Below are 55,176 nucleotides of genomic sequence, written 5' to 3'. Positions count from 1 at the left end.
GCATGCGTTGGATCGGCTGGCGATCCATGAGACCGCACCGGAGCCTTTGACGGCGATGGCGTCACAGATGGGTTCCCTGGTCTGGGCGGTGCAAGCGCAGGCTTCGGCCAACCATCTGGCGCGGGCCGCGGCCGGTGACGACGAATGACGACACAGCGAGCAGACGACATGAAGGAGCACGGCATGGACGGTACGAAAACGAAGGCGGCGACCGAGGAAGCGTCGGGCGGGTTCGACTTCGACGGATGGATTGCCGGGGCGTCGTTGCCGGCACGATCGGTCCAGATCTGCCGGAACGCTGGACTCCGCGCCGAGTACGACCGCCTGGAGCGGCGATTCTTGGAGCTGCAGGCAACGGTCAACCGTGACGAGGCACAGCAGCTGCAGGACGGCACCGACGGCGCGTCGGCGGCGTTCGATGACCTCTATGACGTCGCAGTGCAGATGCAGGAACTGCTTCCGCAGATCGCGGCCGACGCCCTGTGTGTGACTGTCCGCGCCTGCACCAGTGACGAGATGGAAGAGATCCGCGAGAAGTTCCCCGAAGTCGAGCAAGAGGAGCAGCGGCTCGTCGAGTGCGTCAAGGTCGGCGGCACCATCGAGGGCGAGACGTTGTCGGGGAAGCAGTGGCGGGCGTTGCGCAACGCGGTCGGCGAGCTCCAGTTCAGCGAGATCGTCCGCGCGGCGATCAGCGTCAACGGTTTCGACGGCGTCGCTGATGTGGCGCCGGAGCTCCCGCCGGCTGTCGCCGCCCTGCTGGCCGCCGGGAAGGCCTGAGGGCCGTGACGGGCGGGGGTGGTCGTCGTGCCTGACCGGTCAATCAGGGTTCGCCTGATCGCAGAGATTGGGCAGTACGTCGCCGGCATGCGGCAGGCGGGTACGTCGACGCAGCAGTTGGCGAACACCGCCGAGCGCAGCGTCGGGCGGACGCGCGGCCTCACCAGCTCGCTCGGCGGCCTCACCGGGCTACTGACCGGCGGCCTGACGCTCGGTGTGGTGGGCGCGGTGAAGTCGTTCGCTGACTTCGAGTCGGCCATGTCCGCGGTACGTGCCAACGTGCAGGCGACGCCGGCCGAATTCGCCAAGCTGACGGATTACATCAAGGGCGCGGGCACCCAGTTTGGTTTCACCGCAACCGAGTCGGCGAATGCCGCGGAGGACCTGGCGAAGGCCGGCCTGTCCGCCTCGGACATCATCGGCGGGGCGTTGACCGGTGCCCTCACCTTGGCGGCCGCCGGCGGCGTCGCGACTGCGGACGCGGCCGAGACCGCCGCGAACGCCATGACCGTCTTCCACCTCAAGGCTGGCGACGTCGGGCACATCGCCGACGTCCTCGCCAACGGCGCCAACATGTCCACCGCGTCCGTCGACTCCCTCTCGCAGGCGCTGCGGCAGGGCGGCAACGTGGCCGCCGCCATGGGGCTGAGTTTCGAAGACACCGTCGGTGTCCTCGCGATGTTCGACCAGGCCGGGCTGAAAAGCTCCGACGCCGGCACGTCGCTGAAGTCGATGTTCATGGCGTTGCAGAACCCCTCCAGCAAGGCCAAAGCCGAGATCCAAGACCTCGGCCTACAGGTGTACGACTCGCAGGGCAAATTCGTCGGCCTGTCGACCTTCGCCGGCCAGCTCCGCGACCGGATGAAGGACATGACGCCGGCAGCCCGAAACGCGGCCCTGGCAACGATCTTCGGATCGGACGCCGTCCGGGCCGCGACCGTGCTCTACAACAACGGGGCCACCGGGACACAGAAATGGATCGACGGGGTCAACAAGTCCGGCACCGCCGCGACCAACGCCCGCACCCGGATGGACAACCTCAACGGCGACATCAAGAAGCTCGTCGCGACCCTGCAGGGCGACTTCATCACCGCCGGCACCGGCGCGAACGGCGCCCTCCGCGGGATCACCCAGACGGCCACGTTCGCGGCCACCGCGGTCGGGATGATCCTCACCCCAGTGTCGTCCCTGGTCGGCGCTTTCGGCCGGCTGCCCGGGCCTGTACAGCAGGCCGCGGCGGCGTTGGTGACGGTCGGGATCGCGCAACGCGTGTTCGCCGACCGGATCGCGTCCGGGCGAGCCCAGTTGCGAGGGGCCGGGTCAGCGATCGCGGGCTGGGGCACCCATCTGCGGACTGTCGGGCAGCTCGCGCGTGAGGCCGCACCTCAAGTCGGGCGCTTCAATGCCACGGTGGCCGCCGTCGGAACCGGCAACGGCAGTCTCGCTCGGATGGCCCGCACCTTCGAGACGACGGCAGCGTCCGCCTCGCGACTGCCGAGGACGCTGGGAGTGGTGCGGGCGTCGTTTTCCGGGCTGCGGAGCGCCGCTGGCGGACTTGTGGGTGCCCTCGGCGGCCCGTGGGGTCTGGCGATCACCGGCGGCGTGCTCGCGCTCACTGCGTGGGTCTCCCACACCCAGAAGGCGAAGCAGGCCGCGGCGGACTACCAGCAGAAGGTCAACGACCTGACCGGAACCCTGGACTCGAACACTGGCGCCATCACTGACAACACGCGCGCCAAGGTGGCTCAGGAGCTGCAGGACAAGGGGCTGATGAACGCGGCGGATGCGCTCGGCGTGAAGCTGCGCACCATGACCGACGCCGCGCTCGGCCAGACCGGCGCTAACGACGCCCTGAACAAGCAGCTGGGCAAGTACCTCGACATCAGCGACTCCGTCGCAAAGACGAACCCGTTCAAGGCGTCCCAGCGGGACATGGCCCGGCAGATCACCGACGCGGTCGGCGGACAGAACAAGGTCGTCGAGGACGCCAAGCACAAGTGGAAGCAGCTCGGCGAGGCCGGCGTGAAGGCGGGCGAGGAGTCCGAGGACGCCGGAACGAAAGGCCAGACCGCGGGCGAGAAGCAAGCCGCCGCGGCGCAGAAGGCCGCGGACGCCCTGAAGGCGTTGGTGCAGGGCTACCAGGACGTGGGTAGCGCCGCCCAGGCCCAGTCGAACAGTCAGCTCGGCTTCAACCAGGCGATTCTCGACGCGAACAAGGCGATCAAGGAGAACGGGAAGAACACCGATCTCATGTCCAGCAAGGGCATGAAGAACCAGCAAGCGCTCCTCGGCCTCGCCTCTGCGACGACCAAATACGCGGCCGACCTAGTGAACAACTCGCACGACCAGAAGGCCGCGAACGCGATCCTCGCCGAGGGGCGTAGAGAACTGATCGCGCATGCGAAGCAGGTCGGTTACACCGCTGAGGAAGCGACCAAACTGGCGGACAAGTGGCTCCCGCTGGCGAAGGGTCTACACACCGACGTCGAGGTCGACGGGCTCGACGACGCGATGTACAAGCTTGACCGGGTGGGCAACGTCGTCGTCTCACTGCAGGGACGGAAGGTAGTCATCCCGGCTGACACTCCGAACGCCGAGCAGGTCGCCAAGCTCCTGTACTCGGTTGATAACGCCGCTCTTTCGGCATCTGGCAAGAAGGTGACGATCAAGTCGATCGGTGACCGGGAAACCCTCGACGCGCTGCTCAACGTGAAGGGCGCCCGCCTCGACGCCAACGGCAACGTGCAGATCCCGACGAGCACGCTGAACTCGAAGGCGACTATCGACATTCTGACGCGAATCGGCCGGGTCGCGGTCGACGCCGACGGCAAGAGCGTGATCATCCCTGCGTCCACACCGAACGCGCCGAAGGTGATCGGCCTGATCAACCAGATCTACGGCGCGCAGATCGCGACCAACGGCCGGAAGGTCACCATCTCCACGTCCGCTCCGTTGGCGGTGGACACGCGCCGGAAGATCGACAACATCCGGGGCGCCGCTGCCTCAGCGGACGGGCGCCGGGTCACGATCGACACGTCGGCCCCCGGTGCAGTCAACGCCTACCAGCAGATCATGGCCGCGCTTCGGGCCGCACAATCCAAGACGATCTCAATCACCACCGTTTACAAGGAGATTCACCCGGGCGACAACCTGGCCCGGCACGGCCAGCCCCGTTTCAACGCCAAGGGCTCCATCCTTGACGGCAACGGGGTGCAGCGGATGGCGGCCGGTGGTGTACGACGGCCCGCGATGGTATCGAGCAAGCCGATCCTGTGGGGTGAGGCCGGACCGGAGGCGTACATCCCGCTGGCCCGCGACTCACGGCAACCGCGGAACATCGACCTGACGCACGCGGTGGCCGACTTCTACGGGTACGACCTGATCCCGAAGGGCACCCGGTATGCCGCCGACGGCTACCTGTCGGCGTGGCGGCACGCGGTGCCGGCACAGTCCACACAGACCGTGGTCGTCCCCGCCGGCGGGGGCATGACGTCCGCTGAGGCGAAGCGGGTGGTTGCCTCGAACGAGAAGCTCATGGCAACGATTCAGACCGCGTGGAAGATTCTGCCCAAGCACGTCGAGAACGGCCTGGCCGGCCGCCGCTCCAAGGACGCCCAGTCGGCACATCTGTTGCGGAAAATGGGGGGCTGAAGATTCCCGATTCCGGTGACGCCGCCGCTCGCCCGGATGTATGACTTGGGATGGGAGGCCCGGGCTCGTCACAGCCGGACACGGGAGGAAAGGGGCTGAGCATGAAGCTACGTCTGTACGGAGCCGGAGGGCTCGCCATCGCGGTGATGATGACCGGGGCATGTAGTAGCGGCGGCTCCGCGGCCACGAAGACCATCACCAAAACGGCCACGCAGGTCGTGACGGAGACCGAGACCGTCACAGCTGAGGCATCGGACACGACGACCGACACAGGCTACGTGCCCACCAGCTCGGACTTCACGATCGGTCTCAAGATCCTCAGCAAGCGATGTTTCGGGTCCGCCGGCTGCAACGTCAGCTTCCGCGTCAAGCCGACCTACTCGGGTGAGGAGTTCGACTCCTCACAGACCGTCGAGGTGACCTACCAGATCGTCGGCTCCGAAGACCCCTACACGAACACCTTCACGATGACCGGCGACGGCAGTGCGTCGGTACAAGATGAGGAGGAAGTTCAGATCGCGACCGATCGAAAGATCACTGCAAAGGTCACGGACGTCGAGCTCGTGGATTACAGCGGGTAGAAGTTGTTGTTGACCGGGTTGATCACAAACACACTGGACGGCCGGCGGCCGTGGCTGGGCTCGAGTGGCTCCAGGCGGCAGCAAGCGGCTTCGCGTTGTTGGGTGGCGGCGCATTGGCGAAGGAGTACGGCTATCTGATGCACCGGCCGACACGCGCCGGCACGGTGGGTGGCCGCGGGAGATCGCGGAGGAGTTCGACCGGGTGGTGAGGTTGTGCGGGTGGCCGGAGCCGCTGGTGCTCGAGGACGACGAAAACGCCCCAGTGGCACGCCGGCGTGGACCTCGCACGTCATCGACGTCAACCGCCACACGTGCTCAGCGCCAGTCAGTCGAGAACGATGCCATGGACTTCTTTCCCGTAATGCTCCGCGTAGTGAGTCCTGATCGGTAGCTCCGGTTCGTCCTCCGGGCCGTCGGCCGCGATATGCCCCCCGCAGTCCATGCAGGTCCACCCGCCGCATTCGGCGTCTTCGAAGTGCTTCGTCTTCAACCGTGACCAGTCGACATCCGTCTCGCTCCACGTCATTCCGTCATCGTCCCACCGATCGGAGGCCACCGCGCCATGCCTACGCAAATCACCGAGGCCGTCTCGGCACCCATGGCCGGCGCCACATCCGATCATCTACCGATCGGCCGCCGCGCCCCCAGCCCGAGCTTTGTCGATCTCGTCCGCCATCACCCGGAAACACTCTCCGGGCTCCCATCCGAGCGCCCTCTCGGCGTGAATGAGGGTGTGGTCAGACACCTCCCGGCCGGCCTCCAGCCGTGCCCAGGTCGTCTTCGGCACGCCCGACCGGCGATCCACCATGCTCCAGCTCCACCCCTCCGCCGTGCGAGCTTCGCGGATGCGTGCGCCGAGCGCCGCCCTCCACGGGTCGATTCTCGTCATCGGAGGGCCCTCCGGATCGCGTCGTCGTCCACGAGCGCGCGCTCGTGTGGCCAGCTGAGGCGGTAATACTCCATCTCTGGGTCGTCCGCGTCGCGAACCCACTCGTTTTCCGACCAACGGTGTTCGTTGGCCGGCAGGAGATCGCGCCACGCCTTACCGAGGTAGAAGACCTGGTCGGCGATCGGCAAACGGGCGTCGAGGTAGATGAACCACGTCGTCTTGCTACGGCCTCGATCAACGTACATCTGACAGTCGCTCTCCTTGAGTTCCTCGATGATGACTCGCACGCCGAGCTGGTCGAGCATCACGAGGCTGTCCTCGAGCAGCCGAAGCTGCTTGCCGAGCTCGGGGGCGCGCTTCGCGTTCGAACTCTCGCGGAACTCGTCACTTCCGCCAGGGGACGAATCGTGCGCCGTCTCCCTGTGACATACCGGGCAGTGCATCCATCTCCGCCCGTGGTCCAGACCCTGCCAGCGCGACTCCATGCACCGCTCGCACAGGTAGGTGTACCACGTCATCGACGGGTCGCCTTGCCGGCAGACGAGGGTAAGCCGGTCCTGAGCGTAGGTCTTCTGCATCCTCCGCCGAGACTGACACACCAGCCGGTCGCCGTCTTCATCGATCACCTGCCAGAGCATCGCGCCCTTCCCGACTCGCACGACGTCGCCGACCCGGATCTCAGGTTCCTCGGCTGGTCCGGCCATCGGGGCGGCGGTGGCTTTCAGCAACCGGTCGACGTCGCGGCTGAGGTCGTCGCGGAGGTCGGACAGTCCGCGGATCGCCTGCGCGTCGCCCCGCTCGGACGCCTCCCGGATCGCCTTGGACAGCAGCCGCACGCCAGCCATTGCGTGGTCGAGCTGCTCGAACGGGTCAACCGCGCTCGTGCCCGCTCCGTTTGCCGTCTGAGCCTGTATCTTCTTGCTCATGGTCAGCCCTCCTATGACTGGTCATCGGACCCCCGGGCGCTCCAACGTCGCGGGGGTCGCTTCTTGTGTTGTTGGTGTTCTTCCTATCTCGGAGCACCGACACCGCGGTCTCGGGCTCGGTGCTAACGGCTTGCTACCAAACGCCTCAGAATGAGGCAGAATCAGGCCGCATGCCGGAGGTGAACGGCCGCACCATTCCGGGCGTGAAAGTAGAAGGCAGGACCGGTCAGGACGGGTTTGAAGCGACTCATAATCCGTCGGTCCTGGGTTCAAGCCCCAGTCGCCCCACCATTCGCAGTCCTCGGCTGCGGCCGTCGGGCGCCGCATCGCTAGGGTGAGCTGTATGTCGAGTCCGATGAGCGGCGGCTTCAACCGTCAGGGCGCCGGCCTCCGTGCCGGACTGACCCTCGAGTACCCGATGTCGCTGGGCATCTACACCGACTACCGCGACGCGCAGCGTGCCGTCGACTACCTGTCGGACAACGAGTTCCCGGTCGAGAACTGCATGATCGTCGGCACCGAGCTGAAGCAGATCGAGCGAGTCGTCGGCCGGCTCACCTGGGGCCGGGTGCTGGCCGGTGGTGCGTTGTCGGGCGCCTGGTTCGGCGTGTTCATCGGACTGATCCTGTCGATGTTCGAGTCGGTGAACGTCCTCGGCGTCGTCGTGTCGACGGTCATCTTCGGTGCGATCTTCGGCGCCGTCTGGGCGGCGATCGGCTACAACCTGACCAGCGGCCAGCGCGACTTCCAGTCGGTGACCCAGGTGGTAGCGACGAAGTACGAGGTGCTGGTCGAGCACAAGTTCGCGATGCAGGCGCGCGAGTTGCTCGACAAGATGCCCGGCGGGGGACCGACGCTCACCTGACGGGAGGCGCCCGCCATACCGGCGTCAGAGCTTGAGCTCGTTGCCGGGCGGCCCGAACTTGTCCTGCAGGAAGCGGTAACTCGCGAGCAGTCCCTCCGCGCCGTGCGTGCGTGCTTCCGCGACGATGTCGTCCAGTGCTCCGTCCAACAGGGTCAGCTGTTCGTCGAGCAACTGTGCTCCGGTCTTGCCGTCCTGCAACGGCTGAGTGTCCGCGGTGGCCGGGGGCAGCGCGAGGTAGCCGCGCACCGCGGTGGGTGCGAAATCGTCGTGGATCTGCTCCACCTCGAAGACCAACCGGTCGCCGGCCTGGCGGGACCGCAACTCCGTGTGCAGTGCGTCGGCACGGTGCAGCAGGGCATGCAGCTTCTGGCGGTGCGGCGCCGGCAACCGGCGGTCGTTGAAGAGCTGGTTGAGCTGCTCCGCCGACGCACGGGCCGCCGACTGCTGCACCGACGCTTCGGCAAAGGCCTTGCGTTGCAACGCTCGAGCTTCCTTGCGCCGGTTGCGTTGCGGTCCGCCCGAGATGCACCACAGCACGATCACGCAGCCGATCGGGAAGACGACCCAGGGGAACTGATCGGTGGCGAGGGCGGCCGCGGTCACGGCCGCGAGGCAGCCGAACGACGCTTGCACCTCGCGCCGCACCTTGTAGTAGGCGCGGAAGAGGAACTCGGTGCTGGACAGCAGCAGGATGGCCATGCCGACCTGCACGATCCAGCCGGCGTCGGTGAACGCCAGCCCGACCATCACCGCGGCGCTGGCGATGGTCCGCAGGATCGCCTCCCGACCCCGGACGAATGCGCTGCCCAGCATGGTCAGCATCGAGCCGATGGCGAGGATGAGCCAGAGCGCGTCCACGTGCCGTCCCTCCCCGGGAGAACGAATGAGTTCTCTCCAGGCTAACCGCCGACGACCGGATCTGCTGACCGGCTGTGGACGAGATCGGTGATCAGATCGGGAGCGGCGAGGAGCCGCTCGTAGGCCAGCTCGGCGGCCCCGACGAGTGACGCGTCCCGAATCGACCCTTGCAGCAACGTGATCGGTGCGCGGCCGATGGTCACCATGCCGCGCTGCAGCCCGATCCGGACCGATGGCTCGGCGAGGCGCAGCACCTCCGCCAGGTGACCGTCGGCGACGATCGCCTCCGGGTTGAGCACGTGCGCCACGTTGGACAGCCCGCGGCCCAGCCACTGTGCCACCGACGACACCACCTCGCGGGCGACCTCGTCACCGGCGGCCGCACGTTCGAAGAGCTCGTCGAGTTCGGGGGAGTCGATCCCGGCGGCCTGCGCCGCGCGCAGGATGGCGGCCTCGCCGGCATACTCCTCCAGGCAGCCGCGGTTGCCACAGTGGCAGACCGGGCCGTCCGCCTGCACGGTGACGTGGCCGATCTCCCCGGCATACCCGCGGCTTCCGCGCAACAGGTCGCCGCCGATGATCACGCCACCGCCGACGCCGGCGCGGCCCAGGACGAGCACCACGTTGGAGAAACCGGCCGCGACGCCGCGCCGGTGCTCGGCGAGGAGGGCAAGATCGGCGTCGTTGCCCACCAGTACGTGATCGGCCAGCCGCGCCCGCAGCAGGGCACCGAACGGCGCGTTGCTCCACTGCAGGTTCGGTGCATAGACCACGATGCCCTGCGGGTTGTCGATCATCGCCGGCACACTGACGCCGACCCCGACCCGGATGCTGTCGCCGGCGGCGGCGCTGAGCTCCCGCGCCGCCTCGGCGACCCGGTCGGCGACCCTCACCGCCGACCGGGCCGACCCGGCCTTGTGCTGCCACACGACGCGGTCGAGCACCGTGCCCGACAACCCGATGGTCGCCACCTGCACCTGCGAGACGTCGACGTCGACCGCGATGACGTGCACCGCGCCCGGCCGGAGCGCCACGAGGTATGGCGGCCGGCCCGCCTTGTCACGACTGCGCGTGGGCGTGCGCTGGGTGACGATGCCGAGCTCGACGAGGTCGCCCACGATCGCACCGATCGTGCTCCGGTTGAGCCCGGTCAGCCGCGCCAGCTCCGGCCGCGACAGTGGTCCGTGGAGGTGGAGGTGGCGCAGCACGACCGACAGGTTGTGCCGACGGATCTGCTCGGGGCGCGCTGCGGATCGTGCGCCCGGTGGCATCAGCCAAGCCCAGTGGCGCCGGCGCGGCGCCTGGAGACGGCGTCGACCGTTGCGGCGAGCAGCAGCACCAAGCCGGTGACGATCCACTGCCAGGCGGAGTTGTTCGAGCCGCGGAGCAGGTCCGCCATACCGTTGATGATCACCGCGACCACGCAACCACCGACGACGGCGTCGGTGATCTTGCCCTTGCCGCCGAAGAGGCTGGTGCCACCCACCACGGCCGCACCGACCGCGAGCAGCAGCGTGTTGCCACCGCCCTGCGAGGCGTTGACCGCCGTCTGCGAGGCGAGCACGACACCGGAGATGCTCGCGAGCACCGAGCAGATGACGAAGACCGAGATGCGCACCGAGTTGACCTTGATGCCGGCTCGGCGGGCGGCTTCGTCGCTGCCGCCGACGGCGTAGATGTGCCGTCCGTAGCGGGTGCGGCTCAGCACGAAGCCGAGCACGACGACGAGCACCAGGATCACCGGCACCACCCACGGCACGCCGCCGAGGTATGGCGCGCCGACCTTCTCGGTGACGAGTTTGCCGCCCTTCTGCACGATCCGCGTGCCACCGGTGATGGTGGACCGGTTGAGGTTCAGCACGACGGTGAAGACGATCGCGAGCGCCGCGATGCTGCCCACTTTGACGGCGGTGATCACGAGCGGCTCGGTGGGCAGGTTCCGGCGCCGCCGGGCGTTCACGGCGAGCAGCTTCTGCACGGCATACCCGACGATGACCAGGACGGCCATCACCCAGCCGGCCCACTGCGGCATGTTGCTGTTCTCCAGCGCCACGAGGGAGTTGCTCCGCAACGACAGGTTGCCCTGCGTGCCGGCACTGTTCACGATGATCTGCACGACGCCTTGCAGACCCAGGAAGAGCGCCAGCGTCGACACGAACGAGGGCACCCGCAGGAAGGTGCGCATCCAGCCGATGAGCAGGCCGATCCCGGCGCCGACGATGAGCGCGACGAGGACGGCGAGCGGCCACGGCCAGTTCTTCATCAGCAGCACCGCGACGACGGCGCCGCTCACGCCGGAGGTGGTGCCGGCCGACAGGTCGATCTCGGCCAGCAGCAACACGAAGACCAGGCCCATCGCGAGCAGGATGCCCGGTGCCGCCTGGGTGATCAGGCTGGCGAAGTTGGCCTTGGAGAAGAAGCCGGTCTCCACGACGGAGAACACCACATAGAGGACCACGAGCGCGGCCACGGCCGGGAGGGAGCCCATGTCGCCGCCGCGGATGCGCTGCCAGTAGTTGTGCAGGTAGCCGGTGACGCTCTTGCCGGTCGGCAATGTCGTTGCTGCGGCTGCGTTCTCGTCCACCGCGGCGTCGACTTCGGCGGCGGTGGCGGTCTTGCTCAGGTGCGGGGTCATGCTGGTGCTCCGGAGGTGGTGGGCTGGAGGCCGAGGTCTCCGCTGCGGCCGGTGGTGATCAGCTCGACGACCTGGGTCTGGTTGACGTCGGCCCGGTCGACGGTGGCGGCGAGCCGGCCGAGGTAGAGCACCGAGATCCGGTCGGCAACCTGCAGGACGTCCAGCATGTTGTGCGAGATGAGAATGACGGCGGTGCCCTGGTCCGCCAGGCGACGCACCAGCTCCAGCACCTGCTCGGTCTGCGCGACGCCGAGCGCCGCGGTCGGCTCGTCCAGGATGACGACCTTCGACTTCCACAGGGCCGCCTTGGCGATCGCCACTGTCTGCCGTTGTCCGCCGGAGAGGCTGGAGACCCGCTGGCGCACCGACTTCAGGGTGCGCACGGACAACGACGTCAGCGTGTCCGCGGCCGCGATCTCCATCGACTCCTCGTCCAGCACGAGACCGCGCAGGCGCTCACGGCCGAGGAACATGTTCTGGACGACGTCCAGGTTCTCGCAGAGTGCGAGGTCCTGGTAGACGATCTCGACGCCGAGCGCGGAGGCGTCGCGCGGTCCGGAGACGTGCTCGGGTTTGCCCTCGAACTCGTAGGTGCCCGAGTCGATCGTGTAGGTGCCACCGATGCACTTGACGAGGGTGGACTTGCCGGCACCGTTGTCGCCGACGAGCGCGGTGACCTTTCCGGCGTATGCCGCGAAGTCGACGTCGTGCAGCACGTGCACGGCGCCGAAACTCTTGTTGACCCCGCGCAGCTGCAGGATCGGCTGATCAGACATGTATCTCCTAGACGGCGGGGGAGGGGCCGGGCGGACGGTCGGTCCGCCCGGCCCTACCTCGGTCGAGTTGAGCGGTGCTTACTTGACGCCGACCGCGGTGCACTTGGCGGCGTAGGCGCCGGCGCAGGTCGTCGACTTCGGTGTGTAACCGTCGTTGATCGGCTTGGCGACGTTGGCCTTGGTGATGGCGATCGGCGTGGCCAGGATGGCCGGCACCTCACGGCCGGTCTGGGTGTCCTTGATGTGCTGCGTGGTCTTCGGCGCCTGGCCGTTGGCCAGCTGCGCGGCCGCGTCGACGACCGGGTAGGCCTCTTCCTTGGACGGCTTGTAGATCGTGAAGCACTGGGTACCGTCCATGATCCGCTGCAGGCCTTCGACCGTGGCGTCCTGACCGGACACCGCGACCTTGCCGGCCAGCCCCTGCTTCTTCAGGGCGGTGACGACCGAGCCCGCCATACCGTCGTTCGCGACCATGACCGCGTTGACCGACGGGTTCTTCTGCAGCATCGAGGTGAAGATGATGCCCGCCTGCTGGTTGTCCCAGTTGGGCACCGACTGGTCGGCGACCTTGGTCCAGCCCTTCTGGTTCTTCAGCACCGAGTCGTAGCCCTGCTTGAACAGCGTGGCGTTGTTGTCCGTCGGCGCGCCGTTGAGGTCGACATACTTGACCGCCGACTTGCCCTTGACCTCCGAGCACTGGGTGAGCGTCTGGCCCTGCAGCTTGCCGACCTTCACGTTGTCGAAGGACACGTAGAGGCTGGCCGAGCCGCCGAGGGTCAGCCGGTCGTAGTCGATGGTGTAGACGTTCTTGGACTTGGCCGTCTTCTCGATCTGCGCAGCGGAGGCGGAGTCGAGGTTGACCAGCGCCAGGACCTTGACGCCGTTGTTCATCATCGTCGTCGCGATGGTGGTCATCTGCTGTGCGGAGCCATTGGCGTTCTGGATGTCGCAGTTGAGGTTGTCCGCCTTGCACCGGGCCTTCAGCGCCTCGGGGTCGGATGAGATCCACCGGTTGGAGGACTGCCGGTCGGGCAGGATGATGCCGACCTTGGCACCCTTGCCGTCCATCCCGCCGGACGCGGCGGTCGACGAGCCGCTGCTGCCGGCGCTGGTCGTGCTTCCGGTCGCGGCCGACGTCTTGGCGCCGCTGGAGCCGCCGCTGCCGGAGCCGCCGCCGCTGCTTCCGCAGCCGGCGAGAGCGACGATGCCTGCTACCGCACACACCGTGCTGAGCGCACCTTTGCGCATGGTTCCACCTTTCCGATCAACTCGAGGGCCGATCCACGGGCTCGAGCCGCTGTCATTGAATATGTTGCGAACGGCAACATATCCCCTCCGCCGGTGATGCGCACCACATTTCGCGCAGATCGGTCGCTGTTCTGCACATCGTGACCGTCCCGTGACGTGCCGCGTTCGGCATACGTACAGGCGGCGCACGACCAATGCGCGGGTTGGACACCTACCGTCCGGTGTCATGGGTGAGGACGTCGGGCCGCGGACTCGCCAGGTGGCGCGGCGGCGGATCGGCGTCGGCCTGCTGATCGCCCTGCTGGTGATCGTCGGCAGCGGCATCGGCTTCTATCTGCATCTGAACGGAAACCTGCGGACTGCTGCGCTGACGTCCGGCGGTCACCGGACCACGGACCCGGCAGGGCACGCCGCCATCAATGTGCTGGTGATCGGCTCCGACACCCGCGCCAGCAGCGCGGACTGCGCGATCGGCGGCGACTGTTCGGCCGCCTCGGCGACCTCCACCAAGGCGACGTCCGTCGCGGCCAATGCCGATGTGTTGATGATCGTGCACATCTCGGCAGACCGCAGCAACGCGACCGTGATGAGCATTCCGCGCGACACCATGATCACCGTGCCGGCCTGCACGGACAGCGCGACCCCGGGGACCGAGGTTCGCCGGACAGCCCGGATCAACAGCACCTTCCAGTACGGCGTCAACTGCACGGTCGCCGCCGTCCATCAGCTGACCGGCATCGTCATCGACCACTTCCTGGTCATTGACTTCCAAGGTGTCGTGAAGATGTCCGATGCGATCGGGGGAGTGTCCGTCTGTGTCGACGACGACGTCTACGACCCCTATTCGCACCTGAAGCTGAGCAAGGGCACGCACACACTGCAGGGCCGGGCAGCGCTGGAGTTCCTGCGCACCCGGCACGGTTTCGGTGACGGCAGCGACATCGGACGGACCGTCGCGCAGCACATCTTCCTCTCCTCGATGCTGCGCAACATGGAGAGCGCGTCCACCCTCGCCGACCCGCTCAAAGTCCTGAAGCTCGCCAACGCGGCCACCTCCGCCGTCACCGTCGACACCGGGCTCGGCAGTGTCACCAAACTCACCTCGTTGGCCTACCAGCTGAGTGAGGTTCCGGGCTCCCGAACGACATTCGTGACGATGCCCACGACACCCGACCCGGCCGATCTCAACGCGGTCGTCGCGGCGTCCAGCGCACGCAAGCTCTTCACCGAGATCGCCGACGATGTGAGCCTGAGCAGCGCGACGAGCGGGCCTGCCGTTCCCCGGTCCTCCGGTTCGTCGGGCGTCCCGAGCACCATCGCATCGTCGGCGGGCCGCACCTCGCCGGACCGGCCGGCCGAGTCGCCCTCCGGTGACGAGCACGCGACGACCGTCACCTCGGCCACCGGATGTGCGCAGGTCAGCACCGACCGCACGGTCACCGTGAACGGCCTCGCGATGACGCCGACCCAGGCCTACGAGATCAGTCCGGCCATTCCGGATTCGGCGCCCTGAGAGGCGTCTTGCCGGCATGGCTGGTGCTCCTGTGACGGATGAGGCACAATAGGCGACAGAACCGCACAAGGCGCACGGCGCATGCCGGACCACCGCACGCGAGGTCGTTGGGGAAGACGTCCCTCGCAATTCGTCAGGAGGCCCGGATGTCTGCCGCAAACGCGCGCGCCGTGACCCGCGGGGTGGTGTTCGTGCACTCCACCCCTGCTGCGCTGTGTCCGCACATCGGATGGGCGCTGGAGAGCGTCCTCGGCGCTGCCGCACCCATCGAGTGGATCAAGCAGCCGGTCGCACCGGGCACGCTGCGCACCGAGCTGTCCTGGATGGGTGAACCCGGCACCGGCGCCAAGCTCGCCAGCGCGCTGCGTGGCTGGGCAGACGTGCGCTACGAGGTCACCGAGGAGCCCAGCCCTGGCTGTGACGGCTCGCGTTGGTCGCACACGCCGTCGTTGGGCATCCACCACACCTGGACCTCCGCGTCGGGGGATGCGGTCGTGCCCGAGGACCGGTTGCGTGCCGCGCTCGCGGCGAGCAACGGCGACCCGGAACTGTTCCGTGCCGAGATGGCCGAGCTGCTCGGCGTCGCCTGGGACCAGGAGCTCGAGCCGTTCCGGTATGCCGGCGAGGGCGCGCCGGTGCGGTGGTTGCACCGGGTTTCCTGAGCCCACGCGTCCCGCACGCGAATTGACCGGCAGGGTGAACGATCGAGCGGCGTAGCGAATCCAGGTGACTCTCTACGCCGCTCGATGCGGTCGGATGCCGCTCGATCAGACCGACTTCAGCACGATCGCGATGTTGTGGCCGCCGAAGCCGAACGCGTTGCTCATGGCGGCGAGGTCGCCGTCGGGCAGCTTGCGGTTGCCGTCGATGACCAGGTCGGCGTCGATCTCCGGGTCCACCTCGGTGACGTTGATGGTCTGCGGCACGACTCGGTCGTGGACCGTCTGCGCCAGGATGACGGCCTCGATGGCACCGGCGGCGCCGAGCAGATGACCGGTCATCGACTTGGTGCCGGTCAGGCAGACGTCGTCGAAGGCATCGCCGAAAGCCCGCTTGATCGAAATGATCTCGGCCTTGTCGCCGACCGGCGTCGACGTCGCGTGCGCGTTGACGTGCGCGATGTCCGCCGGTGTCAGGCCGGCGGCGTCGATCGCCTCGTTCATCGCGCGGGCCTGCGCCACGCCCTCCGGGTCACCGGCGGTGATGTGGTAGGCGTCGGCCGACATACCGAGACCCGCGAACTCGGCGTAGATCTTGGCGCCGCGCGCGACGGCGTGCTCGTAGGACTCGAGCACCACCACGCCGGCTCCTTCGCCGAGCAGGAAGCCGTCGCGGTCGGTGGCCCAGGGTCGTGAGGCACCCTTCGGGTCGTCGTTGCGGCGGGAGAGTGCCTGAGCCGCAGCGAACCCGGCGATCGGCAACGGGTGGATGGCGGCTTCGGTGCCGCCCGCGATCGCGACGTCGGCGCGGCCCTCGCGGATCATGTTGGCCGCCATCCCCATGGACTCGGCGCCGGAGGCGCAGGCCGACACGGCGGTGTGGGCGCCGGCGCGCGCCTTGAACTCCAGCGAGACGTTGCCGGACGCCGCGTTGGGCATCAGCATCGGGACGGTCAGCGGGTAGACCCGCCGCGGGCCCTTCTCCTTCAGGACATCGTATTGGTCCAGCAAGGTGTGGACGCCGCCGATGCCGGTGCCGATCGCCGCGAGCAGGCGCTCGGGCTCGACGTCCGGCGCGCCGGCGTCCTGCCACGCCTCACGGGCGGCGATCATCGCGTATTGCGCGAACGGGTCCGCCCGGCGGATCTCGACCTTGGGCAGCACCTCGCTCGGATCCTGCTTGAGGCTGGCGGCGAAGGTGACGGGCAATTCGTAACGCTCGAGCCACTCGGCCGGCAGTGGCTTGGCACCGGATTCGCCGGCAAGCAGGGCCTCCCAGGTTTCGGGGGCCGTGCCACCGACCGGCGTGGTGGCGCCGAGGCCGGTGATGACGACGCGCTTGTCTGCGGTCATGAAACGGGGCTCCTAGGAAGGTGGTTCAAAGGTATGACGAAATGCGTTGCCCGCGGTGCTACTCGTGGGAGCAGCACCGCGGGCACAGCTGCAGCAGAGCTGCGGCCGAGGTACGAGGCGTAGCTCAGCACGGCCGAAGGCCCGAGGGCACGACCAGGGCAGAGCTGCAGCCGAGGTACGAGGCGTAGCTCAGCACGGCCGAAGGCCCGAGGGCACAACCAGGGCAGAGCTGCAGCCGAGGTACGAGGCGTAGCTCAGCACGGCCGAAGGCCCGAGGGCACGACCAGGGCAGAGCTGCAGCCGAGGTACGAGGCGTAGCTCAGCACGGCCGAAGGCCCGAGGGCACAACCAGGGCAGAGCTGCAGCCGAGGTACGAGGCGTAGCTCAGCCCTGGGCGTTCTGGATGTACTTGACGGCGTCGCCGACGGTCGTGAGGTTCTTGACGTCGTCGTCGGGGATGCGCACGCCGAACTTCTCCTCGGCGTTGACGACGATCGTCATCATGGACAGCGAGTCGATGTCGAGGTCCTCGGTGAACGACTTGTCCAACTGGACGTCGGCGGCGTCCACGCCGGTCTCTTCGTTCACGATGTCGGCAAGGCCCTGCAGGATCTCCTGCTCGCTCTGCGCCATGTCAATGCTCCTTTTGCGTTGGGTTCTCCCGTGGGGGCTGACCCGGATGACCCGCCGGGCCGCGGGAAGTCGTTCGGGATCGACTCTAGCCGGGGTCCTCGCGAAGTATCGACGGAGGAGCGAAGCGGGGGAGTCGAACTTCGTGGGGTGGGCTAGGGCAACTCGATGACCTGGGCCGCATAGACCAGCCCGGCACCGAAGCCGATCTGCAGCGCGAGGCCGCCGTGCGGGACCTCGCCCTCGCGCAGCATGCGTTCGGTGGCGAGGGGGATCGAGGCGGCGGAGGTGTTGCCGGTCTCGGCGATGTCTCGCGCGACCGGGATGTCCTCCGGCAGTTTCAGCTGTTTGATCATCGCGTCGATGATCCGCATGTTCGCCTGGTGCGGGATGAACGCGTCGAGGTCGTCCGCGGTGATCCCCGCCTTGTCGAGCGCCTGCTGGGCGACGGGCGCCATACCCCAGACCGCCCAGCGGAAGACGGACTGACCGGCCATCGCCATGGTCGACGCCTCGGCGATGTTGGCGACCTCGAATTTGCTGTAGTCCGGCTCCTCGCCGGTCGCCTCGACGTGCTCCCAGATCCGGCGGATCTCGTCCCAGCCGACGCGTTGCTGGATCGCCGACCACTTCTCGCCGTCGGAGCCCCAGACGGTCGGGCCGATGCGCGGCACATCGGACGGTCCGACCACGGCCGCGCCGGCGCCGTCGGCCAGAATGAACGACGTGCCGCGGTCGTGCCGGTAGGTCCACTGCGACAGCTTCTCCACGCCGATGACCAGCACGTAGTCGGCGCTGCCGGCCCGCACCATGTCGCTGGCCGTCGCGATGGCATAGCAGTAGCCCGCACAGGCGGCGGAGATGTCGAACGCCGGCACACCCTGCGCGCCCAGGCGGACGGCGAGCAGCGGTGCGGCCGCGGGGGTTTGGAAGGGGTGGCTGATCGTCGCCATGACGATCGCGCCGATCTGATCCGGCGTGATGCCGGCCATCTCCAGCGCCGGCCGGGCGGCCTCCTCGGCCATGTCGACCACCGACTCGTCCTCGCGGGCGAAGCGCCGGGTCTTGATCCCGGAGCGCTCCTGGATCCACTGGTCGGAGGAGTCGATCCAGGTGCAGACCTCCTCGTTGGTCACCACCCGCTCGGGCCGGTAGCCGCCGACGCCGAGGATGCGTGAGTAGCGGCTCCCGCCGGGGGAGGAGATGATGCCGGTGTGCTTCGGCTGCACGGTCATGGGATCAGTTTCCTTCGGTCGTGTGCTCGCGGATCAGCTCACGGGCGTTGTCGAGGTCGTCGGGGGTCTTGACGGCGACGCTTGCGACGCCGCGCATGCCGCGCTTGGCCAGGCCGACGAGCGTGCCCGCCGGGCAGAGTTCGATGAGGCCGGTGACGCCGAGATCGATCATCGTCTGCATGGCCGCGTCCCACCGGACCGGGCCCGCGACCTGGGCGACGAGCCGGTCGAGCACCTCCTGGCCGCTCGTGACGGCGCCGCCGTCCTTGTTGGACAGCAGGGTGACCTGCGGGTCGTGAGCGGTGAGCGTGGCGGCGTGGCTGCGCAATTCGTCCACCGCCGGGGCCATGTGTTCGGTGTGGAAGGCGCCCGCCACCTGCAGCGGTATGACGCGGGCCTTCGGCGGCGGCGTCTCCTGCAGGGCCGCCAGTTGCTCCAGGGTGCCGGCCGCCACGATCTGCCCCGCGCCGTTGCGGTTGGCGGGGGTGAGGCCGTGCGACTCCAGCACCGCCAGCACCTCGTCCTCGGCACCGCCGAGCACCGCCGCCATGCCGGTGGGGGTGGCAGCGGCGGCGCGCGCCATACCTCGTCCGCGCTGGGTGACGAAGCTCATCGCGTCGCTCTCGCTCAGCACACCCGCGGCCGCAGCCGCGGTGATCTCACCGACCGAGTGACCGGCCAGCACGGCGCCGGACGGAACCGGCGCGCCGTCGAGAAGTGCGCCGAGGGTGCCGAGACCGGACGCCACGATGAGCGGCTGGGCGACGGCCGTGTCCTTGATGGTCTCGGCGTCGGAGGTCGTGCCGTGGGCGACGAGGTCGCTGTCGGAGACCTTCGCGAGCCGCTGGAGGTGTTCGGCGAACCCGGGCAGCTCCAGCCAGGGTGCGAGGAAACCGGGGGTTTGCGAGCCCTGTCCAGGGCAGACGATCGCTAGCACGCTTCTACTGTGCCGGATGCGGGCGGCTCATGGCGTCACCGAATCCGACGAAGCTCACCGGCCTTCTTTGGAGGAAACCTCCAAAAAGGCACTCTCAGCTCACAAGCGGGAGAGCGCGAGCGCGAGCCGCACCGCGAACGCGTCCCGGCTGTCGGTCAGGTCGTAACCGGTGAGTTCGGCGATCCGCCCCAGCCGGTAGCGCACCGTGTTCGGGTGCACGAAGAGCGCCCGTGACGTGGCCTCCAGCCCGCCGTGGTCGAGGTATGCCGGCACGGTGTCTCGCAGCCCGGGGCGGTCGCGCAGTGGGCGGGTGACCTTGTCGACGAGCGTCCGGCGGGCGCGGGTGTCGCCGGCGAGGGCGCGTTCGGGGAGCAGCTCGCCGGCCGCGCAGGGACGAGGGGCCTGCGGCCAGGCCGCCGCGGCCGTGTATCCGGAGAGCGCGGCCCGGGCGCTTCGGCCGGCGGCATACAGATGGGGGACGCGTGGGCCGACGACGACCGGTCCGCCGCCCCAGTGCCCCTGGAGGTCATCCGCGATCGCGAGTCCGTCGTCCACGCCGCCGAGGATGGCGATCAGCAGGTTGCGCTGCACCGAGGCGAGTGCGACCAGCCCCTCATGAGCTGCCTTGCGCCGCAAAGCATCCAGGGCCTCCGTGCCCGGGCCGGGTGGCGCGGCACCGGCGATCACGACGACGCCGCGCACGTCGTTCCAGCCGAGGGCGGCCACCCGCGAGCTGAGGGCGTCGTCGGCCTCGGCGCGCAGCACGGCGTCCACGACCAGGGCCTCGAGGCGGGCGTCCCAGGCGCCGCGGGACTCGGCCGCCTGGGCGTAGACGTGCGCGGCGGCGAAGGCGATCTCGCGCGAATAGGTGAGCACCGCTTCGCGCAGCTGGTGTTCCTCGCCGGCCGCCGCGAGCTGCGGCACGTGCTCCTCGACGACGTCGATGGCGGTACGCACCATCTGCAGCGTCTGCTGCAGCGCGATGCTGCGGGTCAGCTCACGCGGCGCGGTGGCGAAGACGTCGATCGGCATGGCCGGCGTCGCCTCCGGCGCCCGATACCACGCGATGAACGCCGCGATGCCGGCCTGCGCGACCAGCCCCACCCACGAGCGCTCGTCGGCCGGCAGCCGCCGATACCAGCCGTAGCTCTCGTCGAGCCGGGCGATGGCGGCGGTGGACAGCAGGTCGGCGCTGCGTTCGAGTTGCTGCCCGGTGGTTGTGGACATGCGCCAAGCGTAAGGGCCGGACACGGCGAGCGCCTCGCAACGACGGATCGGTGCGAGGCGCTCGGGGGCAGGCAGTGTCAGGCGTCGCCGCCCGCGTTGCCGCTGGTGCCGGCCTGCGGGTTGAGCAGGTCGTACTTGTCGGCCGCCTGGCGGGCCAGGCCGGGGTCGACCTCGCCGCGCGAGGCAAGCTCCTGCAGCGTGCGCACCACCATCGACGGGCCGTCGATGTGGAACACGCGGCGCGCCGCAGCGCGGGTGTCGCTGAAGCCGAAGCCGTCCGCGCCGAGGGTGACGTAGTCGCCGGGCACCCAGGGACGGATCTGCTCCTGCACCGAGCGCATCCAGTCGGACACCGCCACCACCGGCCCAGGGCGGCCCTGCAGCTTCTGGGTGATGAACGGGACCTGCTGCTCGGCGTCCGGGTGCAGGAAGCGCAGCTCGTCGCACGCCTCACCGTCGCGGCGCAACTCGTTCCAGGACGTCACCGACCAGACATCGGCCACGACACCCCAGTCCTCCTTGAGCAGCTGCTGGGCCTCGAGCGCCCACGGCACACCGACGCCGGAGGCGAGCAGCTGGGCACGCGGCGCGTTGTCGGCACCGGAGGTGTCACCCTCGGCCACCAGGTGGATGCCGCGCAGGATGCCTTCGACGTCGGCGTTCTCCGGCTCGGCCGGCTGCTGCATCGGCTCGTTGTAGACGGTCAGGTAGTAGATGACGTTCTCGGCGTTGTCGCCGAACATCCGCCGCAGCCCGTCCTGGACGATGTGCGCGATCTCGTAGCCGTATGCCGGATCGTAGGCAACGACAGCAGGATTGGTCGCGGCGAGGAGCAGCGAGTGCCCGTCGGCGTGCTGCAGGCCCTCACCGGTGAGAGTGGTGCGGCCGGCGGTTGCGCCGATCAGGAAGCCGCGGCTCATCTGGTCGGCGGCCGCCCAGATGAAGTCGGCGGTCCGCTGGAAGCCGAACATCGAGTAGAAGATGTAGATCGGCACCATCGGCAGGCCGTGCGTCGCGTATGAGGTGCCGGCCGCGGTGAACGCGGCGACCGAGCCGGACTCGTTGATGCCCAGGTGCAGGATCTGGCCGTTGGTGGCCTCCTTGTAGGCGAGCATCAGCTCCGCGTCGACCGAGGTGTACTGCTGGCCGTGCGGGTTGTAGATCTTCGACGTCGGGAAGAAGGAGTCCATGCCGAAGGTGCGCGCCTCGTCCGGGATGACCGGCACGACGTGCTTGCCGAACTCCTTGTCGCGCATCATGTCCTTCAGGATGCGCACGAACGCCATCGTGGTGGCGATCTCCTGCTTGCCCGAACCCTTCTTCGCCGCTGAATAAGCTTTCTCGTCAGGCAGTTTCAGCGCACTGGCGGTGTGCCGCCGGTCCGGCACGGCACCGCCGAGCTTGCTGCGCCGCTCGCGCATGTACTGGATCGCCGGGTCGTCCTCACCGGGGTGGTAGTAGGGCGGCAGGTAGGGGTTGTCCTCGAGCACCGCGTCACTGATCGGGATCTTCAGCGAGTCGCGGAAGTCCTTCAGGTCCTGCAGCGTCAGCTTCTTCATCTGGTGGGTCGCGTTGCGCCCGGCGAAGTGCGTGCCCAGGCTGTAGCCCTTGATCGTCTTGACCAGGACCACGGTCGGCTGGCCGTTGTGTTCGACGGCGGCCTGGTAGGCGGCATACACCTTGCGGTAGTCGTGCCCACCCCGCTTGAGCTTCCACCAGATGTCATCGTCGGTCCAGTCCTTGACGAGCTCGCGGGTGCGCGGGTCACGACCGAAGAAGTGCTCCCGCACGTAGGCGCCGTCATTGGCCCGGAACGTCTGGTAGTCACCGTCGCGGGTGGTGTTCATGACGTTGACCAGCGCGCCGTCGCGGTCGGCGGCGAGCAGCGGGTCCCAGCCACGACCCCAGATGCACTTGATGACGTTCCAGCCGGCCCCGCGGAAGAAGCTCTCCAGCTCCTGGATGATCTTGCCGTTGCCGCGCACCGGGCCGTCGAGCCGCTGCAGGTTGCAGTTGATGACGAAGGTGAGGTTGTCCAGCTCCTCGTTGGCCGCCAGCTGCAGCAGACCGCGGGACTCCGGCTCGTCCATCTCACCGTCGCCCAGGAACGCCCAGACGTGCTGCTGGCTGGTGTCCTTGAGACCGCGGCCGTGGAGGTACTTGTTGAACTGCGCCTGGTAGATCGCGTTCATCGGGCCGATACCCATGGACACGGTCGGGAACTCCCAGAAGTCGGGCATGTTCCGCGGGTGCGGGTATGACGGCAGGCCGAGGCGCTGACCCTGGACGATGTGTGAGTGCTCCTGCCGGAAGCCGTCGAGCTGGTCGGTCGAGAGACGTCCTTCGAGGAAGGCGCGGGCGTACATGCCCGGGGAGGCGTGGCCCTGGAAGAAGACCTGGTCGCCGCCGCCCGGGTGGGCCTTGCCGCGGAAGAAGTGGTTGAAGCCGACCTCGTAGAGAGTTGCTGCCGAGGCGTAGGTGGAGATGTGCCCGCCGACTCCGACGCCGGGCCGCTGCGCGCGGTGCACCATGACGGCGGCGTTCCACCGCATCCAGGCACGGTAGCGGCGCTCCACCTCTTCGTCGCCGGGGAACCAGGGTTCGGCCTCCGGGCTGATGGTGTTGATGTAGTCGGTGGCGGTCAGTGAGGGCACACCGATCCGCCGCTCCCGGGATCGCTCGAGCAACTTGAGCATGATGTAGCGAGCCCGGGTCTGCCCGACCTCATCGATCAGCCCATCGAGCGAGGCCAACCACTCCTCGGTCTCCTCGGGGTCGATGTCCGGCAGTTGGCTGGGTATGCCGTTGAGGATCGGTCCTGCGTCCTCGCGCGCCATGAGTGGCTCCTCTCATGCACGTGTCGCATCTTGTGTCGCGACCGCGATGTCGTTTTCTCGGGATTTCCGGTTGATTCCATCTTCCACCTCGTCCGAGGGGAAGCGTTGGGGGTCTCGGTTACTGGTCAGTAGTGAATGGCTGTCGAATCAGGGGAGGTTCAGCGGCGCGTGGCGGTGCACGTCCTTGTAGAGCAGGTAGCGGAACCGCCCCGGTCCACCGGCGTAGCAGGCCTGCGGACAGAAGGCGCGCAGCCACATGAAGTCGCCCTCCTGGACCTCGACCCAGTCCTTGTTGAGCAGGTAGACGGCCTTGCCCTCGAGGACGTAGAGGCCGTGCTCCATGACGTGCGTCTCGGGGAAGGGGATGGCGCCGCCCGGCTCGAAGGTCACGATGTTGACGTGCATGTCGTGTCGTACGTCGTCGGGGTCCGCAAAGCGCTGCGTGCCCCAGGCGTCATTGGTGTCGGGCATCATGCCGATCTCGACGTCGTCCTCGTGGGTCACGAACGACTCGGGCACGTCGATGCCGTCGACGACGGCATACCGCTTGCGGATCCAGTGGAACGTCGCGGTGGCGTCGGTGTCGTTGTGCAGCGTCCAGGTCTCGCCCGGCGCCAGGAAGGCGTAACCACCGGCAGGGAGGCGGTGTTCGGTGCCGGCGAGGTCGAGTCGCAGCTCGCCGTCGACGACGAAGAGGACGCTCTCGGCGTCCGGGTTGGTGTCCGGCCGGTCGCTCCCGCCACCCGGACCGACCTCGACGATGTACTGGGAGAAGGTCTCGCTGAACCCGGTGAGCGGACGCGCGATGACCCACAGGCGCGTGTTGTCCCAGAACGGCAGCCGGCTGGTGGTGATGTCGCTCATCGTGCGGCGGGGGAGCACCGCGTAGGCCTCGGTGAAGATCGACCGGTCGGTGGTCAGCTCCGTCTGTGCGGGCAACCCTCCCCGGGGCGTGTAGTACTGCGTCATTGTCGCTCCTGTCCTTTAACGTGTCAGCTCGGTGAGCTGGGAAACCGTGAGACGGCAACTAGATTCGACCTCGTCGGCGCCGACGGCGCCGCAGTGCACGCCGCGCAGCAGCGCCGCCGCCAGCATGCGGGCGGTGGCCGGCTCGTCCATCACGTCGCCACCGGAGGTCTGCTGGACGTATGCCGCCAGCCGCGCCGTCGCACTCGGCAGCGCCCGGCGGAAGAAGAGGAAGTTCGCGAGGTATCGAGAGACCAGGTGGCCCGGGTGCATGTCCCAGCCCTGATAGATGCCGCGCACCAGGGACCGGGTGACCAGGCCGGTGTGCAGCCGCCACGTCGCGTGCGCGGACTCGCGGTCGCCGAAGGCCACGACGTTGGTCGACCCGTCGCAGATGTGGGTGCCGGTCTGTGCGGCGGCGACCTGCATGACGGCCTTGGCGTGGTCGGCAGCCGGGTGGTCCAGTGCTTGGTAGGCGGCTGCGATGCCGAGCCCTGCGCTGTAGTCGAAGGTGCCGTAGACGAGCGAGCTGACCCGGCCGGGGGCCGCGTGCACCATCCGGGCGACCGCGGCGGTGCCGTCGCCGGCCAGGATCGCCTGCGGCGTCTCCACCTGGATCTCGAAAGCCACACTGCCTGAAAGGAGTCCGAGCTCCTCTTCGAGTGCCGCGCACGCGGTGTCCATCGCGGTTGCCTGGTCGACGCTGGTCACCTTCGGCAGGGTCAGGACGTTGCCCGGCAGGAGGCCGGCGTCCGTCATACCGCGCTGGTAGTCGACCAGGGTGCGCACGCCGCGCGCCCGGGTCGGCGCCTCGAACGACTTGAACCGGATGCCGTGCCACTGCGGCAACTCGTCGGTCTTGGCGAGCTCGGCGAAGCCGGCGAGCACGTCGGCGAGGTGGCGGTCCTCGGCGTCGTCGGACCGCACGCCGTAGCCGTCCTCGAAGTCGGCGCGCAGGTCCTCGATCGGCTCCTGCTCCAGCTTGGCCACGATCCGGTCGTAGACGGCGGCGACGTCATCCTCGGGCTCGCCGGTGGCGCGGGCGAGTTCGGCTGCGGTCGGTGCGTATGACGCGAGCAGTTCGCGTGCCGTCGCAGCGAACGCGCGCACGTCGTCGGCGGTGCAGCGGTCGGCCGGCAGGTAGACGGTGTGCACGGGATGACGGCCGGTCGGCGGCCCGGGATAATGACGCACGAGTGCGGCATCGGCGTCGCCGAGCGCTTCGTCGAGACGCTCGGTGAGTGCGGTGCGGAAGTCGGACACGGTCGCTCCTTTTCAGCCAATATTCCGTATTATGGAGTATAAATTCCATGTTGGCGAATACAGGACCGTAGAGGAGTCGTCATGACACAGCAGAGCCGCCCCGGCGGCGTGCAGTCGGTGGGCCGAGCGCTCGACATTCTCGAGCTGATCGATCGCGCCGGCGGTGAGATGGCGCTCGTCGAGGTCAGTGCCGCCTCCGGCCTTCCCATGCCCACCATCCACCGGCTGGTCCGGACCCTGGTGGACCGCAACTACCTGCGGCAGCTGCCCGATCGCCGATATGCGCTCGGATCGCGGCTGATCCCGCTCGGCAACGCCGCGCTGGACGCGTTCGGTTCGCGGAGCAGCTCAATGCTCGCCGACGTCGTCCGCCGGGTCGGCGAGAGCGCCAACCTGGCCGCCCTCGACGGCGACATGCTGGTGTATGTCGGGCAGGCGCCGTCGCCGCGCGCGATGCGGATGTTCACCGAGCTGGGCCAGCACGTGCACCCGCACTGCCGGGCGGCCGGCAAGGCGCTGCTCGCGCAGCTCGGCGACGACGAGGTGCGCACCATTCTGGGCCGGGTCGGCATGCCACCGATGACGGCCGCAACCATCACCGATCCGGAGGAGTTCATCGACCAGCTCGCGCAGGTGCGCGAGCAGGGCATCGCGCACGAGTTCGGCGAGATGGAGGAGGGCGTCGTCTGTATGGCGCTCCCGGTGCTCGGCGGTGACTCCAACCTGGCGCTGTCCATCTCCGGGCCCGCCTCCCGGATGACGGACGTGTTGCGCGAGCGCGCGATACCGGTGCTGCGCGAGGCGGCCGGGGAGATCGCCACCCAGCTGGCCGGCTGACACCGGCTCGTTCGGCACAGGCCCTTGACATGAGCGACACGACAACGCATTCTTTCTACATGCGGAATACAACTTCCACAAAGCGGAATACTCTCGCCGAGCTCAACGAGGCTTCGGACAACGACGCACTCCGCACCCTCCTGCCGCTGTGCAGCAGTCAGCGCTGGGCCCGCGAGGTCACGGCAGGTCGGCCCTACGAGGACCTCGACGGGCTGCTGACTGCGTCCGATCGGGTCTTCGCCGGCCTCACGGTTGCCGACCTGGACGCGGCGCTGGCCGGCCACCCGCGGATCGGCGACCGCGTGAGCGGCGACGGCGCGGCCGACCAGCTCTCGCGCTCCGAGCAGTCGGCCATGCAGTCGGCCGACGAGCAGGTCGCCGCGCAGATCCTGCAGGGCAACAAGGACTACGAGGACCGCTTCGACCGCGTCTTCCTGATCCGGGCGGCCGGCCGCTCGCCGCGCGAGATCCTGGCGGAGTTGCAGCGCCGGCTCGGCAACGACCCGGCCGACGAACAGGACGAGGTGCGCGAGCAGTTGCGCCAGATCACCCGCCTCCGCCTCGAAGGAACCTTCAAACCCCACGAAGTTTCTCCTCCGCTTCGCTCCCCCGAATACTTCGCGGGGGCCCCGGACGATGGAAGGTAGTTCGATGAACTCCACGCTGTCCACCCATGTTCTGGACGCCGTCAACGGAGCACCGGCTGCCGGTGTCGACGTGACGGTGTTCGCACAGACCGGTGCCGGATCCGATGGGTCGCCCGTCGGATCCGGCACCACCGACGATGACGGCCGCGTCTCCGGCCTGGTGCCCGACGGGCTCCGGCAGGGCACCTACCGCATCGTCTTCGCCACCGGCAGCTTCTTCGAGCGTGCCGGGGTCCGGGCCTTCTATCCCGAGGTGGCGATCACCTTCGTCGTCGACGAAGACCGGCACTACCACGTGCCATTGCTACTGAGTCCGTTCGCGTTCTCCACCTATAGAGGGAGCTGATCCTCATGTCCTATGTGCTCGGGCACAACCAATACGGCAAGGCCGAAGTCCACGTCGTGCGCGTCTTCCGCGACAACCCGGACGCGCCGCACGACCTGGTCGATTACAACGTCTCGGTGTCGCTGACCGGCGATTTCGACGATGCGCACCAGACCGGCAACCAGGCCAAGGTGCTGACCACCGACGCCTGCAAGAACACCGTCAACTCGTTCGCCAAGGAAGCCGGTGACGCGGTCCGGGAGCCGGAGTCGTTCGCGCTCGCCCTTGCCGAGCACTTCATCCAGGTGCCGCAGGTCAGCGGTGTCCGGATCAACGTCGAGGCGTTCCCCTGGGACCGCTCGCACGACAACCCCCACGCGTTCGTCAAGAACGGCGACTACGTGCGCACCGTGACCGTCACCAAGAACGCCGACGACACCAGCGTGGTCAGCGGTCTGAAGGAACTCACCGTGCTGAAGACCACGGACTCGGAGTTCCACGGCTTCTACCAGGACAAGTACACCACCCTGCAGCCGACGAACGACCGCATCATGGCCACCGCCGTGACCGCCCAGTGGGCGCACGAGGGCACCGACGTCGACTGGGGCAAGGCGTTCGACGGGGTGAAGGACGCGATCACCAGCAGCTTCGCCGCGGCATACAGCTACGCCCTGCAGCACACCCTGTGGGAGATGGGCAGCGCCGTGCTCGACGCAGCCCCCAGCGTGGCCGAGGTGCGGTTCAGCTGCCCCAACAAGCACCACTTCGTGATCGACCTGAGCCCGTTCGGTGTCGAGAACAACTGCGAGGTCCACCACGCGGACGACCGTCCCTACGGACTGATCGAGGCGACGATCAAGCGCTCCGAGGACGTCGACAAGAGTTCCGCCTACGACCCCGGCCAGGCCTGGTAGGTCGCGGCCCTGACGGCACCGGCTCACCGCCCCGGCATACCTGCTCGGGGCGGTGAGCCGGCGTTCGTCTGTCCGATGCGCCGGTCGGGTCATCCGTGAAATGCCCGCTCCGGTTGCAAACGGCCGCACTTCCTAGTGAACTACGCCCATGGCAATTGGGGCCCCGAAAACCGCACTGGCCGAGAAACTCGGCTTCGAAAAAGACCAGGTGGTACAAGAACTCGGCTGGGACGAAGACGTCGACGACGCCGTCCGTGACCAGATCGAGGAACTCACCGGATCCGCTCTGGAGGACGAGGACTACGACGGAGTCGTCGATGCCGTCGTGCTGTGGTGGCGCGACGGGGACGGCGACCTCATCGATGACTGCGTCGACGCCCTGACCAACCTGGCCGACAAGGGATTCATCGTGCTGCTCGTCCCTGGGGCCGGCCACCCCGACCACGTCGACGCCAGCGACATCGCCGAGGCCGCGCAGACCGCGGGCCTCAAGGCCGGCACGTCCACCCGCGCCGGCGAGGAGTGGATCGCGACGAAGCTCGTGCAGGGCGGCGTGGCAAAACAGCGATGACAGCGATCAGCGACGCAATCGCCGTCGGCTCCGCCGCACCCGACTTCACGCTGAAGAACCAGCACGGAGAAGACGTGTCGCTCGCCGAACGCAGCGCGGACAAGCCGGTGCTGCTGGTGTTCTACCCGTTCGCCTGGTCGGGGATCTGCACCGGCGAACTGTGCGACATCCGCGACGATCTCGCCGGCTTCACCGGCGACGGCGCCGCGGACGTGCTCGCGATCTCCTGCGACCCGATGTTCACCCTGCGTGCCTGGGCGGACGCCCAGCGCTACGACTTCGAGTTGCTGTCCGACTTCTGGCCGCACGGGGACGTCGCGACCGCTTACGGAGTCTTCAACGCCGATGCCGGTATGGCGATCCGCGGCACCTTCCTCGTCGACCGCGGCGGGGTCGTGCGCTGGTCGCAGATCAACGGTCCGGGCGAGGCGCGGGACTTCGCCGGTTACCGCGACGCACTCGCGGCGTTGTAGCCGTCGCGCTGCCCGAGTTTGCCCGGTCGTCACCGGCTGGCAGAATGTCGGGCGCCGCGGCCGCTGCGCCGTTCGCGGGCCTGTAGCTCAGTTGGTAGAGCACCGCGTTTACACCGCGGCTGTCGTCGGTTCGATCCCGGCCGGGCCCACCCAGCTCCGACCGCACCCTCATCGGCATCGCAAGAGAGGCACTCCGTGACCAGTCCCACCCTCGCGGACACCGTGCGGGTGCTCGACCGGTTCTATCCGCAGCACACGGCCGCCGGATGGGACCGGGTTGGTCTGGTGACCGGTGACCCCGAGCAGACCGTGCGGCTGGTGCACTTCGCGGTGGACCCGACGCTGTCGGTGATCGAGGAGGCCCGGGAGGCGGGCGCCGACCTGCTGGTGACGCATCACCCGCTGCTGTTGCGGGGCGTGCACTCCGTCGCGACGACGACCGCCAAGGGCACCGCGGTGACGACCCTCGTCGTCGCGGACATCGCGCTCTACTGTGCGCACACCAACGCCGACGTGGCGACGCCAGGGGTCAACGATGCCCTCGCAGCGGCCTGCGGCCTGCCGGGCGACGCCGGGCCGCTGGACGAGGAGGACGGCCAGCCGATCGGCAAGGTCGGCGACCTGGCCGAACCCACCACGCTGGGTGCCTACGCGCGACGCCTCGCGGACGCGCTCCCGGCCGCGCCGGCCGGGCTGCGGGTGAGCGGTGACCCGGACGCGACCGTGCGCCGGGTGGCCGTCCAGGGCGGCGCCGGGGACAGCAGGTTCGACGCGGTCCGGCGCAGCGGCGCCGACGTCTACGTGACCGCTGATCTGCGGCACCATCCGGCGTTGGAGGCGCGGGAGGAGGCGCGTGGCGGCGCGCCATACCTCATCGACGCGGGGCACTGGGCGACCGAATGGCTCTGGCTGGCCGGCTGCGCCGACCGCGTGCGCGGGGCACTGCGCGAGCAAAGGTATGACGTGGAGACGACCGTGTCGCAGTTGCGCACGGACCCTTGGGACTTCGTGGTGCCCACCGAGCGCCCGGCAACGACCGACGACAAGGAACAGTGAGCTCACGTGAAGGCTGATCTGACCAAGCAGTGGCGACTGCTGGACCTGCAGAAACTCGACACCCGGCTCGACCAGCTCGCCCACCGGGAGCGCACCCTGCCGGTGCAGGTGCAGCTGGCCGAGGCGACGGCGGCGGCCGCCCGGCTGCAGGAGGATGTCGTCCTCGCGCGCACCGCGGTGCAGGACAACGAGCGTGCGGTCAGCAAGGCAGACGCCGACGTGCAACTGGTCTGCGACCGCGCCGACCGCGACCGCACCCGACTCGAGAGCGGCACCGGCACCGCCAAGGAGTTGCAGAACCTGCAGCACGAGCTGGAGACGCTGGCCCGTCGGCAGGCCGAGCTCGAGGACGTCGAGCTGGAGGTCATGGAGCGTGCCGAGAGCCTGCAGGGGGAGTTGCAGGCCAAGGAGACCGCGCAGCAGGAGGCCGCGGCGGCGGTCGAGCGGCTGACTTCCGACCGGGACGCCGCGCTCGCCGAGATCGAGAGCGAGCGCGAGCGCGTGCAGCGGGAGCGCGCCGACGTGGCAGCGGGCGTGGGCGCCGAATTGCTCCCGCTCTACGAGAAGCTGCGCGACCAGATGGGCGGGGTGGCGGCCGCGGCCCTGCAGCAGAAGCGGTGCAGCGGCTGCGGCCTGGAGCTCGGTCAGGCCGAGTTGTCGCGGATCCGGTCGGCGCCGGAGGACGAGGTGCTGCGCTGTGAGGAGTGCCGCCGGATTCTTATCCGCACCGCCGAGTCGGGGCTCTAGACGCAGATGACGCGTGCGCTGATTGTCGAGGCCGACGGCGGATCCCGCGGCAACCCGGGTGTCGCCGGGTACGGCGCGCTGGTGCGGGACGCACAGGACCGGTCGCTGCTCGCCGAGCGGGCGGCACCGCTCGGCAAGGCCAGCAACAACGTCGCCGAATACCAGGGGCTGATCGCCGGCCTGCGGGCTGCCCAGCAGATCGACGAAGGCGCGCAGGTGACGGTCCGGATGGACTCCCGGCTGGTCATCGAGCAGATGGCCGGGCGCTGGAAGATCAAGCACGAGGACATGCGACGTCTCGCCGGCGAGGCAGAGGAGATCGTGCGAGAGCTGCGAGCCGCCGGCGGCGGCGTCGTCGAGTGGACCTGGATCCCGCGGGCGCAGAACAAGGCTGCCGACAAGTTGTCCAACGACGGCATGGACGGCAAGCACGTCGAGCGGGACCTGTGGCGGCAGGACGCCGAGCAGCCGAGCACCTCGACCGGTGAGTCGAGCACGTCGACCGGCGAGTCACGGCCGTCCCTGCCGGCCCGGCCGGTCGCGTCCCGGCTGATCCTGCTGCGGCACGGCGTCACCGACTTCACCGTCAGTGGCCGGTTGGACGGCCGCGGCGGATCCGACCCCGGCCTCAACGAGCTCGGCACCGAGCAGGCCGAGCGCGCCGCGAAGGCGCTCGCCGAACTGGTCACCGGTCCGGTGTCGATCGTGACGTCCTCGCTGGCCCGGGCCCGGCAGACGGGGGAGGCCGCGGCACGTGCGCTCGGCGTCGAGCCGATCGTCGACGCGGACTGGGACGAGCAGGCGTTCGGTGCGTGGGACGGCCTGAGCTACCCCGAGATCGGTGAGCGCTATCCGGGTGACCCCGCGCGAATGCGCGCCGAGGAGGACTTCCGCATCGAGGGCGGTGAGACCCACCGCGAGCTGACCGAGCGGGTGAAGGCCGCCCGCGAGCGGGCCGTCGCCCGTGGTGGCACCGTGATCGTCGCGACGCACCGGATGCCGATCCTCGTCGTCCTGCGTTCGCTGCTGGGGCTGAGCTTGGGGCACGCCTGGCTGATCGCCGCCGACCCGGCCTCGTTGACCGAGATCGACGTGTATGGCGACGGCTCGGCGAGCGTCGCCTACACCAACGACACCCACCACCTGCGCTGAGATTTTTGCTCCGATTCCTCGCAAGACAAGCGGCGGATGGCAACGAACGAGTTCGTTGCGACCCGCCGCTTGTTTGGGTCGTCGTCTCCGCGGCGTCGGGTTGTCGTGCGGCCGGCACTGTTCGGCGTGTTGCGTGCGGAAGTCGGGATGGTCGCGGGTGTGCCGGTTGTGACGCTCGACCGGCGTGGCGGTGGCGTCGACAGGTTGTGGGAAGCTACCGACGTGAGTCGTATCGGACACGATGACAACTGGTCACCGGACACCATCGCGGTGCGAGGCGGTCTGGCGCGCAGCGGCTTCGAGGAGACGTCCGAGGCGCTCTATCTGACATCGGGTTTCGTCTACCAGTCGGCGCAGGACGCCGAGGCGGCGTTCACCGGCGAGGTCGACCGCTTCGTCTACAGCCGCTACGGCAACCCCACCGTCGCGGTCTTCGAGGAGCGACTGCGGCAGCTGGAGGGCGCGGAGGCGTGCTATGCCACGGGGTCCGGCATGGGGGCGGTCTTCACCGCACTCGCCGCACTGCTCGGCGCTGGTGACCGGGTCGTCGCAGCCCGCGGACTGTTCGGGTCGTGCTTCGTGATCCTCGACGAGATCCTGCCGCGGTGGGGTGTCGAGACCGTGTTCGTCGACGGACCGGACAACGAACAGTGGGCGGCTGCGCTCGCCGAGCCGACGGCTGCCGTGTTCTTCGAGACGCCCAGCAACCCGATGCAGGAGCTGGTCGACATCGAGTTCGTCGCCCGGCACGCGCACGCGGCGGGGGCGAAGGTCGTGGTCGACAACGTCTTCGGCACCCCCGTTTTCTCGGCGCCGCTGCAGCACGGCGCGGACATCGTGGTCTACTCGGCAACCAAGCACATCGACGGTCAGGGCCGGGTGCTCGGCGGCGCCATCCTCGGTCCCGACGACTACATCCACGGCCCGGTCGAGAACCTGCTGCGGCACACCGGTCCGTCGATGTCGCCGTTCAACGCGTGGTTGCTGACCAAGGGGCTGGAGACGCTCCGGCTGCGTGTGGAGGCGCAGGCGCGGGCGGCGCTGCAGCTGGCCGACGCGCTGCAGAAGCACCCCGCCATCCGGCAGGTCCGGTATCCGTTCCTGGAGTCGCACGCCCAGTACGAGCTCGCCCAGCGGCAGATGACCGGTGGCGGCACTGTCGTGACCTTCGAGCTCGACGGCGGTAAGGACGACGCCTTCGCGTTCATGAACTCCCTTGAGATCATCGACATCTCGAACAACCTCGGCGATTCCAAGTCGCTCATCACGCACCCGGCGACGACGACCCATCGCCGGATGGGAGCTGAGGCGCGCGCCGCTGTCGGCATCACCGACGGTGTGCTGCGCCTGTCGGTCGGCCTGGAGGACCGCGACGACCTGGTGCGGGACGTCATCCGCGCGCTGGGCTGACCCTTCGGCACGGCGTGGCGCCGGCAGGGGCTACGGTGGTGCCGACAACCCGCGGGAGCTCGGACGGACCGGGCTGAGAGGGCGACCAATCTGTCGCCGACCGCTACGACCTGAGCCGGACAATGCCGGCGGAGGAAGGGATTCGCGATGTCTGTGGCGTCGTCATACAGCTGGTGGCCGGTGCTGGGAGCACCGATGGAGGACGGTCTGAAGAGGGTGCTCGCGCACGAGTTCCTCCAGGGCCTGGCTGACGGGACTCTCCCACGAGAAGCGTTCGGGTACTTCATCATTCAGGACACGCTCTATCTCGCCGACTACGCCAGGGCGCTGTCGTTGCTCGCCGCCAAGGCTCCGACCGAAGCGGCGCCGACGCTGGCGGCACATGCAGGCGCCGCCGTCGCGACCGAGCTGGAGCTGCACCCGGCCCTGCTCGCCGAGGCGGGACTCGACCCGGGCCGGCCGCGTACGGCGCCGAGGTCGCCTGCGACCACGGCCTACACCAGCTACCTGCTGAGCGTGTGCAGCCAGCGGCCGTTCCACGAGGGACTCGCAGCGGTGCTGCCGTGCTACTGGATCTACGAGCAGGTCGGGCAGGCGCTGCAGCGCGACAGCTCCAGTGACCCGGTGTATGCGCGGTGGATCGAGGCGTATGCCGCCCCCGGGTTCGCGCAGAGCGTCGCCGAGATGCTCGAGGTGGTCGACGGCGTCACCAGCCGGCTGTCCGATGCGGCAGTCGCCGAGATGGCCGCGCACATCGGCACGACGACACGGTACGAGTGGATGTTCTGGGACGCGGCAGTGCGAGGGGAGCAGTGGCCGTGGTGACCGCGACGGACCTCGGCGGGCTGCTGGCGGCGGTGCGTGACCGTGGGCCGCTGGTGCAGTGCATCACCAACTCGGTGGTCACCGGCTTCACCGCGAACACGCTGCTCGCGCTGGGCGCCGCGCCCGCGATGGTCGACAATCTCGAAGAGGCAACGGTTTTCGCCGGTGTCGCCGATGCCGTGCTGATCAACGTAGGCACCCTGACGCCCGCGCTGGGCGAGACGATGGTCGCTACGGCGCGCGCGGCCGGTGCTGCCGGGACGCCCTGGGTGCTCGATCCGGTCGCCGTCGGTGGACTGCCGCTGCGGGACCGCGTCGCGGCAGAGCTGGTGCCGTTGCGGCCCACGGTGATTCGCGGCAACGCCTCGGAGATCATCAGCCTGTCCGGAGCCGACGGCGGCGGCCGGGGAGTGGACAGCACCGTCGCCACCGAACAGGCCGTGGACGCGGCGCGGTCCTTGTGCGACCGCACTGGGGGTGCGGTCGCGGTGAGCGGGCCGACCGATCACATCGTGTCCGCCGACGGCGTGCTGACGCTGTCCAACGGTGACCCGATGATGACGCGGGTCACCGGGGTGGGGTGTGCGCTCGGTGCGATCACGGCGGCGTTTGCTGCCTGCGGACCGCCGGCGGAGGCCGCGTTCGCGGCCACCGCCGTGTGGACGATCGCCGCCGAGATCGCCATCGAGAAGTCTGCCGGTCCGGGCACTTTCGCGGTCGAGCTGCTGGATGCGCTCTACGGCCTGAGACCGGCTCAGCTGGAGCGCATTCGATGACCGCCATCGGCGCCGACCGCCTCCGCCTGTACCTCGTGACCGACCGCGCCCTCTGCGGAGAGCGCGGTGTCGTCGAGACGGTGCGGCAGGCGCTCGCGGGCGGGGTGACGATCGTGCAGCTGCGCGACCACCACGCCACGACACGTGAACTGCTCGATACGGCAAGGCAATTGCGGCAGGTGACTGCGGCGTTCGGCGTGCCGTTCGTCGTGGACGACCGGCTCGACGTCGCGCTCGCGGTCGGTGCCGACGGTGTGCACCTCGGCCAGTCAGACCTGCACCCGGTCGATGCGCGTCGCATCGCCGGGCCGGACCTGGTCATCGGGCACTCGGTGTCGTCGGTCGCCGAGGTAGTGGCGATCGGGGATTGGCCGGCCGGCACCGTCGACCACCTCGGTGTCGGGCCGGTGCACGCCACGCCGACCAAACCGAACGCCGCGGCACCGCTGGGTATCGACGGCGTGCGCGAGGTGGTGGCCGCCACCGCGCTGCCGACGGTCGCGATCGGCGGGATCACGTCGGCCGAGGTCGCGTCCCTGCGTGCTGCCGGAGCGGACGGCGTCGCAGTCGTTTCGGCGATCTGCGCGGCGGCCGATCCCACTGCGGCGGCTCAGCAACTGCTCGACGCGGAGGGCGTGCGATGACGTCATACATCCCGACCGTGGTGACGATCGCCGGCACCGACCCGAGCGGCGGAGCGGGCATCAGCGCCGACCTGAAGACGTTCTCCGCGCTGGGCGCCTTCGGGACCGCGGTGGTCACCGCCGTCGTCACCCAGAACACCCAGGGCGTCGCCGCGATCCACCAGCTCGACGGTGCGACGGTCGCCGGGCAGCTGACCAACCTGCTGGACGACGTGCGGGTCGACGCGATCAAGATCGGCATGCTCGGCACCGCCGAGGTGATCGAGGCGGTCGCCGGGGTGTTGCGCGAGCGGGCGCCCGCGCCGGTCGTGCTGGATCCGGTGATGGTTGCCAAGAGCGGGCACCGGCTGCTGGCGCCCGACGCGGTGGATGCGTTGCGCGGCAAGCTGATCCCGTTGGTCGACCTGATCACCCCGAACCTCCCGGAGGCGGCCGACCTGCTGGGCGCTGCCGAGGCGCGGACCGTCTGCGACATGGCCCGTCAAGCCAATGCGCTGGCCGGACTGGCCGGCGGTGTGCTGCTCAAGGGCGGCCACCTCGAGGGACCGGACAGCACCGACCTGCTGGTCGTCGACGGCCGGGTCACCGAACTGGACGCGCCGCGGGTCGCGACGCGGAACACGCACGGCACCGGCTGCACCCTGTCCGCCGCCATCGCGGCGCTGCGCCCCCAGCGGGAGTCGTGGGTGGCGGCGGTGCGGGACGCCAAGACGTATCTCACCGGCGCGTTGGGTGCGGCGGACGAGCTCTCCATCGGCAGCGGGCACGGCCCGGTCCATCACTTCTGGCGGATGGGGCCCGATCAGACCTGAGCCAGCGCCGCGGTGGCGGCGACAACCGTGACGACTGCGACGAGCGCACTCTGAACTGTGAAGCGGACCAACGGAATCGAGAGTTGGGCGCGTTTGCAGCGGCCGAGCCAGAGGAGGGTCGCGAGCGACCCCCAGACGGTGACGATCGGGCCCGCGTTGACGCCGACGAGCAGCGCCATCAGCCGGTGCGCCGAGTTGCTGGCCGCTCCTTCGGCGGCCAGATAGGCGGGTAGGTTGTTGACCAGGTTGGCGCCGACACCGCCGGCCGAGGCGACCCGCAGCAGAGCGATGAACGAGTCACCGGTGCCGACCAGGTTCGCGATCAGCGTGTCCAGGCCGTGGGAACGCAGGTAGTCCACGGCGGCGAACAACACCGTGACCGCAACGACCATCAGCCACGGAACGGCGACAGTGCGAAGCGCCGGCCGGTCTCGAATCGCCAGGGTTGTGAGGAGGATTGCGGCCCCGATCGCAGCTGGTATGGCGGGAGTGACGCCGCTGACGAACGCCGGACCGAGCAGCACACACACCGCGGCCGCGACCCGGAACAGGACGGGATCGGTCGGCGCCGGCGTCGCGGGTGCGGCATACCGGCCGCTGAGTTGCCGCCGGTGCAGCACCGCGATGACGACGGCGGTGCTGGCCATGGCGGTCAGGGCCGGAGCCCAGGCGACGCGCAGGTATGCCGCGAACCCGCCGAACCGGTCGAACTCGTGCAGGGCCAGCAGGTTGCTCAGATTGGAGACCGGCAGCAGCAGTGAGGCGGTGTTCGCCAGCCAGACGGTCGTGAACGCGAACGGCAGCGGCGGCAGCTGGGCCTGGCGGGCGGTGGTGATGACGACCGGCGTCAACAGCACCGCGGTCGTGTCAAGGCTGAGCACCGTCGTCGATACGCACGAGAGGACGACGACGACGATCCACAGGACGAAGGTGCGGCCGCGCGCGAGTCGTGCAGCCCAGTGCCCTGCCACGTCGAAAACCATTGCGCGGTCGGCCACTTCGGCGACCACGGTGATGCACACGAGGAAAGCGAGGACGGGTCCGATCCGGTCGACCAGGTTCGTCATGGTGCTGTCACGGCCAGCTCCCACGGCGTGCCGGCGCGACGCGGTTCGTGCAACTCCACGGCGAAGGCGGCACCGACGACGTCCCGCAACGCCTGCGGAGTGCGCGGGCTCGCACCGGCCTGCGCGAGATGGCGGGTGACCAGGCCCCGGGTGTGTTTGGCGTTGTGCGTCGCTCCCGGCACGTGGATGCGAACCCACCGTCGGGCGGTTGCGCCGGTCGGTGTCCACGCCGCCGCGTAGGTGCTGGACCGGCAGTCGACGACTACCCCGTTGCCGGCGAATTCGCTGAGCGGCGTGACGAGTTCGCCGCGCCAGTGCGCCGCGAGCGGTCCCACACCTGGCAGGTTGGTGCCCATGGAGAGCCGGTATGCCGGGACCCTGTCCGCGAGCCGCAGCGCGCCGAACAGCGCGGACTGCACGACGATCCAGCGCCGGGCACGGCGCAGCGCCGGCCCGTCGAGGCTCGGGAGGTCGAGCGCGTCATACAGGACGCCGGTGTAGAGGTGCTCGACCGGACCGGCCGGTGCGGTGCGCAGCTGCCGGTTGCGCGCGATCTCGCCGGTCAGACTGTGCCCGACACCGAGGACGTCCACGGCGTCCGGTCGCTCGCTCACCTCGGCGAGGACGTCGATCAGCTTCTCGCGTGCGGCGGTGAGCTGGGGGAACGACAGGGAGTCGAGATCGAGCGGTTTCCCGCGGTGCCGTGGGGTCTTGGTCTCGGACGGCGGCAGGAGGATCAGCACGCGGGGAAGGCTACTTCCCTATGGTGGGCGCATGGATCTTCGGCTCGTCATACCGCATGTTCGTCCCGCTGAGGGTGCGGACGCCGGACCGCTGGAGCGTGCCTTCGCCGCGCTGCGAGAACAGATGGGCCTGACCCTGGACTATCCGGCCGATGCGCTCGCCGAGGCCGAGCAGGCGGCCACCGGCGTGCGGTTGCCGGACCGTGACGAGACGGCCGTGCCGTTCTTCACCATCGACCCGGTCGGGTCGATGGACCTGGATCAGGCGATGTTCCTGGACCGGGTCAACGGCGGCTATCGCGTCCGCTACGCGATCGCCGACGTCCCGGCATACGTCACGCCCGGTGGGGCGCTCGACGCGGAGACCCGGCGGCGCGGCCAGACGATGTATCTACCGGACGTGCGAGTCCCGTTGCACCCGAAGGTGCTCAGCGAAGCTGCCGCCAGCCTGCTCGAGGGGCAGGTCCGGCCGGCTTTCGTGTGGGACATCACGCTGTCCGCCGCGGGGGAGGCGACCTCCTGCGAGGTCTACCGCGCCCGGGTCAGGAGCGTCGCCCGGCTCGACTACGACACGGTGCAGCAGCAGCTCGACGACGGGTCCGCCAGTGAGGACCTGCAGCTGCTGAAGGAGATCGGTGAGCTGCGAATCGGCTTGGAAGCCAAGCGTGGAGGAGCCAACCTGCCGATGCCCGAGCAGGAGGTCACCAAGGGGGAGGACGGCAACTACCACCTGACCTTCCGGCCGCAGCTGCCCGCCGAGGAATGGAACGCGCAGATCTCGCTGCTGACCGGCATGGCGGCCGCCGAGCTGATGTTGCGGGCGAAGGTGGGCATCCTGCGGACGATGCCGCAGCCGGAACAGCGGGCGATCGATCGCTTCCGGCGGCAGGCGAAGGCGCTCGGCGTGGACTGGCCGGCGGATCAGCAGTACGGCGACTTCATCCGCGGCCTGGACCGCTCGAACCCCAAGCACCTGGCGCTGATCCACGACGCCACCAGCCTGTTCCGCGGCGCGGGTTACACACCGTTCGACGGAGCGGAACCGCGGGACACGATCCAGTCGGCCGTGGCGGCACCCTACGCGCACGTGACCGCGCCGCTACGCCGCCTGGTCGACCGGTTCGGGCTCGTCGTGTGCGAGGCGGTCAGTCAGGGCGCGGACGTGCCGCAGTGGGTGCGGGACGCGCTGCCGACGTTGCCGGACATCATGCGCAGCAGCGACCAGAAGGCGAGCCAGTTGGACCACGCGTGCACCGATGCCGTGGAGGCGGCGCTCCTCGTGCATCGGGTGGGTGAGACGTTCCCGGCATACGTCGTCGACACCGACGAGAAGGGCGTCACCGTGCAGCTGGTGGACCTCGCCGTCACCGCGAAGGCGCAGGGCCGGGCCGACGCGGGCAGCGAGGTGCAGGTGCGGCTGCTCGAAGCGGACATCGTGACGCACACCGTGAAGTTCGAACTCGTGAGCTAGGTATGACGCATGGCCACCGCAGCGGAGCGGTTCGTCGTCCTCGGGCCCCAGCACCGCGTGGTGCTGCTGGTCTTCGTGCTGGGCTGTGTCTTGCTTGTCCTCGTGGCTGCCCGATTGCGCCTTCGACCCGCGGTGCAGGCGCGGGTGCTGCGCAGCGTCGGCGTCGTCATACTCCTGGTGTGTGCGCCGTTCGAAGTGGAGGACGCGCTCATCGGCGTTCAGCACCCGCGCACCGGGTTGCCGCTGCAGATCTGCGACATCGCGTGGGTGGTTGCGGGGGTCGCGCTGCTGACCCGCGGCCGGTCGATGTGTTCGCTGCTGTACTTCTGGGGTCTCACGCTGTGCGCGCAGGCGCTCGTCACGCCGGACCTGCACGACGCCTTCCCGCAGCCGCAGTTCTTCGGGTTCTGGGTGCGGCACCTGGCTCCGGTGTGGGCCGCGGTCTACCTGGTCGCGGCGCGGATCGGCCCGACCTGGCGCGGCTACCGCTTCACCGTCGCGGTGACCGCTGCCTGGGCCGCGGCGATGATGGGCCTCAACGCCGCGATCGGCAGCAACTACGGCTACCTCAACGGCAAGCCGCGGGTGCACTCACTCCTCGACCTGCTCGGGCCGTGGCCGTGGTACGTGCTGGTCGAGGTTGTTCTCCTGGTCGGCGTCTGGGCGCTCATGACCTGGCCGTGGAACCGGTCGCACTGACATCACCGGCTTCCGCCTATGCCAAACGGGAGCCAGAGCTCCCATCTGGCATAGGTCAAGGCGGTGAAATGACGTTGTCCACAGTGGATCCGCGGCCGCAGCGCAATTCGGCCAGGATCGTCCGATGGCGCGCAACGAGACACAACGCAGCCGTCCAGCACCACAGCGTCCGGCGGGTGCCGAGCGGAGGTTCCTCGCGGCTCAGCTCGCCGCGGACCACGGCGGGGTCGTGCATCGGAGAGAGCTCGCCCTGCATGGCGTCGAGCGGAACGCCATACGCGATGAAATCGCAGCCGGTCGCTGGTTTCGTGCCGGGCGCCACACCGTCGCCGTCGATACACCCGTCCTGAGCAAGGAGGCGATGCAGTGGTGGGCGGTATGGGAGAGCGGAGCCGGTGCCCGCCTGGACGGCGCGGATGCGCTCCTCTCAATCGGCATGACCGGTTTCAAGGCTGCGGCGATCGATGTCACTCTTCCCGCACGCAATCGGCATCACGCCCTTGCGGGGGTGCGACTGCATCGAGTGGATTGCCCGCCACCAGTCCGGGGAGCGGGGATCCCACGAATTGCGCTCGAGCTGGCAACGATTCACGCGGCGCAGTGGGCGGTGAGTGACCGGCAGGCCGCGCTTCTCATCTGTCTGCCGATCCAGCAGCGGCTCATCCTTCCGGCGCGACTCCAGCTGAGCTGGCGCGGTGTCAGGCGATCCCCTCGGCGGCAGCTTGTGAACGCCGTCATCGCTGATGTCACTGACGGCGTGCACTCCCTCGGCGAGCTCGACTTCACCCGGCTGGCACGGCGTTACGGACTTCCGCGGCCGTCTCATCAGGCGGTGCGATCCGGCCCGCACGGTCGTGTTTACCTCGACATTTCGTGGGACAAGGTTGGTCTCGTCGTCGAGATCGACGGCGGGCATCATGGGTTGGCGCTCAACCCGGTCGACGATGCGCTGCGGCAGAACGAGCGAGTCGCGGTGGGAGAACGGGTACTGCGGATCCCGGTCATCGGCCTTCGAGTGGCGACTGACAAGTTCATGCAGCAGGTCCGCCGTACGTATGTCTTTGTCAGCCGACTGTGATGGAGCTTCCCCATGCCAGACGGGAGCTATACCTCCCGTCTGGCATGGGGAAACTCCGGCGCAGATAGGATGTCCGACGGATGAGTCGGCCGGGCGGCCGCGGCGCGAGCAATCGCGTCGAGGAAAGTCCGGACTCCGAAGGGCAAGGTGGTGGCCAACGGCCACCCGGGGTGACCCGCGGGACAGTGCCACAGAAAGCAGACCGCCACCGGCTCCGGCCGGTGGTAAGGGTGAAACGGCGGTGTAAGAGACCACCAGCGCGCCAGGCGACTGGCGTGGCTCGGTAAACCCCACCTGGAGCAAGATCAGACAGCGTGCGTCCGAGGGCGGCCCGCCCGAGCACGCGGGTAGATCGCTGGAGGCCACCGGCAACGGTGGTCCTAGATGGATGGTCGCCACGCGTCCGCCGCTTGCGGCGGCGCCATACAGAATCCGGCTTACAGGCCGGCTCATCCATCAGACGTTGCAATCACAGGCGAGTAGCTACCGCGCGGCCACCTCAGTCTGCACGTCGTCCCCAGGGCCTTCAGCGTCGACTCCACTGGGGCGCGCGTCCGGTCACCGGAGGACGGTGCTGTGGTGCGCTATGCCGATGGCCGCGGTGTGGTCGCTGGCACAGGACGGTGGGGGCGCGGTGGTGTGGGGACGGCTGGTTGTCCTGTTGCTGCTGGTGGACGCGGGGCGGCTGCTAGTAGCGGGTGCCTAGAGCGTGATGGCTGACGGCACTGGTCGCACGCGTGGGGGCGGCCTTTGTGCTTGCTGCCCCGGTCGATGCGGCGGTGGGGACGGGAGTGCCGGCGAGGTGGGCGTACGCACGGATCCCGCCGCCGACGGCGAGTAGTAGCACGATCAGCACGGCGGCAGCGATCGCGACGGTTCGGCTCAACCGACGGGGCTTGGGTTCCGGGTCCCGACCGGGTGGTGTGGCAGGTTCCGGTGCCGCGCTGGGCAAGTAGTGCTCGGTCCAGCCGTTCTGGTCGCGATACCGCTTGTAATTGACGCCTGGCATGTCGTACCAGCCCGGCTCATCGGGAAGATAGCCCATCCTTTGTTCCCCCTTAGCAATGACGCGTCTGCCGTGATCGTAAGGAGCGCGGGCGCCCATTGGTTGCCGTCTGGGCAGTTGTCCCGTAGTGGGCCTGCAGCCGCAATAACTGGCGCCGGCCGGGCGGTGGGGCCGGGTATCCCTCAGCAGGACACGGGCCCGGTCGAGGTCAGCTGGCGAGGAGGTGACGGAGCACCCAGCGCAGTGTCGGCCTAGGGCGCGGCTCGGTCGTCAAGCCGGGGCAGCAACCACACCAGCTCATCGTTCTCGGGGATGAGGGATCGATATCGCCGACAGGATGCGCCGCTCGCGTCGTTGCGGACAGATGGTTCGCGTCGGTGCCGCGGCCACCGCGGCCAGGTCCGTGCGACGATCTGCTGCATGAGATCTTCGCTGCGCTCGTCCAGCACCGATCGGGTGCAACAAGCGATCGACCGCATGGCCGAAGTCGAACCGCAGATCGCCGCTGTCTGCACGCCCGCACCGGACGCCCTGGAAAGTGCACGTCTGCGCGACACCGAGGAACCACGGAGCGCGCTGCACGGCATACCGGTCCTGGTCAAGGACAACATCGACACGGCCGGCCTGCCGACGACGGCCGGTTCGCTCGCGCTGGCCGACGTGCCACCACCGTCTCGGGACGCCACGCTGGTACGCCGACTTCGGGACGCCGGCATGGTGCTGCTCGGCAAGACGAACCTCAGCGAATGGGCCAATCTGCGTGACGAGAATTCCGTCAGCGGATGGAGCGCCTACGGTGGCCTGACCCGCAATCCATATGCGCTCAACCGGTCTGCCGGCGGCTCGAGCTCCGGGAGCGGCGCCGCCGTCGCGGCGCGCATCACACCGTTCGCGATCGGCACCGAGACCGACGGTTCGATCACGTGCCCGGCCGCCTTCAATGGCTGCGTCGGCCTCAAACCGACGGTTGGCCTCGTACCGCGGGACGGCATCATTCCGATCTCGCACTCCCAGGACTCGCCCGGACCGCTGACCGCCACTGTCGCGCAGAGCGCGGCACTCCTCACGGTGCTCACCGGCCATGCGTACGACGCCGCGGCGGCCGGACGGCAGCCGTTGCGCGAGGTGCGTATCGGCGTACCGCGCAAGACGTACTGGGGCTACAGCGACCACGCGGACGCCCCGGCGGAACGAGCGCTGCAGCTGTTGTCCGCCGCCGGTGCGACGATCGTCGACAACACCGATCTGCCCGCCGAGCTGGGCTGGGAGGACGAACTGCTGGTCATGCTCGCCGAGTTCCGCGCTGGGCTGGCCGACTACCTCAGCACCCGCTCAGGGGACGCGCCGCGCACGCTGGCCGACATCGTGCAGTTCAACAAGACGCATGCCGCCGAGGAACTCCCACACTTCGGGCAGTCCCTGCTGGAGCAGGCACTGGTCGCTCCGGACCTGAACGACCGCCGCTACCTCGACGCCCTCGAGCGGTGCCGGACTCAGTCCAGGAGCGAGGGAATCGATGCGGTCCTTCGGGAGCACGACCTGACCGCGCTGGTCAGCCCGGCGTATCCGCCGGCTTTCCTCATCGACCACGTCAACCCCGAGCACACGGCCGGATCATGCTCCACTCCCGCGGCGCAGGCGGGCTACCCCTTGCTGACAGTGCCGTCCGGCCTGGCCGCCGGCCTGCCCGTAGCCGTGACGTTCTGGGGAACCGCGAACAGCGAGCAGTCGCTGCTGCGCATCGGTGCGGCATACGAGGCGGCACGAGACGGTGACACCGGCCCGCTGCCCGCACCCACCTTCGTGTCGTTCAGTTGAGGCGGCACCGCAATCCGGCTCGCCTGGAACGGCACCCGCCGGCGACCGCCCTCCCGCATGCGCACTCGCACGCCGACTCGCGGCACCGCCGGCCGCTGTGGGACGCGCTCGCCGCCGGGTTCACCAGCCTCGAGGCGGACGTCTGGGTGGTCCGCGGTCGGGTTCTGGTCGGCCACACCGTGCCGCGGCCGTGGCGGACGCTCGAGCGGCTCTACCTCGACCCGCTCGCCCGGCTGGTGGAGGAAAACGGTCGTGTCTACAGCGATTTCGACCGGCCGATCACGCTGCTGCTCGACGTCAAGAGCAATCCGGTCGTCGCTCGGCCGGTGATCGAGCAGCACCTTCAGCGCTACGGCGGACTGGTCAGCTGCTGGCGCGACGGGAAGCCGATGCCAGGTGCCGTCACGGTCATCCTGAGCGGCACCCTGCTCGACAAGCCGTATGACGCGCCGCAGCGCTGCACCGCCGTGGATGGCCGGGCACGGAGCACGCGACTCGACGTGCCGGCGGCGCTGATGCCGCTGCGCAGTGACTGCTGGCCGGAGCTCTTCTCCTGGTCCGGCGACGGTGCGATGCCGGCGGACCAGCACGACCGGCTGGCCCGGATGGTGGCCGACGCGCACCGCCGCGAGCAGCGGGTGCGTTTCTGGCAGACCCCCGATGCGCCGGGTCCGGCACGGGACAACCTGTGGCGGACGCTGCTGGACGCCGGTGTCGATCTGGTCGACACCGCTGACCTCGCCGGTGCACGAGACTTCTTCCTGGGTCCCCGGTCCAGTGGATAGTGCGCCATACCGCACGAACTACTGGACCCAGGGCGCCGATCCTCACCAGGACGTCTCGCGCGGTCTTCCCTCGTCATATCCACTGGCGCTCTGCACACCGACCAGGGCCCGCTCGCGGAACTCCTCGATGTTGCGCGCACCGGCATACGTGAAGCTGGATCGCACGCCGGCGACAATCGAGTCGATCAGGTCCTCCACCCCCGGGCGGTCCTCGTCGAGGAACATCCGGGACGACGAGATGCCCTCCTCGAAGAGCGCCGAGCGAGCCCGCTCGAAGGCGCTGCGCGCCTGCGTGCGGCCGCTCACCGCGCGGGCGCTCGCCATACCGAACGACTCCTTGTAGAGCCGCCCGTCCGGTGCCAGGTTGAGGTCGCCCGGGCTCTCGAAGGTGCCCGCGAACCAGGAGCCTATCATCACCGAGGCCGCGCCCGCGGCGAGCGCCAGAGCGACGTCGCGCGGATATTTCACGCCGCCGTCCGCCCACACAGCGGCGCCGGATCCACTTGCAGCAGCAGCGCATTCGAGCACCGCGGAGAACTGCGGCCGACCCACCCCGGTCATCATCCGGGTCGTGCACATCGCGCCCGGGCCGACGCCGACCTTGACGATGTCGGCACCCGCCCCGGCCAGATCCCGCGCGCCGGCCGCGGTGACGACGTTGCCCGCCGCGATCGGCACCCGGATGCCGGACGCCGCCGCCAACTCGTCGCGGACCGCACGCACCACGGTCAGCGCGTCGATCATCTTGTCCTGGTGCCCGTGCGCGGTGTCCACCACCAGCACGTCGGCGCCCGCGTCGAGCGCCGCGGCCGCCTTGGCACGGACGTCGCCGTTGATGCCGATCGCCACGCCGATGCGCAGCCGGCCGGCGGCGTCCAGAGCCGGCCGGTAGATGGTCGAACGCAGGATCCCCTGCCGCGTCAGCACACCGGCCAGCTCACCCGCCGCGCCGACGACCGGCGCCAGCTCGAAGTGGTGCTCGGTCAGCGCGTCGAAGACGGAGGCGAGTTCGTCGCCGTCCTTGACGGTGAACAGGTCACGGGTCATCACCTCACCGACCGTGGCGAAACGGTCCACCTGGCGGGAGTTGCGCTCGGTCACCAGCCCGATGGGTGCGCGCGCGTCGTCGACGACCACCGCGGTGCGGTGTGCCCGCTTGCCGATGAGCGCCAGCACGTTGCCGACCGGCTCATCGGCGTGCACGGTGACCGGCGTCTCGTAGACGGTGTGCCGCGCCTTCACGTAGGCGACGGTCTCGCGCATCGCGTGCTCGGGGATGTCCTGGGGAAGTATGGCGATGGCGCCCCGCCGGGCGACCGTCTCGGCCATCCGCCGGCCGGAGATCGCCGTCATGTTCGCGACCACCAGCGGGATCGTCGTACCGACCGCGTCCGGCGTCGTGAGGTCGACGTTGAGACGACTTGTCACCGACGAGCGCGAGGGCGCCATGAAGACGTCGTTGTAGGTCAGGTCGTATGCCGGGCGATCGCCGAGAAACTTCACGTTCGGCCATGGTACGGGCAAGTCCGGCGGATCCGTAACCGGCGGTCGGACTCCCGTCATACGGTGGGCCCATGCAGCTGACTCATCTGGGACATTCCTGCCTGCTCGTCGAGATCGCCGGCCAACGCCTGCTGATCGACCCCGGCACGTTCTCCGACATCGACGGCGTCGTGGAACTCGACGCGATCCTGGTCACCCACCAGCACTTCGACCACCTCGACCTGGATCGGCTTCCGGCGCTGCTCGCGCGCAACCCGGGCGCGGCCATCCACGCCGATCCGGAGAGCGTGCAGGTCCTGCTCGGCAAGGAGATCTCGGCGACCCCGACGGTCGCCGGCGAGACGTTTGCCGTCGGCGACGTCGAGATCACCCCGGCCGGCAGGCAGCACGCGATCATCACCGACTACGTGCCGCGGATCGCCAACGTCGGGCTCTACCTGACCGCGCCGGGCGAGTCGTCGCTCTTCCATCCCGGTGATGCCCTCGACACCCACGTCCCCGGAGACGTCGACATTCTGGCCGTTCCGGTCGGTGCTCCGTGGTGCGCGGTCAAGGAGGCGGTCGAGTTCGTCCGTCGCATCTCGCCGTCGCTGGTCGTGCCGATCCACGACGCGCTGCTGACCGACGCCGGGCGGGGGATCTACCTGCGGCACATCGCCGATTTCGGCCGCGACGGCGGCGTCCCGGTCCGTGACCTGCGCGGGAAAGGCGCCGTCACGGTGTGAGACGCCCGATGCCCGGGTTGGCGAGATAGGTAAGGCTCACCTATGATCCACGAGTGCCCGTGATCACCGCGAAGAAGAAGTGCTGCGAGGACAAGCCTCGGTGCAAGAAGTGCCCCGTGACTCTCGAGCGCCTCCGCAAGGCCGGCTACGCCGAGCGGCTCAGCCGGCGCGAGTACGACGTGGCGGCCACGGTGCCCGGCAAGGTCCGCAAAGCCGCTCGCGTCCGCTGAGCTCTCCGCCGGTACGGTGGGCCGCGTGAATCTGCGAGTGACCACCTGTTCCGACCGGGAGACCTGGGATCGCACGGTGCTCGCCGCCGGCGGTCATCCGTTGCAGCTCTGGGGCTGGGGAGAGCTGAAGTCCCGCTACGCGTGGTCCGCCGAGCGCCTCCTCGTGCGGGACGCCGGCGACGAGGTCGTCGGCCTCGCGCAGGTGCTGTACCGCCGGTTGCCGCCTCCGTTCAAGTCGCTGGGCTACGTGCCGCGTGGTCCGGTGGCGGCCGAGGCGGATCGGGCCGCCGTGCTGACCGCGCTCGCCGATCACGTCAAACGACGGGGGTCCATCGCGCTGTCGGTCGAGCCGGACTGGGCCGACCCCCGGTCGCCGCTGCCCAAGGGCGTGACCGATACGCAGATCGCGGAGTTGCAGCACGCGGCACCGACCGGTTGGCTCGCCGACGTCGCGGCGACGGGTTTCCGACGCAGCGCCAACACCGGCCTGATTCCCCGGACCCTTGTCGTCGACCTCACGCCGGACGAGGACGAGCTGCTCAAGGCGTTCAGCTCCAGCACCCGGCAGAACGTCCGCAAGTCCTTCCGTGCGGACAACGTCCGGTTCGGTGAGGTGACGTCCGAGGCGGATCTGGCGCAGGTGCTCGAGATCAACAAGGAGACCGGCCGACGCGCCGGTTTCGCCGTGCACGACGACGGATACCACCGCGCCATCCGCGAGCTGATGGGCGACCGGTCCCAGCTGATCGCCGCGTGGGAGGGCGACCGGGTGGCCGCGTTCGTCTGGCTGGTCGTCTCCGACACCACCGCATTCGAGCTGTATGGCGGGGTCTCGCCGCGCGGCATGAAGCTGCGACTCAATTACGGTCTGAAGTTCCACGCGATGAAACACGTGAAGTCGCAAGGGGTTTCACGTTACGACTTCAACGGCCTGCTCAACGACGGGATCTCCGACTTCAAGCGTCAGTTCAGCAAGCACGAGGACCTGCTGATCGGCACCTGGGACAAGCCGCTGTCGCCGCTCTATCCCGCGTTCGCGACCGCGCTGCCCAAGGTGCGGCACACGCTCAAGCGCGGTCTGCCCGCGGTGAAGACAGCGGCGCGCGACCCGAAGGCCGCCCTGACCGGAGTGCGCGGCCGCTTCTCGCGCGGGTGATCACCTCGTGACGCGGGCGGCGTGGTCGGCCAGCCAGGCGACGCCGACGATGCCCGCCGCATTGCGCAGCTGCGCCGCGACGATCGGTGCCCGTAGGTGCAGCAGGGGCAGGAACCTGTCGGCCTTCTTGGAGACGCCGCCGCCGACGACGATCATGTCCGGCCAGAGCAGATCCTCGATGTGGCTGTAGTAGCGCTGCAGTCGCTGGGCCCACTCCTCCCAGGACAGGTTTTCCTCGACGTGCGCGCTCTCCGCGGCCCTGCTCTCGGCGTCGTGGCCGTCGATCTCGAGATGCCCGAGCTCGGAGTTGGGCAGCAGCTCACCGTCGACCAACAACGCCGACCCGATGCCGGTGCCGAGCGTCGAGACCAGGACGGTGCCCTGCGTGTTGCGCGCGGCGCCGAAGTGCAACTCGCCGACGCCGGCGGCGTCCGCGTCGTTGACGACCGTCACCGGCCGGCCGAGCCTCGTGCTGAGCATCTCCTCGACGTTGGTGCCGATCCATGAGGTGTCAATGTTCGCAGCGGTTCTCACGATGCCGTGTGTCACGACGCAGGGAAGCGTGATGCCGATCGGCTGGCCGTGGGTGTCCTCGGCGAACTTGTCGGCGATCTGCTCGATCACGTCGGCGACCGCGTCGGGCGTCGACGGCTTGGGAGTGTCGATGCGCACCCGGTCCTTGGCGAAGGCGCCCTTCTCCAGGTCCACCGGCGCTCCCTTGATGCCGGTGCCGCCGACGTCGATGCCCAGGGGGTAGGTCGTGCTCATCAGCCTGCAAGCTCCTTCGTCGTCGCGGTCATCGCCCATGACAGTAGCGGAGCAGATGCTAGGGCAACGTCAGGATCTCGGCCCCGCTATCGGTGATCAACACAGTGTGCTCGAACTGCGCGGAGCGGCGCAGATCGCGGGTCGCGACCGTCCAGCCGTCCTCCCACAATGTCCACTCCGGCGTGCCGAGATTGAGCATCGGCTCGACCGTGAAGGTCATGCCCGGTTCGATCACGTCGTCGTGTGCCGGTGCCGCGTCGTAGTGCGGGATGACCAGGCCGGAGTGGAAGACCGGGCCGACGCCGTGCCCCGTGTAGTCGCGGACCACGCCATACCCGAAACGCTTGGCGTACATCTCGATCACCCGGCCGATGACGTTGACCGCGCGCCCGGGTCGAGCCGCCTTGATGCCGCGCAGCATCGCCTCCTTGGTGCGCTGGACCAGCAGCCGTGACTCCTCGTCGACGTCGCCCACGAGGAACGTCGCGCAGTTGTCGCCGTGGGCGCCGTCCTTGTAGGCCGTGATGTCGATCTTGACGATGTCGCCGTCCTGCAGCGGCCGGTCGTCGGGGATGCCGTGGCAGACGATCTCGTTCACGCTGGTGCACAACGACTTCGGGAAACCGCGGTAACCGAGCGTCGACGGGTAGGCACCGTGGTCGAGCATGAATTCGTGTCCGATGCGGTCGATCTCGTCGGTGGTGATGCCGGGTCGCACCGCGGCGCCGGTGACCTCGAGGGCCCGCGCGGCGATGCGTGCGGCAGCACGGATGCGCTCGATGAGCTCCGGGTCGCGCACCTCGGAGCCGGTGAACTGCGCGGGTGCCGGGCGCCCGACGTATTCGGGCCGGGCAATGGATGCCGGCACGCTGCGCAGTGGGCCGACGTGGCCGGGGCGGACCCGGGTGCTGCTCGCGGACATATGGTGCAGTCTAGGAGCGACAAGTGCCGGCGCTGCCGGCGCCGACGACGACAAGGAGGGCAACCGTGGCCTACTGGTACAACGTCGACACCGGCCGGGTGGAGCAGGACGACGAGAGGGACCCGAAGGCCAAGCTGCTCGGGCCCTACGACAGCGAGGACGAGGCCCGCAATGCGCTGGCCGCCGCCGCCGAGCGCACGGCGCAGTGGGACGCCGAGGACAAGGAGTGGAACGGCGACTGAGCCGGTCTACCCGGGGGACTAGCGTCAGGTGTCGTGCTGACGCCATACCGCCCGTTGCTCGCCGTGCCCGGCGCTCGACGCTTCCTGATCGGCTCGGTGATCGGCCGGCTCGGGGGCGCGATGTTCGGCATCGCGGTGGTCGCGATGATCTCCGGGCGCCGCGGCTCCTATTCGCTCGCCGGGGCCGTGTCGGCTGCCGGCGTGCTGGTGCTCGCGTTGACCGCGTCGGGGATCGGCCGGCTGATCGACCGCGAGGGGCAGCGCCGGATCACCCTGCCGCTCGCGCTCTGGGCCGCCGCCTGGGACGTCGCTCTGGTCGTCGCCTCGTTCACCGGGGCGCCGGACTGGTGCCTCTACGTGGCCTACGGGCTCTCGGCGATCGTGGCCGAGCCGGGCACGATGAGCCGCGCCCGCTGGGCGTATCTGCTTGCTGGACAACCCGATCGGTTACACGCGGCGATGTCGCTGGAGCAGGTGATCGACGAGTTCTCGTTCGTGGTCGGGCCGATCATCGCGGTGGTGCTGGCGACGACCGCCATACCCGAGGCCGGCTTCATCGCCGCCGCGGTCCTGTATGTCGCCGGGTCGCTCCTCTTCGTCGCCGCCCGGTCGAGTGAACCACCGGTTCATCCGGTGCGCGACGGCGGCGCAGTGAGCGTGCTGCGCAATCCGGCGCTGCTGGTCGTGGCCGCCGTCATGGTCCTGACCGGCGGGATCTTCGGATCCAACGAAGTGGTGACGCTGGCTTTCGCGGGGGAGCACGGACACAAGAACCTCTCCGGTGTCGTCCTCGCGCTCTTCGCCCTGGGCTCGGGCGCCGCAGCGGTCGTGTTCGGGTCGCGGCAGACCGGCCGGTCGCTGGCCCGCGGGCTGCTGTTGGGGACCGCCGGCATGTGTCTGCTCGAGGCGCCGATCCTGTTGGCGCACAACATGATCACCCTTTCGGTGGTTCTGCTGATCGCCGGCTTCGCGACGGCCCCGACGCTGATCACCTCGATGAAGCTGGCCCAGGCGCTGGTGGGCCCGGGCCAGGTCAACGAGTCGATGGGTGTCGTCTTCACCGGCACGCTGATCGGCATTGCGGCGGGATCCGCCATCAGCGGCGCGGTCGTCCAGCGCTGGGGTGCGGACACAGGGTATGTCGTGCCGGTGCTGTCCGGCCTCGGTGCCTTCGTGCTGGCGGGGCTGTCCTACCGGCTGGTGCACCGCACGCCGTCAGCGGTGGTTCAGTCGGCTGGCTGAACAGGCACCGGCCCGGTCGTCTCCCGCACGATCAGTTGCGTCTCCAGCTGGAACGGATGCGAGAACGATTCCGGGTCGTCGGCCAGGGCGAGCACCCGCTCCACCGCGCACTTGCCCATCTCGGCGAGCGGCTGGCGGACCGTCGTGAGCGGGCGCGGCGCCCAGCGGGCGATCAGCGTGTCGTCGAAGCCCACGACCGAAAGGTCCTCCGGCACACGCAGATTGCGCTCGGCCGCAGCCCGAAGGGTGCCCAGCGCGCTGATGTCGCTCGAGGCGAAGATCGCGGTCGGCGGCACCGGCAGAGCGAGGAGCTGGTGCGCGGCCCGGAAGCTGGTCTCGACCGAATACGCATCGCCCGCAACGAGGTTCGGTTCGAACGTGATCCCGGCGTCGCTGAGCGCGCTGGTGTAGCCGTGCAACCGGTCGCGTGCCGGCAGCGAGTCCGGCGGCCCGCTGACGAAGCCGATCCGCCGGTGCCCGAGACCCAGCAGGTGCTCGGTGGCTTCGCGTCCGCCGGCCCAGTTGGTGGCCGAGATGGACACGATCGACGTGGTCGTCCTGCCGATCGGATCGACGGCGACCAGCGCGATGCCGGCGTCCGTGCACCACTGCAGCTCCCGGTCGGTCAACGGCGTCGTGACGACGATGAGCGCATGGACGCCGCGCGCCGCGATCGAGTCGAACCACTGCTTGGACAGCTGCCGTGGTGTGCTGTCGGCCAGCACCCGTTCGACGATCAGCGTCTGGTGCAGCCGCATCGCTGCCTCGGTGGCGCCGCCGAGCACTGCGGGCGAGTAGGGGTTGGCCAGCTCGTCGAAGAGGATCAACACCGCATCGGTCCTGCGGCGCGCCCGGGCCCGGGCGTGATAGCCGAGTTCGGACGCCGACCGCAGCACCCGCTCCCGGGTCTGCCGGCTCACGTCCGAGCGCCCGTTGAGCACCTTGGACGCGGTCGGCAAGGACACACCGGCGTGCTCGGCGACATCGCGCAGAGTGGCGGTCATGGTCGAAACGGCTCCTGTCCTCCGCCGCGCTTGACCGGCGGTCGGGCTGCCAATACCGTAACCACCGAAAAGACTTTCCGAAAGTTTCGAACAGCAGAAGCAGGTTTCGCTCATGGCTCTCACCCCGACACCCGACGACAGGTTCTCCTTCGGTCTGTGGACCGTCGGCTGGACCGGCGTCGACCCGTTCGGCAGCGCGTCCCGTGCGGCGCTCGAACCCTGGGACTACGTCAAGGAGCTGGCGCAGCTCGGTGTCTGGGGCGTCACCTTCCACGACAACGACGTCTTCCCGTTCGACGCGGACGACGCCACCAAACGGTCGCGCGTCGAGCAGCTGCGGCAGGTCTGCGACGACTCCGGCATCACCATCGAGATGGTCACGACCAACACCTTCACCCACCCGGTCTTCAAGGACGGCGGGCTGACCAGCAACGACCGCGGCGTGCGGCGGTTCGGGCTGCGCAAGGTGCTGGGTGCCGTCGACATCGCGGCCGAGTGCGGCGCCACCACCTTCGTCATGTGGGGCGGGCGGGAAGGCGCCGAGTATGACGGCAGCAAGAACGTGTATGCCGCGCTCGAGCGCTACAAGGAGGGCATCGACACCGTCGCGGCATACATCAAGGACAAGGGTTACGACCTGCGAATCGCGTTGGAACCCAAGCCGAACGAGCCGCGGGGCGACATCTTCCTGCCGACCGTGGGGCATGCGCTCGCGTTCATCGCCGAGCTCGACAACGGCGACATCGTCGGGCTCAACCCGGAGACCGGGCATGAGCAGATGGCCAACCTCAACTACAGCCACCAGCTCGCGCAGGCGCTGTGGAGCGGCAAGCTGTTCCACATCGACCTCAACGGGCAGCGCGGGCTGAAGTACGACCAGGACCTGGTCTTCGGACACGGGGACCTGCTGTCCGCGTTCTTCACCGTCGACCTGCTCGAGAACGGCTTCCCGGGCCAGCCCGACGCGCCGCGCTACACCGGCCCGCGACACTTCGACTACAAGCCGTCCCGCACCGAGAACATGGCAGGAGTGTGGGATTCGGCGCGTGCGTGCATGTCGACCTACCTGCACCTGGCCGAGAAGGCGCGAGCGTTCCGGGCAGACTCACGGGTGACCGAAGCGATGGAATACGCGGGCGTGCAGTCGTTGCAGGAGCCGACCCTGGCCGAGGGCGAGTCGCTGGCCGACTTCCTGGCAGCCGACGACGGCTTCGACCCGGAGCAGGCCGCCGAACGTGACTACGGCTTCGTCCGGCTCAACCAGCTCGCGGTCGAGCACCTCATCGGGCGCTGAGGCAGGGAGGCCGCCGCCCGTCGCCGCATGGAGGGTCCGGAGGTCGAAGTCGTTAGACTGACTAACAATGAGTGAGACGCCGGACTTCGACCTGAGACGACTCGCGATCCCGGCATACGCTCCGTCCCTCCTGTTCGGCATGGCAGAGGGCGCCATGCTGCCCGTCGTGCCGCTGTCCGCGCGCGACCTCGGCGGTTCGGTCGCGACCGCCGCCCTCATGGTGACGCTGCTCAACATCGGCTCGCTGCTGTTCAACGTGCCGAGCTCGATGATCACCGCCAAGTACGGCGAGCGGCACGCGATCATCGGCGCGTCGGTGGTCGGTGTCGTGTCCGCGGGCCTGTGTATGGCGGCGAGCTCGTTGCTGCTCTTCGGAATCGGCGCGTTCCTGATGGGCGTCAGCGGCTC

Annotated in this window: 56 protein-coding genes, 1 tRNA gene, 1 other RNA gene and 1 riboswitch (2 of these 59 running past the window's edge); of the genes, 35 read left to right on the top strand and 23 right to left on the bottom strand. The window is 69.0% G+C overall.

The window, feature by feature from the left end:
* The 4 genes from ACN8HC_RS13980 to ACN8HC_RS13965 all read left to right on the top strand — a co-directional run.
* Positions 1-148: the 3' portion of a hypothetical protein gene (locus tag ACN8HC_RS13980; protein ID WP_490075450.1), read on the top strand. The gene continues 134 nt to the left of window position 1, outside the view; the window shows 148 of its 282 coding nt (coding positions 135-282); its start codon lies off the left edge, out of view; it ends in the stop codon at positions 146-148.
* 35 nt (positions 149-183) lie between these two features.
* Entirely contained in the window at positions 184-777 is a 594-nt protein-coding gene (locus ACN8HC_RS13975) for a hypothetical protein (RefSeq protein WP_490075449.1), read from the top strand.
* A 27-nt stretch (positions 778-804) separates the two neighbouring features.
* Positions 805-4,428 carry a phage tail tape measure protein gene (locus tag ACN8HC_RS13970; RefSeq protein ID WP_490075448.1) on the top strand — a complete coding sequence of 1,208 codons (3,624 nt, stop codon included), beginning with the start codon at positions 805-807 and terminating at the stop codon, positions 4,426-4,428.
* Positions 4,429-4,529: 101 nt separating this feature from the next.
* On the top strand, positions 4,530-5,009 hold the full coding sequence (locus ACN8HC_RS13965; RefSeq protein ID WP_490075447.1) for a hypothetical protein: 480 nt from the start codon (positions 4,530-4,532) through the stop codon (positions 5,007-5,009).
* A 325-nt stretch (positions 5,010-5,334) separates the two neighbouring features.
* Here ACN8HC_RS13965 and ACN8HC_RS13960 read toward each other — a convergent pair whose 3' ends face one another.
* The 3 genes from ACN8HC_RS13960 to ACN8HC_RS13950 form a co-directional block, all read right to left on the bottom strand.
* Positions 5,335-5,535, bottom strand: a complete 201-nt coding sequence (locus tag ACN8HC_RS13960) for a hypothetical protein (RefSeq protein ID WP_490075446.1) — start codon at positions 5,533-5,535, stop codon at positions 5,335-5,337.
* Positions 5,536-5,631: 96 nt separating this feature from the next.
* Positions 5,632-5,898 (bottom strand): helix-turn-helix domain-containing protein, encoded by a 267-nt coding sequence (locus tag ACN8HC_RS13955; RefSeq protein ID WP_490075445.1) that lies wholly within the window; start codon positions 5,896-5,898, stop codon positions 5,632-5,634.
* Positions 5,895-6,824, bottom strand: coding sequence for a hypothetical protein (locus tag ACN8HC_RS13950; RefSeq protein WP_490075444.1), 930 nt, complete (start codon positions 6,822-6,824; stop codon positions 5,895-5,897). Before ACN8HC_RS13950 ends, ACN8HC_RS13955 begins: the two co-directional genes overlap by 4 nt.
* Before the next feature lie 343 nt (positions 6,825-7,167).
* Between ACN8HC_RS13950 and ACN8HC_RS13945 the strand changes: the two genes are divergently transcribed.
* On the top strand, positions 7,168-7,689 hold the full coding sequence (locus tag ACN8HC_RS13945; protein ID WP_490075443.1) for a YflT domain-containing protein: 522 nt from the start codon (positions 7,168-7,170) through the stop codon (positions 7,687-7,689).
* A gap of 24 nt (positions 7,690-7,713) precedes the next feature.
* Here ACN8HC_RS13945 and ACN8HC_RS13940 read toward each other — a convergent pair whose 3' ends face one another.
* From ACN8HC_RS13940 to ACN8HC_RS13920, 5 genes are all read right to left on the bottom strand, one after another.
* Positions 7,714-8,547 (bottom strand): hypothetical protein, encoded by an 834-nt coding sequence (locus ACN8HC_RS13940; RefSeq protein WP_490075442.1) that lies wholly within the window; start codon positions 8,545-8,547, stop codon positions 7,714-7,716.
* 41 nt (positions 8,548-8,588) lie between these two features.
* Entirely contained in the window at positions 8,589-9,818 is a 1,230-nt protein-coding gene (locus ACN8HC_RS13935; RefSeq protein ID WP_490075441.1) for an ROK family protein, read from the bottom strand.
* Entirely contained in the window at positions 9,818-11,182 is a 1,365-nt protein-coding gene (locus ACN8HC_RS13930; RefSeq protein ID WP_490075440.1) for a sugar ABC transporter permease, read from the bottom strand. The genes ACN8HC_RS13935 and ACN8HC_RS13930 overlap by 1 nt, the downstream gene beginning before the upstream one ends.
* Positions 11,179-11,958 carry an ATP-binding cassette domain-containing protein gene (locus tag ACN8HC_RS13925; RefSeq protein ID WP_490075439.1) on the bottom strand — a complete coding sequence of 260 codons (780 nt, stop codon included), beginning with the start codon at positions 11,956-11,958 and terminating at the stop codon, positions 11,179-11,181. Before ACN8HC_RS13925 ends, ACN8HC_RS13930 begins: the two co-directional genes overlap by 4 nt.
* A gap of 78 nt (positions 11,959-12,036) precedes the next feature.
* Entirely contained in the window at positions 12,037-13,206 is a 1,170-nt protein-coding gene (locus ACN8HC_RS13920) for a sugar ABC transporter substrate-binding protein (RefSeq protein WP_490075438.1), read from the bottom strand.
* Positions 13,207-13,432: 226 nt separating this feature from the next.
* On the opposite strand from ACN8HC_RS13920, the gene ACN8HC_RS13915 reads away from it, so the two are divergent.
* Both ACN8HC_RS13915 and ACN8HC_RS13910 read left to right on the top strand, forming a co-directional pair.
* Positions 13,433-14,719, top strand: coding sequence for an LCP family protein (locus ACN8HC_RS13915; RefSeq protein ID WP_490075437.1), 1,287 nt, complete (start codon positions 13,433-13,435; stop codon positions 14,717-14,719).
* A 146-nt stretch (positions 14,720-14,865) separates the two neighbouring features.
* Positions 14,866-15,381: a DUF3145 domain-containing protein gene (locus tag ACN8HC_RS13910; RefSeq protein ID WP_490075436.1), complete on the top strand. Its 516-nt coding sequence runs from the start codon at positions 14,866-14,868 to the stop codon at positions 15,379-15,381.
* Between the two features lie 105 nt (positions 15,382-15,486).
* Here the strand turns inward: ACN8HC_RS13910 and fabF are convergent, their stop codons facing one another.
* The 8 genes from fabF to ACN8HC_RS13870 form a co-directional block, all read right to left on the bottom strand.
* Positions 15,487-16,731, bottom strand: coding sequence for a beta-ketoacyl-ACP synthase II (fabF, locus tag ACN8HC_RS13905; RefSeq protein WP_490075435.1), 1,245 nt, complete (start codon positions 16,729-16,731; stop codon positions 15,487-15,489).
* A 384-nt stretch (positions 16,732-17,115) separates the two neighbouring features.
* Positions 17,116-17,364, bottom strand: coding sequence for an acyl carrier protein (locus ACN8HC_RS13900; RefSeq protein ID WP_183319463.1), 249 nt, complete (start codon positions 17,362-17,364; stop codon positions 17,116-17,118).
* A gap of 152 nt (positions 17,365-17,516) precedes the next feature.
* Positions 17,517-18,596, bottom strand: coding sequence for a beta-ketoacyl-ACP synthase III (locus tag ACN8HC_RS13895; protein ID WP_490075434.1), 1,080 nt, complete (start codon positions 18,594-18,596; stop codon positions 17,517-17,519).
* A gap of 4 nt (positions 18,597-18,600) precedes the next feature.
* A complete protein-coding gene (locus ACN8HC_RS13890; protein ID WP_490075433.1) occupies positions 18,601-19,533 on the bottom strand; it encodes an ACP S-malonyltransferase in 933 nt (310 codons plus the stop codon).
* A gap of 99 nt (positions 19,534-19,632) precedes the next feature.
* Positions 19,633-20,760 carry a PucR family transcriptional regulator gene (locus ACN8HC_RS13885; RefSeq protein WP_490075432.1) on the bottom strand — a complete coding sequence of 376 codons (1,128 nt, stop codon included), beginning with the start codon at positions 20,758-20,760 and terminating at the stop codon, positions 19,633-19,635.
* A gap of 77 nt (positions 20,761-20,837) precedes the next feature.
* Positions 20,838-23,597 (bottom strand): pyruvate dehydrogenase (acetyl-transferring), homodimeric type, encoded by a 2,760-nt coding sequence (aceE, locus tag ACN8HC_RS13880; protein ID WP_490075431.1) that lies wholly within the window; start codon positions 23,595-23,597, stop codon positions 20,838-20,840.
* A 147-nt stretch (positions 23,598-23,744) separates the two neighbouring features.
* A complete protein-coding gene (locus ACN8HC_RS13875) occupies positions 23,745-24,566 on the bottom strand; it encodes a bifunctional allantoicase/(S)-ureidoglycine aminohydrolase (protein ID WP_490075430.1) in 822 nt (273 codons plus the stop codon).
* Between the two features lie 15 nt (positions 24,567-24,581).
* On the bottom strand, positions 24,582-25,826 hold the full coding sequence (locus tag ACN8HC_RS13870) for a DUF6986 family protein (RefSeq protein ID WP_490075429.1): 1,245 nt from the start codon (positions 25,824-25,826) through the stop codon (positions 24,582-24,584).
* 81 nt (positions 25,827-25,907) lie between these two features.
* Between ACN8HC_RS13870 and ACN8HC_RS13865 the strand changes: the two genes are divergently transcribed.
* The 15 genes from ACN8HC_RS13865 (at position 25,908) to thiD (ending at position 37,015) form a co-directional block, all read left to right on the top strand.
* A complete protein-coding gene (locus ACN8HC_RS13865) occupies positions 25,908-26,663 on the top strand; it encodes an IclR family transcriptional regulator (protein WP_490075428.1) in 756 nt (251 codons plus the stop codon).
* Positions 26,664-26,722: 59 nt separating this feature from the next.
* Complete coding sequence (gene uraD, locus ACN8HC_RS13860) at positions 26,723-27,310, top strand: 2-oxo-4-hydroxy-4-carboxy-5-ureidoimidazoline decarboxylase (RefSeq protein WP_490075427.1); 588 nt, start codon at positions 26,723-26,725, stop codon at positions 27,308-27,310.
* 4 nt (positions 27,311-27,314) lie between these two features.
* Entirely contained in the window at positions 27,315-27,656 is a 342-nt protein-coding gene (uraH, locus tag ACN8HC_RS13855; protein ID WP_490075426.1) for a hydroxyisourate hydrolase, read from the top strand.
* A 5-nt stretch (positions 27,657-27,661) separates the two neighbouring features.
* Positions 27,662-28,549 (top strand): factor-independent urate hydroxylase, encoded by an 888-nt coding sequence (gene pucL / locus ACN8HC_RS13850; RefSeq protein ID WP_490075425.1) that lies wholly within the window; start codon positions 27,662-27,664, stop codon positions 28,547-28,549.
* A gap of 148 nt (positions 28,550-28,697) precedes the next feature.
* Positions 28,698-29,120, top strand: a complete 423-nt coding sequence (locus ACN8HC_RS13845) for a DUF3052 domain-containing protein (RefSeq protein ID WP_490075424.1) — start codon at positions 28,698-28,700, stop codon at positions 29,118-29,120.
* A complete protein-coding gene (locus ACN8HC_RS13840) occupies positions 29,117-29,593 on the top strand; it encodes a peroxiredoxin (RefSeq protein WP_490075423.1) in 477 nt (158 codons plus the stop codon). The genes ACN8HC_RS13845 and ACN8HC_RS13840 overlap by 4 nt, the downstream gene beginning before the upstream one ends.
* 76 nt (positions 29,594-29,669) lie before the next feature.
* A tRNA-Val gene (locus tag ACN8HC_RS13835) sits at positions 29,670-29,742 on the top strand.
* A 46-nt stretch (positions 29,743-29,788) separates the two neighbouring features.
* Positions 29,789-30,649, top strand: a complete 861-nt coding sequence (locus ACN8HC_RS13830) for a Nif3-like dinuclear metal center hexameric protein (protein ID WP_490075422.1) — start codon at positions 29,789-29,791, stop codon at positions 30,647-30,649.
* Between the two features lie 6 nt (positions 30,650-30,655).
* Positions 30,656-31,396 (top strand): zinc ribbon domain-containing protein, encoded by a 741-nt coding sequence (locus ACN8HC_RS13825; protein WP_490075421.1) that lies wholly within the window; start codon positions 30,656-30,658, stop codon positions 31,394-31,396.
* A gap of 6 nt (positions 31,397-31,402) precedes the next feature.
* A complete protein-coding gene (locus ACN8HC_RS13820) occupies positions 31,403-32,548 on the top strand; it encodes a bifunctional RNase H/acid phosphatase (protein WP_490075420.1) in 1,146 nt (381 codons plus the stop codon).
* Between the two features lie 222 nt (positions 32,549-32,770).
* The gene (locus ACN8HC_RS13815; RefSeq protein ID WP_490075419.1) at positions 32,771-33,958 is read left to right on the top strand and encodes an O-succinylhomoserine sulfhydrylase; all 1,188 of its coding nucleotides are present in this window, start codon (positions 32,771-32,773) and stop codon (positions 33,956-33,958) included.
* A gap of 41 nt (positions 33,959-33,999) precedes the next feature.
* Positions 34,000-34,112, top strand: a riboswitch (TPP riboswitch).
* A complete protein-coding gene (gene tenA / locus ACN8HC_RS13810; RefSeq protein ID WP_490075418.1) occupies positions 34,106-34,783 on the top strand; it encodes a thiaminase II in 678 nt (225 codons plus the stop codon). Its footprint overlaps the riboswitch before it by 7 nt.
* Entirely contained in the window at positions 34,780-35,559 is a 780-nt protein-coding gene (gene thiM / locus ACN8HC_RS13805; RefSeq protein ID WP_490075417.1) for a hydroxyethylthiazole kinase, read from the top strand. Before tenA ends, thiM begins: the two co-directional genes overlap by 4 nt.
* A complete protein-coding gene (gene thiE, locus ACN8HC_RS13800; protein ID WP_490075416.1) occupies positions 35,556-36,203 on the top strand; it encodes a thiamine phosphate synthase in 648 nt (215 codons plus the stop codon). The genes thiM and thiE overlap by 4 nt, the downstream gene beginning before the upstream one ends.
* A complete protein-coding gene (gene thiD, locus ACN8HC_RS13795; RefSeq protein WP_490075415.1) occupies positions 36,200-37,015 on the top strand; it encodes a bifunctional hydroxymethylpyrimidine kinase/phosphomethylpyrimidine kinase in 816 nt (271 codons plus the stop codon). Before thiE ends, thiD begins: the two co-directional genes overlap by 4 nt.
* On the opposite strand, the gene ACN8HC_RS13790 is transcribed toward thiD, so the two are convergent.
* Positions 37,006-38,082, bottom strand: a complete 1,077-nt coding sequence (locus ACN8HC_RS13790; protein ID WP_490075414.1) for an SLC13 family permease — start codon at positions 38,080-38,082, stop codon at positions 37,006-37,008. The two genes, thiD and ACN8HC_RS13790, sit on opposite strands and share 10 nt — an antisense overlap.
* Positions 38,079-38,825, bottom strand: a complete 747-nt coding sequence (locus ACN8HC_RS13785; protein WP_490075413.1) for a YaaA family protein — start codon at positions 38,823-38,825, stop codon at positions 38,079-38,081. Before ACN8HC_RS13785 ends, ACN8HC_RS13790 begins: the two co-directional genes overlap by 4 nt.
* A gap of 31 nt (positions 38,826-38,856) precedes the next feature.
* On the opposite strand from ACN8HC_RS13785, the gene ACN8HC_RS13780 reads away from it, so the two are divergent.
* From ACN8HC_RS13780 to rnpB, 4 genes are all read left to right on the top strand, one after another.
* Positions 38,857-40,296: an RNB domain-containing ribonuclease gene (locus tag ACN8HC_RS13780; protein ID WP_490075412.1), complete on the top strand. Its 1,440-nt coding sequence runs from the start codon at positions 38,857-38,859 to the stop codon at positions 40,294-40,296.
* Between the two features lie 9 nt (positions 40,297-40,305).
* Positions 40,306-40,995, top strand: a complete 690-nt coding sequence (locus ACN8HC_RS13775; protein WP_490075411.1) for a YwaF family protein — start codon at positions 40,306-40,308, stop codon at positions 40,993-40,995.
* Between the two features lie 124 nt (positions 40,996-41,119).
* Positions 41,120-42,073 (top strand): hypothetical protein, encoded by a 954-nt coding sequence (locus ACN8HC_RS13770; RefSeq protein WP_490075410.1) that lies wholly within the window; start codon positions 41,120-41,122, stop codon positions 42,071-42,073.
* 81 nt (positions 42,074-42,154) lie between these two features.
* Positions 42,155-42,529: RNase P RNA component class A (gene rnpB, locus ACN8HC_RS13765), an RNA gene on the top strand.
* Positions 42,530-42,761: 232 nt separating this feature from the next.
* Here rnpB and ACN8HC_RS13760 read toward each other — a convergent pair.
* Positions 42,762-43,118: a hypothetical protein gene (locus tag ACN8HC_RS13760; RefSeq protein ID WP_490075409.1), complete on the bottom strand. Its 357-nt coding sequence runs from the start codon at positions 43,116-43,118 to the stop codon at positions 42,762-42,764.
* A gap of 381 nt (positions 43,119-43,499) precedes the next feature.
* Between ACN8HC_RS13760 and ACN8HC_RS13755 the strand changes: the two genes are divergently transcribed.
* The gene (locus tag ACN8HC_RS13755) at positions 43,500-44,897 is read left to right on the top strand and encodes an amidase family protein (RefSeq protein ID WP_490075408.1); all 1,398 of its coding nucleotides are present in this window, start codon (positions 43,500-43,502) and stop codon (positions 44,895-44,897) included.
* Positions 44,894-45,682, top strand: a complete 789-nt coding sequence (locus tag ACN8HC_RS13750; RefSeq protein WP_490075407.1) for a PI-PLC domain-containing protein — start codon at positions 44,894-44,896, stop codon at positions 45,680-45,682. Before ACN8HC_RS13755 ends, ACN8HC_RS13750 begins: the two co-directional genes overlap by 4 nt.
* A 42-nt stretch (positions 45,683-45,724) precedes the next feature.
* Here the strand turns inward: ACN8HC_RS13750 and ACN8HC_RS13745 are convergent, their stop codons facing one another.
* Positions 45,725-47,185: a GuaB1 family IMP dehydrogenase-related protein gene (locus tag ACN8HC_RS13745; protein WP_490075406.1), complete on the bottom strand. Its 1,461-nt coding sequence runs from the start codon at positions 47,183-47,185 to the stop codon at positions 45,725-45,727.
* Positions 47,186-47,256: 71 nt separating this feature from the next.
* Here ACN8HC_RS13745 and ACN8HC_RS13740 point away from each other — a divergent pair, with 71 nt between their 5' ends.
* From ACN8HC_RS13740 to ACN8HC_RS13730, 3 genes are read left to right on the top strand one after another with little or no spacing between them, the layout of a single operon-like run.
* A complete protein-coding gene (locus ACN8HC_RS13740; RefSeq protein WP_490075405.1) occupies positions 47,257-47,910 on the top strand; it encodes an MBL fold metallo-hydrolase in 654 nt (217 codons plus the stop codon).
* A 53-nt stretch (positions 47,911-47,963) separates the two neighbouring features.
* Positions 47,964-48,140, top strand: coding sequence for a hypothetical protein (locus tag ACN8HC_RS13735; protein WP_490075404.1), 177 nt, complete (start codon positions 47,964-47,966; stop codon positions 48,138-48,140).
* Positions 48,141-48,165: 25 nt separating this feature from the next.
* Positions 48,166-49,296: a lipid II:glycine glycyltransferase FemX gene (locus ACN8HC_RS13730; protein WP_490075403.1), complete on the top strand. Its 1,131-nt coding sequence runs from the start codon at positions 48,166-48,168 to the stop codon at positions 49,294-49,296.
* Here the strand turns inward: ACN8HC_RS13730 and ppgK are convergent, their stop codons facing one another.
* Both ppgK and map read right to left on the bottom strand, forming a co-directional pair.
* Complete coding sequence (gene ppgK, locus ACN8HC_RS13725) at positions 49,297-50,064, bottom strand: polyphosphate--glucose phosphotransferase (RefSeq protein WP_490075402.1); 768 nt, start codon at positions 50,062-50,064, stop codon at positions 49,297-49,299.
* 58 nt (positions 50,065-50,122) lie between these two features.
* A complete protein-coding gene (gene map, locus ACN8HC_RS13720) occupies positions 50,123-50,986 on the bottom strand; it encodes a type I methionyl aminopeptidase (RefSeq protein ID WP_490075401.1) in 864 nt (287 codons plus the stop codon).
* Positions 50,987-51,051: 65 nt separating this feature from the next.
* Here map and ACN8HC_RS13715 point away from each other — a divergent pair, with 65 nt between their 5' ends.
* Both ACN8HC_RS13715 and ACN8HC_RS13710 read left to right on the top strand, forming a co-directional pair.
* Positions 51,052-51,228, top strand: a complete 177-nt coding sequence (locus ACN8HC_RS13715; RefSeq protein WP_490075400.1) for a methionine aminopeptidase — start codon at positions 51,052-51,054, stop codon at positions 51,226-51,228.
* 33 nt (positions 51,229-51,261) lie between these two features.
* The gene (locus tag ACN8HC_RS13710; protein WP_490075399.1) at positions 51,262-52,470 is read left to right on the top strand and encodes an MFS transporter; all 1,209 of its coding nucleotides are present in this window, start codon (positions 51,262-51,264) and stop codon (positions 52,468-52,470) included.
* Here the strand turns inward: ACN8HC_RS13710 and ACN8HC_RS13705 are convergent.
* Positions 52,455-53,474, bottom strand: coding sequence for a LacI family DNA-binding transcriptional regulator (locus tag ACN8HC_RS13705; RefSeq protein ID WP_490075398.1), 1,020 nt, complete (start codon positions 53,472-53,474; stop codon positions 52,455-52,457). The two genes, ACN8HC_RS13710 and ACN8HC_RS13705, sit on opposite strands and share 16 nt — an antisense overlap.
* Before the next feature lie 112 nt (positions 53,475-53,586).
* Between ACN8HC_RS13705 and xylA the strand changes: the two genes are divergently transcribed.
* Together xylA and ACN8HC_RS13695 are read left to right on the top strand one after the other, a co-directional pair.
* Positions 53,587-54,768, top strand: coding sequence for a xylose isomerase (xylA, locus tag ACN8HC_RS13700; RefSeq protein WP_490075397.1), 1,182 nt, complete (start codon positions 53,587-53,589; stop codon positions 54,766-54,768).
* 67 nt (positions 54,769-54,835) lie between these two features.
* Positions 54,836-55,176: the beginning of an MFS transporter gene (locus tag ACN8HC_RS13695; protein ID WP_490075396.1), read on the top strand. Its footprint extends 907 nt past the window's final position; only the first 341 of its 1,248 coding nucleotides appear in the window; the start codon lies at positions 54,836-54,838; the stop codon falls past the right edge of the window.

The sequence above is a fragment of the Flexivirga sp. YIM B11880 genome (assembly GCF_058148645.1).
This window is presented reverse-complemented; position numbering and strand designations above follow the sequence as displayed.

What these genes read in the sequence shown, in the direction of transcription:
- ACN8HC_RS13975 (WP_490075449.1), top strand. Translation starts at nt 184, where the DNA reads ATGGACGGTACGAAAACGAAGGCGGCGACCGAGGAAGCGTCGGGCGGG.
- ACN8HC_RS13965 (WP_490075447.1), top strand. Translation starts at nt 4,530, where the DNA reads ATGAAGCTACGTCTGTACGGAGCCGGAGGGCTCGCCATCGCGGTGATG.
- ACN8HC_RS13960 (WP_490075446.1), bottom strand. Translation starts at nt 5,535, where the DNA reads ATGACGTGGAGCGAGACGGATGTCGACTGGTCACGGTTGAAGACGAAG.
- ACN8HC_RS13955 (WP_490075445.1), bottom strand. Translation starts at nt 5,898, where the DNA reads ATGACGAGAATCGACCCGTGGAGGGCGGCGCTCGGCGCACGCATCCGC.
- ACN8HC_RS13950 (WP_490075444.1), bottom strand. Translation starts at nt 6,824, where the DNA reads ATGAGCAAGAAGATACAGGCTCAGACGGCAAACGGAGCGGGCACGAGC.
- ACN8HC_RS13945 (WP_490075443.1), top strand. Translation starts at nt 7,168, where the DNA reads ATGTCGAGTCCGATGAGCGGCGGCTTCAACCGTCAGGGCGCCGGCCTC.
- ACN8HC_RS13935 (WP_490075441.1), bottom strand. Translation starts at nt 9,818, where the DNA reads ATGCCACCGGGCGCACGATCCGCAGCGCGCCCCGAGCAGATCCGTCGG.
- ACN8HC_RS13930 (WP_490075440.1), bottom strand. Translation starts at nt 11,182, where the DNA reads ATGACCCCGCACCTGAGCAAGACCGCCACCGCCGCCGAAGTCGACGCC.
- ACN8HC_RS13925 (WP_490075439.1), bottom strand. Translation starts at nt 11,958, where the DNA reads ATGTCTGATCAGCCGATCCTGCAGCTGCGCGGGGTCAACAAGAGTTTC.
- ACN8HC_RS13920 (WP_490075438.1), bottom strand. Translation starts at nt 13,206, where the DNA reads ATGCGCAAAGGTGCGCTCAGCACGGTGTGTGCGGTAGCAGGCATCGTC.
- ACN8HC_RS13915 (WP_490075437.1), top strand. Translation starts at nt 13,433, where the DNA reads ATGGGTGAGGACGTCGGGCCGCGGACTCGCCAGGTGGCGCGGCGGCGG.
- ACN8HC_RS13910 (WP_490075436.1), top strand. Translation starts at nt 14,866, where the DNA reads ATGTCTGCCGCAAACGCGCGCGCCGTGACCCGCGGGGTGGTGTTCGTG.
- fabF (WP_490075435.1), bottom strand. Translation starts at nt 16,731, where the DNA reads ATGACCGCAGACAAGCGCGTCGTCATCACCGGCCTCGGCGCCACCACG.
- ACN8HC_RS13900 (WP_183319463.1), bottom strand. Translation starts at nt 17,364, where the DNA reads ATGGCGCAGAGCGAGCAGGAGATCCTGCAGGGCCTTGCCGACATCGTG.
- ACN8HC_RS13895 (WP_490075434.1), bottom strand. Translation starts at nt 18,596, where the DNA reads ATGACCGTGCAGCCGAAGCACACCGGCATCATCTCCTCCCCCGGCGGG.
- ACN8HC_RS13885 (WP_490075432.1), bottom strand. Translation starts at nt 20,760, where the DNA reads ATGTCCACAACCACCGGGCAGCAACTCGAACGCAGCGCCGACCTGCTG.
- aceE (WP_490075431.1), bottom strand. Translation starts at nt 23,597, where the DNA reads ATGGCGCGCGAGGACGCAGGACCGATCCTCAACGGCATACCCAGCCAA.
- ACN8HC_RS13875 (WP_490075430.1), bottom strand. Translation starts at nt 24,566, where the DNA reads ATGACGCAGTACTACACGCCCCGGGGAGGGTTGCCCGCACAGACGGAG.
- ACN8HC_RS13865 (WP_490075428.1), top strand. Translation starts at nt 25,908, where the DNA reads ATGACACAGCAGAGCCGCCCCGGCGGCGTGCAGTCGGTGGGCCGAGCG.
- uraD (WP_490075427.1), top strand. Translation starts at nt 26,723, where the DNA reads ATGCGGAATACAACTTCCACAAAGCGGAATACTCTCGCCGAGCTCAAC.
- uraH (WP_490075426.1), top strand. Translation starts at nt 27,315, where the DNA reads ATGAACTCCACGCTGTCCACCCATGTTCTGGACGCCGTCAACGGAGCA.
- pucL (WP_490075425.1), top strand. Translation starts at nt 27,662, where the DNA reads ATGTCCTATGTGCTCGGGCACAACCAATACGGCAAGGCCGAAGTCCAC.
- ACN8HC_RS13845 (WP_490075424.1), top strand. Translation starts at nt 28,698, where the DNA reads ATGGCAATTGGGGCCCCGAAAACCGCACTGGCCGAGAAACTCGGCTTC.
- ACN8HC_RS13840 (WP_490075423.1), top strand. Translation starts at nt 29,117, where the DNA reads ATGACAGCGATCAGCGACGCAATCGCCGTCGGCTCCGCCGCACCCGAC.
- ACN8HC_RS13820 (WP_490075420.1), top strand. Translation starts at nt 31,403, where the DNA reads ATGACGCGTGCGCTGATTGTCGAGGCCGACGGCGGATCCCGCGGCAAC.
- tenA (WP_490075418.1), top strand. Translation starts at nt 34,106, where the DNA reads ATGTCTGTGGCGTCGTCATACAGCTGGTGGCCGGTGCTGGGAGCACCG.
- thiE (WP_490075416.1), top strand. Translation starts at nt 35,556, where the DNA reads ATGACCGCCATCGGCGCCGACCGCCTCCGCCTGTACCTCGTGACCGAC.
- thiD (WP_490075415.1), top strand. Translation starts at nt 36,200, where the DNA reads ATGACGTCATACATCCCGACCGTGGTGACGATCGCCGGCACCGACCCG.
- ACN8HC_RS13790 (WP_490075414.1), bottom strand. Translation starts at nt 38,082, where the DNA reads ATGACGAACCTGGTCGACCGGATCGGACCCGTCCTCGCTTTCCTCGTG.
- ACN8HC_RS13780 (WP_490075412.1), top strand. Translation starts at nt 38,857, where the DNA reads ATGGATCTTCGGCTCGTCATACCGCATGTTCGTCCCGCTGAGGGTGCG.
- ACN8HC_RS13775 (WP_490075411.1), top strand. Translation starts at nt 40,306, where the DNA reads ATGGCCACCGCAGCGGAGCGGTTCGTCGTCCTCGGGCCCCAGCACCGC.
- ACN8HC_RS13770 (WP_490075410.1), top strand. Translation starts at nt 41,120, where the DNA reads ATGGCGCGCAACGAGACACAACGCAGCCGTCCAGCACCACAGCGTCCG.
- ACN8HC_RS13760 (WP_490075409.1), bottom strand. Translation starts at nt 43,118, where the DNA reads ATGGGCTATCTTCCCGATGAGCCGGGCTGGTACGACATGCCAGGCGTC.
- ACN8HC_RS13755 (WP_490075408.1), top strand. Translation starts at nt 43,500, where the DNA reads ATGAGATCTTCGCTGCGCTCGTCCAGCACCGATCGGGTGCAACAAGCG.
- ACN8HC_RS13740 (WP_490075405.1), top strand. Translation starts at nt 47,257, where the DNA reads ATGCAGCTGACTCATCTGGGACATTCCTGCCTGCTCGTCGAGATCGCC.
- ppgK (WP_490075402.1), bottom strand. Translation starts at nt 50,064, where the DNA reads ATGAGCACGACCTACCCCCTGGGCATCGACGTCGGCGGCACCGGCATC.
- map (WP_490075401.1), bottom strand. Translation starts at nt 50,986, where the DNA reads ATGTCCGCGAGCAGCACCCGGGTCCGCCCCGGCCACGTCGGCCCACTG.
- ACN8HC_RS13705 (WP_490075398.1), bottom strand. Translation starts at nt 53,474, where the DNA reads ATGACCGCCACTCTGCGCGATGTCGCCGAGCACGCCGGTGTGTCCTTG.
- xylA (WP_490075397.1), top strand. Translation starts at nt 53,587, where the DNA reads ATGGCTCTCACCCCGACACCCGACGACAGGTTCTCCTTCGGTCTGTGG.